Origin of the sequence: Bacteroides sp. AM44-19 (genome assembly GCF_003603395.1) — a bacterium.
In the GTDB taxonomy this organism is placed as follows: Bacteria; Bacteroidota; Bacteroidia; order Bacteroidales; family Bacteroidaceae; genus Bacteroides; species Bacteroides uniformis.
The window spans coordinates 346,029-403,699 of the sequence record NZ_QTNB01000002.1 but is presented as its reverse complement, the minus strand read 5'-3'; the positions used below and the strand labels follow the sequence as shown (position 1 = coordinate 403,699).

At 46.7% G+C, this 57,671-nt stretch carries 42 protein-coding genes (2 of these 42 cut by a window edge); 22 read left to right on the top strand and 20 right to left on the bottom strand.

From position 1 onward, the window contains the following. The 5 genes from DW947_RS06095 to DW947_RS06075 form a co-directional block, all read right to left on the bottom strand. Positions 1 to 511, bottom strand: the beginning of a protein-coding gene (locus DW947_RS06095; RefSeq protein ID WP_117962725.1) for a glycosyl hydrolase family 28-related protein. Its footprint begins 2,504 nt before the window's first position; 511 of the gene's 3,015 nt are visible here — the first part of the coding sequence; its start codon is at positions 509 to 511; its stop codon lies off the left edge, out of view. Between the two features lie 71 nt (positions 512 to 582). Continuing rightward, positions 583 to 1,299: a DUF3823 domain-containing protein gene (locus tag DW947_RS06090; protein WP_005831972.1), complete on the bottom strand. Its 717-nt coding sequence runs from the start codon at positions 1,297 to 1,299 to the stop codon at positions 583 to 585. Between the two features lie 25 nt (positions 1,300 to 1,324). Then, entirely contained in the window at positions 1,325 to 3,316 is a 1,992-nt protein-coding gene (locus DW947_RS06085) for a RagB/SusD family nutrient uptake outer membrane protein (protein ID WP_117962723.1), read from the bottom strand. Between the two features lie 12 nt (positions 3,317 to 3,328). Continuing rightward, a complete protein-coding gene (locus DW947_RS06080) occupies positions 3,329 to 6,730 on the bottom strand; it encodes a TonB-dependent receptor (RefSeq protein WP_117962752.1) in 3,402 nt (1,133 codons plus the stop codon). Between the two features lie 235 nt (positions 6,731 to 6,965). Next, positions 6,966 to 7,979: a FecR family protein gene (locus tag DW947_RS06075; protein WP_044468943.1), complete on the bottom strand. Its 1,014-nt coding sequence runs from the start codon at positions 7,977 to 7,979 to the stop codon at positions 6,966 to 6,968. 137 nt (positions 7,980 to 8,116) lie between these two features. Between DW947_RS06075 and DW947_RS06070 the strand changes: the two genes are divergently transcribed. The 4 genes from DW947_RS06070 (at position 8,117) to DW947_RS06055 (ending at position 12,890) form a co-directional block, all read left to right on the top strand. Next, the gene (locus DW947_RS06070) at positions 8,117 to 8,695 is read left to right on the top strand and encodes an RNA polymerase sigma-70 factor (protein ID WP_117962750.1); all 579 of its coding nucleotides are present in this window, start codon (positions 8,117 to 8,119) and stop codon (positions 8,693 to 8,695) included. A gap of 354 nt (positions 8,696 to 9,049) precedes the next feature. After that, complete coding sequence (locus DW947_RS06065) at positions 9,050 to 9,544, top strand: hypothetical protein (protein WP_016272905.1); 495 nt, start codon at positions 9,050 to 9,052, stop codon at positions 9,542 to 9,544. Then, positions 9,541 to 10,470, top strand: a complete 930-nt coding sequence (locus DW947_RS06060) for a ThuA domain-containing protein (protein WP_039162911.1) — start codon at positions 9,541 to 9,543, stop codon at positions 10,468 to 10,470. The genes DW947_RS06065 and DW947_RS06060 overlap by 4 nt, the downstream gene beginning before the upstream one ends. 5 nt (positions 10,471 to 10,475) lie before the next feature. Next, complete coding sequence (locus tag DW947_RS06055) at positions 10,476 to 12,890, top strand: glycoside hydrolase family 9 protein (RefSeq protein WP_117962721.1); 2,415 nt, start codon at positions 10,476 to 10,478, stop codon at positions 12,888 to 12,890. A 77-nt stretch (positions 12,891 to 12,967) separates the two neighbouring features. Here DW947_RS06055 and DW947_RS06050 read toward each other — a convergent pair whose 3' ends face one another. Next, on the bottom strand, positions 12,968 to 15,601 hold the full coding sequence (locus DW947_RS06050; protein WP_005831983.1) for a valine--tRNA ligase: 2,634 nt from the start codon (positions 15,599 to 15,601) through the stop codon (positions 12,968 to 12,970). A 186-nt stretch (positions 15,602 to 15,787) separates the two neighbouring features. Between DW947_RS06050 and DW947_RS06045 the strand changes: the two genes are divergently transcribed. Together DW947_RS06045 and mazG are read left to right on the top strand one after the other, a co-directional pair. Then, positions 15,788 to 16,834 carry a DUF3810 domain-containing protein gene (locus tag DW947_RS06045; RefSeq protein ID WP_005831985.1) on the top strand — a complete coding sequence of 349 codons (1,047 nt, stop codon included), beginning with the start codon at positions 15,788 to 15,790 and terminating at the stop codon, positions 16,832 to 16,834. Positions 16,835 to 16,842: 8 nt separating this feature from the next. Then, positions 16,843 to 17,667 (top strand): nucleoside triphosphate pyrophosphohydrolase, encoded by an 825-nt coding sequence (mazG, locus tag DW947_RS06040; RefSeq protein WP_117962747.1) that lies wholly within the window; start codon positions 16,843 to 16,845, stop codon positions 17,665 to 17,667. 86 nt (positions 17,668 to 17,753) lie between these two features. Here mazG and DW947_RS06035 read toward each other — a convergent pair whose 3' ends face one another. The 6 genes from DW947_RS06035 to rpsA form a co-directional block, all read right to left on the bottom strand. After that, on the bottom strand, positions 17,754 to 18,227 hold the full coding sequence (locus tag DW947_RS06035; protein ID WP_035449335.1) for a hypothetical protein: 474 nt from the start codon (positions 18,225 to 18,227) through the stop codon (positions 17,754 to 17,756). A gap of 25 nt (positions 18,228 to 18,252) precedes the next feature. After that, a complete protein-coding gene (locus DW947_RS06030) occupies positions 18,253 to 18,618 on the bottom strand; it encodes a hypothetical protein (protein ID WP_005832902.1) in 366 nt (121 codons plus the stop codon). A 47-nt stretch (positions 18,619 to 18,665) separates the two neighbouring features. Beyond that, positions 18,666 to 19,220, bottom strand: coding sequence for an RNA polymerase sigma factor (locus DW947_RS06025; RefSeq protein ID WP_117962719.1), 555 nt, complete (start codon positions 19,218 to 19,220; stop codon positions 18,666 to 18,668). 54 nt (positions 19,221 to 19,274) lie between these two features. Further along, positions 19,275 to 20,189, bottom strand: a complete 915-nt coding sequence (locus DW947_RS06020; RefSeq protein WP_005832904.1) for a ribonuclease Z — start codon at positions 20,187 to 20,189, stop codon at positions 19,275 to 19,277. Between the two features lie 34 nt (positions 20,190 to 20,223). Further along, positions 20,224 to 21,018, bottom strand: coding sequence for a hypothetical protein (locus DW947_RS06015; RefSeq protein ID WP_057097779.1), 795 nt, complete (start codon positions 21,016 to 21,018; stop codon positions 20,224 to 20,226). 175 nt (positions 21,019 to 21,193) lie between these two features. Beyond that, complete coding sequence (rpsA, locus tag DW947_RS06010) at positions 21,194 to 22,990, bottom strand: 30S ribosomal protein S1 (protein WP_005831997.1); 1,797 nt, start codon at positions 22,988 to 22,990, stop codon at positions 21,194 to 21,196. Between the two features lie 196 nt (positions 22,991 to 23,186). Between rpsA and DW947_RS06005 the strand changes: the two genes are divergently transcribed. Beyond that, on the top strand, positions 23,187 to 24,008 hold the full coding sequence (locus DW947_RS06005) for an alpha/beta hydrolase (RefSeq protein ID WP_009038072.1): 822 nt from the start codon (positions 23,187 to 23,189) through the stop codon (positions 24,006 to 24,008). A gap of 3 nt (positions 24,009 to 24,011) precedes the next feature. On the opposite strand, the gene coaW is transcribed toward DW947_RS06005, so the two are convergent. Further along, positions 24,012 to 24,842, bottom strand: a complete 831-nt coding sequence (gene coaW / locus DW947_RS06000; RefSeq protein WP_005832001.1) for a type II pantothenate kinase — start codon at positions 24,840 to 24,842, stop codon at positions 24,012 to 24,014. 167 nt (positions 24,843 to 25,009) lie between these two features. Then, positions 25,010 to 27,331 carry a DUF5686 family protein gene (locus DW947_RS05995; protein ID WP_117748921.1) on the bottom strand — a complete coding sequence of 774 codons (2,322 nt, stop codon included), beginning with the start codon at positions 27,329 to 27,331 and terminating at the stop codon, positions 25,010 to 25,012. A gap of 416 nt (positions 27,332 to 27,747) precedes the next feature. Between DW947_RS05995 and DW947_RS05990 the strand changes: the two genes are divergently transcribed. Continuing rightward, positions 27,748 to 29,937 (top strand): glutamine synthetase III, encoded by a 2,190-nt coding sequence (locus tag DW947_RS05990; RefSeq protein WP_005832915.1) that lies wholly within the window; start codon positions 27,748 to 27,750, stop codon positions 29,935 to 29,937. A gap of 292 nt (positions 29,938 to 30,229) precedes the next feature. Then, on the top strand, positions 30,230 to 30,931 hold the full coding sequence (locus DW947_RS05985) for a Crp/Fnr family transcriptional regulator (protein ID WP_005832010.1): 702 nt from the start codon (positions 30,230 to 30,232) through the stop codon (positions 30,929 to 30,931). Between the two features lie 83 nt (positions 30,932 to 31,014). Here DW947_RS05985 and trxB read toward each other — a convergent pair whose 3' ends face one another. The 5 genes from trxB to DW947_RS05955 all read right to left on the bottom strand — a co-directional run bounded on the left by trxB (position 31,015) and on the right by DW947_RS05955 (position 37,715). Further along, a complete protein-coding gene (trxB, locus tag DW947_RS05980; protein WP_005832012.1) occupies positions 31,015 to 31,965 on the bottom strand; it encodes a thioredoxin-disulfide reductase in 951 nt (316 codons plus the stop codon). A gap of 37 nt (positions 31,966 to 32,002) precedes the next feature. Then, positions 32,003 to 32,653, bottom strand: coding sequence for a LolA-like putative outer membrane lipoprotein chaperone (locus DW947_RS05975; protein ID WP_117962717.1), 651 nt, complete (start codon positions 32,651 to 32,653; stop codon positions 32,003 to 32,005). A gap of 3 nt (positions 32,654 to 32,656) precedes the next feature. Next, positions 32,657 to 35,161, bottom strand: coding sequence for an FtsK/SpoIIIE family DNA translocase (locus tag DW947_RS05970; protein ID WP_117962715.1), 2,505 nt, complete (start codon positions 35,159 to 35,161; stop codon positions 32,657 to 32,659). A gap of 271 nt (positions 35,162 to 35,432) precedes the next feature. After that, positions 35,433 to 36,044, bottom strand: coding sequence for a winged helix-turn-helix transcriptional regulator (locus tag DW947_RS05965; protein ID WP_005832923.1), 612 nt, complete (start codon positions 36,042 to 36,044; stop codon positions 35,433 to 35,435). A 327-nt stretch (positions 36,045 to 36,371) separates the two neighbouring features. After that, complete coding sequence (locus DW947_RS05955; RefSeq protein ID WP_005832925.1) at positions 36,372 to 37,715, bottom strand: ATP-binding protein; 1,344 nt, start codon at positions 37,713 to 37,715, stop codon at positions 36,372 to 36,374. A 427-nt stretch (positions 37,716 to 38,142) separates the two neighbouring features. On the opposite strand from DW947_RS05955, the gene DW947_RS05950 reads away from it, so the two are divergent. The 13 genes from DW947_RS05950 to DW947_RS05890 all read left to right on the top strand — a co-directional run bounded on the left by DW947_RS05950 (position 38,143) and on the right by DW947_RS05890 (position 56,716). Continuing rightward, entirely contained in the window at positions 38,143 to 40,962 is a 2,820-nt protein-coding gene (locus DW947_RS05950) for a glycoside hydrolase (RefSeq protein ID WP_008665193.1), read from the top strand. Between the two features lie 89 nt (positions 40,963 to 41,051). After that, positions 41,052 to 43,142: a BT4734/BF3469 family protein gene (locus DW947_RS05945; protein ID WP_117962713.1), complete on the top strand. Its 2,091-nt coding sequence runs from the start codon at positions 41,052 to 41,054 to the stop codon at positions 43,140 to 43,142. A 64-nt stretch (positions 43,143 to 43,206) separates the two neighbouring features. Then, a complete protein-coding gene (locus DW947_RS05940) occupies positions 43,207 to 43,761 on the top strand; it encodes a DUF5063 domain-containing protein (RefSeq protein ID WP_008665189.1) in 555 nt (184 codons plus the stop codon). 3 nt (positions 43,762 to 43,764) lie between these two features. Continuing rightward, positions 43,765 to 44,388: a 3'-5' exonuclease gene (locus tag DW947_RS05935; RefSeq protein ID WP_005826911.1), complete on the top strand. Its 624-nt coding sequence runs from the start codon at positions 43,765 to 43,767 to the stop codon at positions 44,386 to 44,388. Positions 44,389 to 44,427: 39 nt separating this feature from the next. Then, positions 44,428 to 45,609 carry a class I SAM-dependent rRNA methyltransferase gene (locus DW947_RS05930; protein WP_057097518.1) on the top strand — a complete coding sequence of 394 codons (1,182 nt, stop codon included), beginning with the start codon at positions 44,428 to 44,430 and terminating at the stop codon, positions 45,607 to 45,609. A gap of 314 nt (positions 45,610 to 45,923) precedes the next feature. Next, positions 45,924 to 47,180: a nucleoside permease gene (locus DW947_RS05925; protein WP_117962711.1), complete on the top strand. Its 1,257-nt coding sequence runs from the start codon at positions 45,924 to 45,926 to the stop codon at positions 47,178 to 47,180. 26 nt (positions 47,181 to 47,206) lie between these two features. Continuing rightward, the gene (locus DW947_RS05920) at positions 47,207 to 47,791 is read left to right on the top strand and encodes a bifunctional nuclease family protein (RefSeq protein WP_098031961.1); all 585 of its coding nucleotides are present in this window, start codon (positions 47,207 to 47,209) and stop codon (positions 47,789 to 47,791) included. A gap of 1 nt (position 47,792) precedes the next feature. Then, positions 47,793 to 48,491: a 16S rRNA (uracil(1498)-N(3))-methyltransferase gene (locus DW947_RS05915; RefSeq protein ID WP_009038062.1), complete on the top strand. Its 699-nt coding sequence runs from the start codon at positions 47,793 to 47,795 to the stop codon at positions 48,489 to 48,491. A gap of 22 nt (positions 48,492 to 48,513) precedes the next feature. Beyond that, positions 48,514 to 50,067, top strand: a complete 1,554-nt coding sequence (locus DW947_RS05910) for a DUF4836 family protein (protein ID WP_098031960.1) — start codon at positions 48,514 to 48,516, stop codon at positions 50,065 to 50,067. 41 nt (positions 50,068 to 50,108) lie between these two features. Next, the gene (locus tag DW947_RS05905) at positions 50,109 to 50,753 is read left to right on the top strand and encodes an ATP-binding cassette domain-containing protein (RefSeq protein WP_117962709.1); all 645 of its coding nucleotides are present in this window, start codon (positions 50,109 to 50,111) and stop codon (positions 50,751 to 50,753) included. Positions 50,754 to 50,764: 11 nt separating this feature from the next. Further along, positions 50,765 to 51,970 carry a hypothetical protein gene (locus DW947_RS05900; protein WP_061411322.1) on the top strand — a complete coding sequence of 402 codons (1,206 nt, stop codon included), beginning with the start codon at positions 50,765 to 50,767 and terminating at the stop codon, positions 51,968 to 51,970. A 2-nt stretch (positions 51,971 to 51,972) separates the two neighbouring features. Further along, a complete protein-coding gene (locus DW947_RS05895) occupies positions 51,973 to 54,279 on the top strand; it encodes a helix-turn-helix domain-containing protein (RefSeq protein ID WP_005826931.1) in 2,307 nt (768 codons plus the stop codon). An 85-nt stretch (positions 54,280 to 54,364) separates the two neighbouring features. After that, on the top strand, positions 54,365 to 56,716 hold the full coding sequence (locus DW947_RS05890) for a TIM-barrel domain-containing protein (RefSeq protein WP_171030139.1): 2,352 nt from the start codon (positions 54,365 to 54,367) through the stop codon (positions 56,714 to 56,716). Positions 56,717 to 56,863: 147 nt separating this feature from the next. On the opposite strand, the gene DW947_RS05885 is transcribed toward DW947_RS05890, so the two are convergent. Then, positions 56,864 to 57,671 carry the 3' end of an SLC13 family permease gene (locus DW947_RS05885; protein WP_005826934.1) on the bottom strand. The gene runs 1,052 nt beyond the window's last position, so only the last 808 of its 1,860 coding nucleotides appear in the window; its start codon lies beyond the right edge, outside the window; the stop codon is at positions 56,864 to 56,866.

Genomic DNA, 57,671 nt, shown 5'->3' with positions numbered 1-57,671 from the left:
CCACTGCATGCGGATTGCCATCTTCTATACGCAAGTTGATATTCGACATGGCACTGTAGAACGTACTGGCACCGGCATCACGGGGTTTCTCACCTTCCTTGACAACGGCTCCCGTAAACCAGAACATGTATTTAGCTTTTCCTTTATCATCAGCTACTTCCTCCTGAAAACCCGGAGAATTCTTAGCCAGAATAAATTCCGGGCGATTCTTTCCATAGCCAATCAAACGAATAGCCGTAGGAATATAAATGGTCTTGCTAATTTTATATTTACCTTCAGGGATAAAAAGGATTCCGAAATTCTTTTCTTTCTTCACTTGATTAATCGCTGCCTGCAAAGCATCCGATACATCCATCTTTCCATCCGCCTTTATAGGATAGTTCTCGGGAGTGAAATAAAAAGCTTCGGAGTCATTGGGTTTTAGAGGATATATCGAATTCAATTGTACAGCATACAACTGAGTACATATCATCCCCAGCAAAATTAAAATAATCGTGTTCAATTTCTTCATGGTCTTATTTTTAATGTATGGATAAAAAAAGACGTTCTGCCGTCAAGCAGAACGTCTCCCTCTGCTATAAATTACAATTTTATAACTACTACCGGCGCATAATTATGCCGTACAGTGCCCACACCCGAAACATCAGCCAGAGCGCCAATACGGAAATAATAATTCTTGCTGTATTTCAAGACATCAGCATTTTGTCCCAGATCGATGGACAATGTATAAATATCAGCGCTATTTATAGCAGTACTCGGACTAAACACTTGCTTATCAGTCCCTCCATTCAACGTCAATTTCACATTGTTACCTACCCACATATCTGAAAAAGCAAACAGCTGAATCTCTTTCAATTTCACTTCTTGTTTACCAGCTTCCAACGAGAATGTAGCAGTAATTACATTGCCATTCTTTTCTACTTTTGGACTTTTAACGCGAATATAAGGAATAACCTTGAAATCATACACATTATCCCCTGACTTAACAACAAAATCCTTCACTTCAAATGGATAAAAATTCCCATTTTCAAAACGGACATCATAAGTGGCAGCAAAAACCATATTGTTACGGTATTCTCCGGTATTTGTGATATACCAGGTTTGATCCGTAGCATTAGTAAATCCATGCTCCCTCACTTTAATTGCATTACCGTTTTCCATATCAGAACCTACAAGTTCACCAGTCTGTTCGTCAAGGATAGAACCATGTATGGAAGCATCCGGTCCCTCATAATTATCAATTTCACAAGATGTCAATGCGAATAAGAAGCATGACACAAATAACAATATCTTTTTCATAACTTTCTACTTAATATTATTCAAATTAATGACCTGGATTCTGAACTAAACCATTCGTGGCAATATTAGGTATGCCCCTATAGTAGTTGATGTTCTGGAAAGTACGCCCTCCTCTTGTTTCGTCACCAAAGTAGTTCACCCTTGCAAAGACATATTTAGGCTCTGCACCACGCAAGTCAAGCATCGGCACCAAAGCTTTACGAATTCTATTATTGCTGAACTCAGTATGGAATTCCCTACGACGATTCATATCCCAAAAACGCTTTCCTTCAAACGCCATCTCCACACGACGTTCCTTCAAAACACTCTCTAATGTCAAAGATATCCGGTCGGTATGTCCGGCTCTACGTCGCAAAGCATTCAAATAGTTCTCAGCCAATTCCTTATCGCCAAATCCACTACCATTTTCCACAACAGCCTCAGCATAATTCAGGTAGACTTCTGCCAAACGCATATCAATATAAGAGGTAGTGGACGAAAGACGGTCGGGAGACATGCTCTCGCCCTCGGGCATATACTTACGAACTCCAAAACCTGTAGCAGTCCAATTAGCATCCTCACCACTGTTCACATTATTAAATCCAGAGAACATGGTTTCACCTTCGGCTCCTAAAGCATAATATGTTGTTCCATTTTTCTGAGTAGACTCGTTTGAATAAGCCACATAGCTATTATTGTCCTTAATAAATCCGCCCTGGATAATAATCTCAGTGCCGGCATAAGATGAACCCGGCACAACCACACTTGCCAACAGACGTGCATCCTTGTTGGCAAACGGTTCATACAAATCGTTATATTTAACAAAAGGTACCGACATCAAGGTGTTCACTACAGAAGCATTATTCATATTATGGAAATTAGCGATATAAGCATCTTCATTCCCATCCGTACGAGTTACAATCTTTGCACTTTTTCCCGTGCCGTCATCCGTATAATCTTCAAACAAATCAACGATTTCCAACATCGGATTGAAACGTCCATATTTCAGAGCTCCCGGATTGACTTGAGGAAGGATATTAAACTGAGCATAGCTATGTCCCTGATTAGTATTGGTTGTTCCATTAAGATACGCTTTACTGAAAATGACCTCTTCATTCTGGTCATTCAGGAACAAGGCCTGGAAGTTTGATGCAGCCTCCTTAACAGTAGCCGGAGTAGGCTTATAAAGGGATTTACCGGAATTCTCTATAAGGAACTTAGATGCTTCAATACATTCTTTATAGAATGCATCGGCATCGGCAGAAGTCATTCCACCCACCAGTTTCTGAGTGACAGCCTCACCAGCCAAAGGTGCCAGATTCCAATACTTGGCTACAGAAGCTGCATGAAGTGCAACTCTTGACTTCAACGCATAAGCTGCCCACTTGGTTACGCGATACAAATCCGAACCAGAAGTCGCATCGGGCAAAGTAGCAGCAGCAAGGGTACACTCATTCAATACAAATTTCCAAGTATCCAACTCTGTACTGCGAGGAACTGCCACAGCACCCGGTCCACCATTGGCATAATCATCGTCCTGCACTTTGTCAATCAGAGGAACGCCGCCATATCTTTTTACAAGCCCATAATACATATAAGCACGTGCAAAATGGGCTTCACCAGTCATACGATCCGCATCTGCAACAGAAATTGTTCCGGCTTCTTTGGCTTTCTCTACATTCTGCATAAAAATATTCACCTGACGAATATCTCCATAGGGCCAATAATTGAATCCTTCGTAACCTATACCCACTCCTCCGTCACTACGGGTAGCTTCGTCGGTGAGAAATGCCAAATTAGTAGTTTCATTCACACCATCATAACCGCGTTGATTAAAACCAGCGTTCGGACGATAATTAAAATCTTCCATAGGAATCATGGTATATATGTTTGCCAATAGTGCCTTTACACCACCTTCTGTCTCCAATAACTGCTCGGGAGACACTTTATCCAGCGGTTCAAGTTCCAAGAAGGCATTACAACCGGACAATCCCATCAATGCACATAATGAGAATATCGATAAAATATTTTTTTTCATGGTATTTCAGAATTAAAAGTTTATGTTTAACCCAAAGTTATAAGTTCTCATCAACGGATATGCCAGGTTGGCTCCCCAATCCCTTTCCTCACGTTCGGGGTCAGCATCCTTCAAAGCCTTGTTACAGAACGTAAGCAGGTTTGAACCATTGACAAAGATACGGGCACTGTTCAACCCGATTCTTTTCATAAATGATTTTGGCAGATTGTAACCGATCTCCATACTCTTCAAACGGAGATAAGTAGCTTGCGGAAGCCAAACGGAAATACCATAATTCCATCTGCTACCATTATCCGAAGTATTGGAGAAATTGTGGCGTAATGCCGGATAATAACCGGCTACCCATTGTGTGGCAGGATTATACGGATCATCTGTTATATTTGCAGGATGCCAACGATCTACATACTTCGCAATTAAATAAGATTTATTTGTCTTGCCACCATATCCCCAAACATCATCATTGGCATATCCGATGGAGTAACCGGAAGCTCCTTGAAACAGCATATTGAGATCAAAGTTCTTATAAGAAGCCGCCAAAGTCAACCCATACTGGATAGGAGGATTTGCACCGGTTGCCCAAAACTCCGGAACACGGTCACTGCTGTTAATCCTGCCATCACCATTCAAGTCAAGCAATCTGTAACTACCCGGAAGCATCTTAGAGTTACCCAAGTTCCCACCAATCAAAGGAGCCGTTTCATACTGTTCCAAAGAAGTATATTGGCCATCGTATTTATACAACCACATCACATTACTGTTACGGTTTTCCTTTCCATTCAGCCATCTATCCATAGAACTGGTATATTCTGCATGTTCCACATGCAGACTTCTTTCACGTGCATACGTAAAATTAGCACTTACTGAATATGAGAAGTCCTTACCGATTTGTCCTCTGTGTCCCAATTCAATCTCAAAACCCCGGTTCCGGTTAGAATTCAGATTTTCCTTCGGGAAACTTGCACCAAATGTATCAGGAGCAGATTGTGCACGGTCGGCCAAAATGCCTTCATTCTTACGATTGAACCACTCGATAGTACCACTCAACTTACCATTCCATAAGTCAAAGTCCAGACCTACATTGGAAATAGAAGATGTAACCCAAGAAAGCCGGTCGGTCACTACACCAGGAGCTACCATACCCATAATCTGGCTGGTACCATCAAAAACATAACCATTGGAAGCCGAATTATAAGCAGATACATATTGGAAAGGATCACCGGCATCATATCCACTTTGCCCAAAAGAACCCCTGATTTTCAAATTAGTAATGAACGGCAAATTGTCCTTGATGAAACTTTCTTCCGAAAGCCGCCATCCGGCACTTACCGACGGGAAGAACGTCCAACGCTTAGAAGGAGCATAACGATAAGAACCATCATAACGTCCTACTACCTCCAACAAGTATTTACCGGCATAATCATAGTTCGCACGCATCAGATAGGCTGCCAAACGGCCAAAACTACGATACCCTGAATTGGTAGCTGTACCCGGACTTGCCTGATTCAAAATATCATTAGTAAACAACTCTGAATATTGCCGGGAACCGGATAATTCATCGCGTCGTGTACTGCTCAACTCTGCCACAGCTGTCACATTCAAATTGTGCTGATTGAAAGAACGCATATATTGAGCCTGCACCCTACCATAAATCTTCTGATATATTCTCATCGTATTGGAATAAGCGTCAGTACTACCTCCCGTACCGGCAGGCGCATCTGTATAATAATCATACAACGGATAAGAACGGTTTAAAGAAGAGTTGTTACGATTGTTACCGTCAAATGACCCCAAAAGACTCAATGACATCCCTTTTACAAAAGGAACTTGCCAATTCAATTCCACATCGGCAGAATACGTCAGGCCTCTGTTCTTGCGATAACCGTCTATATCCGGATCAACCAACGCAAAAGGATTCTTGTTTTCAGGACCGATTGCAGACAAATGATTGGGATTGTCAATCGTATGAGTACCGATACCACGGTCATTAACCATCAAAGTCTTAAAAGTCCACATAAAATCCTCTCTCGGCCTTTGGGTTTCATCCCAACGTCCGGACAGATTCACATTCAGTTTCAGCCCTTTCGTAAGCTCTGCAGTCAGGTTACTTCTCAGATTATATCTATGATAGTATTGGATACCACTCTTCAGCAAACCATTATCGCCATTATAGCCGAAGCTCACATAATACTTCACCTTATCCGTTCCGCCTCTCACAGAAACAGTATGCGATTGCTGGAACGCCAGTTTATTCATAAACATGTCAATCCAGTTATTGTCTGTATAACCCTTAGTCCCGGTTCTATACAGTTCCAGAATATCGTCAGTGTATTCAGGGGCAGCCTGGTCATTACGTGCCCTTTCATTGGCCAACATGCGATAAGCATAAGCATCTACCGTTTCTTCCATACCCGTGGCATTCTTCATACCGAACAATGCCGAGTAAGATACTCTGGTCTTTTCGGCCACACCTTTTTTGGTAGTAACAATGATTACGCCATTAGCCGCATTCATACCATAAATAGCGGCAGAAGCATCTTTCAAAATAGAGATACTTTCTATATCCTCAGAATTCAGCTGTGCAAGTTCTTCGGTACCTTCACGTGTGATACCGTCAATTACCACCAACGGGTCACCATAACCGCGAATGCTCACCATATTGTCGAAAGTTCCCGGCTCTCCGGTTTTCTGGCGAATCAATAGTCCCGGCATCTTACCTTGAATATTGCTAATCAGATTCTCGGTCTTGGTCGTAGCTATTTCATCAGCACCAATGGCTGCAATGGCACCGGTCAGTGATTCTTTCTTCTGTACACCATATCCTACAACAACCACTTCATCCAATATCTCAGCATCTTCTACCAAAACTATCTTGAACGAATTTCGGCCTGCAACCTTTATGTTTTGTGTCTTATAACCTACATAGCTTATTATAAGAGTAGCATCAGAGCCCACATTGGTCAGAATGAAATTACCGTCAATGTCTGTTATGACACCGTTGGTAGTTCCCTGCACCAAGATACTGGCACCAATCACCGGTTCACCGGTTGCATCGACCACAGAACCTTTCACCGTCGCAGCCTGCAAAGCCATCTGTACCCCATCAGCTCCTACAGCTTTATCATAAAGGATTATATTACGGTCCAATATCTTATAGCCTATATTGGTTCCTTTGAATACATCGTTCAGAACCTTGAATATGGTTTTGTTATTTGCCCGGACCGATACACGGCGCTTAACGTCAATCTGCTTGTTGTTGTAGAAGAAAACAAATTCGGTACCTTGTTCCAGCTCCGTCAGTACTTCATCAACAGTCTTGTTCTCAAGAGCAATGTTTACCATTGTCTTTTGAGCATAACCTTCATTGGCAAAAGTCATACCAACCAAACAAAACAACATAAATAATGTGCATCTCATAGCAAGAGGAATTTTTTTCATGCATCTCATCAGGACACTTTTTGCCCTAAATGATTGGATACAATAGTGTTTTTTCATAATTTTGTATTGATTTCTAGTGAAAAAATAAAGTTACTTTATCTGTCGCCAAACAGATATTTAAAAGTTACTGTGTTTCATGCAGGAAAATGCGCCAACATTTTCCTGCATGTTTTTCTAAACGGACTTGTGTTTCATCATACTACTTTTTAAAGGGTTAATAAACTTCTATTACCTGTCTCTCGGCATCCACATCACCATCTTCAACAAACTTGAAATGAATATTCGAGGATATTCGGAAGTGCTCCAATATTCGCTCCAAACGTTGTTTGGTAAATGTAGCCGTAAAGGAATTCTGCTTCAATGAAGCCTTTTTCAGAATGAATTCCACATTATATCTTTTGCTCAAACTCTTCAATATATCTTCAAACGGAGTGTTCCTGAAAATCAAACGTCCGTCCTTCCAACATGTTTCCACGTCTACATTGACTTCTTTCACAACGACCTTTTCCCGCACTATATCATAAATAACCTTTTGCCCCGGTATCATCATTACATTATTTCTCCTGCCGTTATTCACATAGGAGAAACTGACTTTACCCGAAACCAAAGTGGTCTGTACCGTCCTGCTCCCTTTGTAAGCCTCTACGTTGAACTCCGTTCCATGTACCACTATCTTGGAATTGTTCAGCGTGCCGACAATGAACTTCTTTTCATCTTTTGCGACAGAAAAGAATGCTTCACCCACCAACTTCACTTCCCTTTTATCATCGGCAAACCGGGAAGGATAACGCAACGACGACGACGAGTTCAGAACGACTTCCGTTCCATCCGGCAATTCGACAGAAGTAGTCATTCCCGGATTTGTCCTGACTTCCATCATATGTATCTCTTCTTTATCCTTGTCCCAATAAAGGATAGACCACGATACCATCAAAGGGATGAATAAAATGGCGGCCGCCCGTTGCATCCCTCTAAATAATACCTGATACCTATTGACCTTTTTCTGTTTCATCTTACGATGTACATCCTCCAAGGCCTTCTTTACATCCAGCCTGGATGAAATCTGCGCCATGTCCGCTGCCAGACCGAGTGTCTGAACCTGGCGGGCTGTCCTGCGGTTCTCTTCCGATGCCTCCAGCCACTCCTCTACCAGAGCAGTTTCATCCTCCGTTGTCTCTCCTTCATAATACCTGAGAAGCAGATCCTCCATTCCCTCTCTTTTTACCATAATTTTTATTGCTAGCTTTAATCAAAAGACAAACGGGCGAAAAGAACTCCTAAACAAAAAGCTAAAAATATTTTATACACTTAGATTATAATGGGAAAAAAAGCTATTTTTGCCCAACAATAATGAACCCCCACCCTATGAGAAACATACCATTGGAAGATACATCTTTATTATCCGCCATACAAAAAGGAGATAGAAGTGCTTTTGATGTGTTATTTCAAAAGTACTATTCTGTGCTCTGCACCTACTGCTATCGTTTTGTCCGGTTGGAAGATGCAGAAGAGATTGTTCAGGACGTCATGCTATGGCTTTGGGAAAACCGCGAAAGACCCATTATCGAATATTCGCTCAAGCAATATCTGTTCAAGGCTGTCTACCATCGTTGCATGACCCGGATTGCCCAAAATGAAGTGAAGCAACGGGCAGACACCGCTTACTATGAACGAATGTTCACCATGCTGCAGGAGGTGGATATCTATCAAATCAACGAATTAAGCAAGCATATACAAAGGGCCATCAACGAACTGCCGCCTACTTATAGGGAAGCTTTCATCATGCATCGTTTCCAGAATCTGAGTTACAAGGAAGCTGCCGAACTACTCAACGTTTCCCCAAAAACGGTAGACTACCGCATTCAGCAGGCTTTGAAGATTTTAAGGGTCAAGCTGAAAGATTATCTGCCACTGATATTGATGCACCTGCTCACCTCGCATTAAGACCATACATAAGCGGAACGTCCCCTATACCTTGTCGGCTACACACCGGGACTTAGCCCTAAAGAGTATAGAACTGAGAGGTCAAAACATCCGGATGTTTTACCCCAATACATGGGGATGTTTTCACCCAAAACACCCGGATGTATTACCCCAAAACATCCGGGTGTTTTAATGGAAAGGATGCGGATGTTATGACCTCTCAGTATACGGGTCAGACCGGTTCAGTCCTGATGGGAGAGGCACTAAGTCCCTATATATCCCGTATTCATTAATTATTCTAAAAAAAGTTAGGGAAAACTCCGGGCCACCGGTCATATAAGCAAGAAGCAACCCTATTATTATCATAACCTCAAAATGCACGCAATGAGAAAACTGATTATCCTATTGTCGGCGCTGGTGTACGTCATCCATGCACAAGCGCAATTTTCAGTGACAGCCCATCAGGAAGGATGGGACAATATTCCTCCACAAGTACAAAAACCGGGATTTTCCTTTCAGCAATCCGTACTTGCCAATATGGACGGGGACGATGCCCTTGAAGAAGTAATGCTTTTCGGACGTGACAACGGGCACTACCCCACTTTCGACCTTTTCAAGGCCTACTATGCAATCGTAGACAACTATACCAAAGAAATACAATACATTTCCGACGAGATTTATGTCACCGACAAGTACAATCTCCTTGTAGAAGACCGCAACAAGGACGGCATCTCCGAGCTCTACATATCCTACTTCAAAGATGGAAAGTTCAGCGTAGACGAACAAGGTTACAATCTGCGCACCACACGCTGCTACGACCGTATAGAATGGAACCCTACTGGCAAAAACTTTAAATCTTCCGGAAAATGAAAACAAGACTGACACTTATCCTGGTACTCCTTATTTATATAGGAGCTGCCTCGCACACACACGCACAGCAAAAGAAAGTAATCAAAACCATGATGATAGCCGGGCAGGACGGCAGCCATTACTGGCAAGGCGCCTGCGAAGCCATGAAGCAGATATTGGAAAACAGCGGAATGTTCAAAGTGGACTTTGCCTTTACACCCGACTTTGGTGGAGACATCGCCACCTTCAAACCCGATTTCCACCAATATGATTTAATCGTCATCAACTACGGCGGAGCTACATGGACAGAGCCCGTACGCAAGAATTTCGAGAAATACGTTGCCGATGGAGGCGGTGTGGTAGTGATACATTCTTCCGTCGTCCCGATGGCCGACTGGAAAGAATACAACGAGATAATAGGCATGGGAGCCTGGGACGGACGAAACGAAAAGGACGGTCCGTATCTGTACTGGAAAGACGGACAATACGTCTACGACTACTCTCCGGGGTATGCCGGCTACCACGGCTTGCAGCACGAAACCGTCATAGAACACCGCGCCCCCCATCATCCTATCCTGCAAGGATTGCCTCCTCAATGGAAACACTTCAAGGACGAGATATATACCCGCCTACGCGGTCCGGTAAGAAACATGGAAATATTGGCCACCGCCTACGAACGCGGACGGCATGAACCGTTGATGTGGACAGTAAGCTACGGGAAAGGGCGCATATTCGTCGACCTCCTGGGGCACTGCGGCAACGACCCGAACATGACTTACTCCATGCGCTGCACCGGTTTCCAGGTGACTTTACTCCGGGGATGCGAATGGGCTGCCACCGGTGCCGTCACCCAAGAAGTTCCCACAGATTTCCCACTGAAGGATACTTATACATTACGTCCGGAGTTCAAGGCTCCTTTTCATGCTTACCCTGAAACCAAACACTGAATACCATGAAATACATCATCCGAACACTGCTGCTGGCATGCTGCTGCATGCAGGCACAAGCACAAGCTCCGTGGAAACCCGATACGGAACTGGAGAAACAATTACAGCAAAGCAATCATGTGCACCGCATAATGAAAGCCAATCCCGCACACGCCGGACTGACACGGTGGGAAAAGAAAAAGGTATTGAAAAGCAGGGTACTCCCCCTGGCCGAAGATTTCGGCGCTCTGCGCCACACCGGACCCGGAACCATACATGTAGACCGTAAAGTCACTGTCTCAGGCAAAGGAAGTGTCCGTCTGGACACTCCTGCCTCCCTGGGCAAGAAGAATCCAACAAACCGGAATTACGCCACCCCGGAGATTATCCGTCCCCTCGACCGGGAAGACTTGCGGGAATACAACCGCTTTTCCGTTTGGGTATATGTGGATGCACCGGGCGTTTATCTGACCTTTGCCGGATTCACCCTATACAATGAAGGAGAGAAAATCATGCCGACTCCCGGACGCTTTGAAGGACAACACTTCGAGACTGTCTATCCCAACAAATGGCAGCACATCATATGGGAAATACCGGACCTATACCGTGACTGTGTCACCGGCTTTTCGGTAAACATCATGCTGGCAGGTGCTCCTGCAGGAGCCAGCGAATGCATGAGCCTATACATAGACGACATGCGCATCGAAAAGGTAGAAGCGGAAAACAGCCGGGGATTCGACCTGCGAAAAGATGCAATGGCCTACTGCCACAGCGGATACAAGCCGGGAGCACGCAAGCAGGCTTTGGTGCAGCACGTACCGGAAAGGACTTTCAGCCTACACGATGCCGCCACGGGACAAACCGTTTATCAAGGTAAGGCCAGTCCTCTGAATCAGGACAAGAAGCAGGACAAAGGATTTCTTGTGCTGGACTTCAGCAGTTTCAATACGCCCGGACAATACTTCCTCTCCATCGGTGATGTACAATCAAAGCCTTTCCCCATCGGAAATGATGCCTACCTGTCTACCGCCTGGCACACGCTGAACTTCTTCTTTTCCGAACGTTGCGGTTTCGACCAGCCCGGCATTCATCAGGAATGCCATCAGGATGTATTCGCCTATCATCCCGACGGACGGAGCATGAGTATTGCCGGAGGATGGCACGATGCAGCCGACCTGACTCAAGGAACGGGAAATACAGCCGAATCGTGCATCGCCCTCCTCGAAATGGCCGGTGCCGTACAAAGCAAAGACAGTATCTTCTACGAACGCCTGCTGGAAGAGGCACGCTGGGGAGTGAACTGGATTCTGCGTACCCGCTTCGGTGACGGCTACCGACTGGGTGGACTGATTATCGGCATTTGGACAAAGAATATCCGTGGTGACAAAGACGACATGCAGACAGAAGCACGAAATACGCCTACGGACAATCTGAAAGCCGCTTCCAGTTGCGCACTCGCCGCCCCTCATTTTGAAAAGAAAGACCCAGTGTTTGCACGGTGGTGCCGGAACAGTGCCATTGAGGACTTCCAATTCGCCATCGACCTGCTGGATACACAAAGGACGGAACAGAACGAAACAGAACTTTATGCCCTTGCCACCGTCACAGCCATGCGTTTGTACCGCCTTACACAAGATGTTTACTATCTGGACTGGGCAACCCGGCTGGCACGTACCGTCATGGCGGGCCAACAGTTGGAAAAGCGTACCGACTGGAAAATCCCCCTACGAGGTTTCTTCTATGAATCTTCCCGGAAAAAACGTATTCTGGCCTATTATCACCAAAGCCAAGAGCACTTGATGGCTGAAGGACTCTCGATGCTACTGACAGATGCCCCTACCCATCCGGACGCCCCGTTGTGGAAGGCATCCTGTGAAGCCTATGCAGACTATCTACGCGGGATTTCACAACTGATTGAGCCGTACGGCATACTGCCAAGCGCCGTATACGAGGTGGATAATACCGATTATAAGAATCTGTACCACGAAGGAGAGCAGGTAGGGCTTCCCAGCCTGGAAGAATACAATGCACAAGTGCGCAACGGCATCCCTCTCTCGAAGGATTTCTATCTGCGCCGTTTCCCCGTCGCCTATCAGTTCAGGGGATTCCACGCTGTTGTCATGGGCAAAGCCAAAGCTGCCTTTATTCTTGCACGCCTATTCAACGACAAAGCGTTAAGGGATATTGCAACCCGCCAGGTAGAATACATATTAGGCTACAACCCGTTTGCCATGAGTACCGTTTATGGAGACGGATATGACTATCCGCCGCTTTACGGGGCATACGCCGGAGATGTGGTGGGAGCTGTACCCGTAGGAATCGAAACATTCGAAAATGAGGACGAGCCTTACTTCCCGATGCAGAATAATTGTACCTACAAGGAAATCTGGACACACACTACCGCACGCCTGATGTGGTGCGTAGCAGAACTGTTCAAATAAACAGTTCATTATACCGCTAAAAAAAGCTCCGGAGTTGAAGGTTCCGGAGCTTTTTCTCTGTTTTATGTGATGGACAGTTATGCCTTTTTCAATGCTGCAATACTTTCCTTGAGAGATTTGATGATACTTTCAGCATCTGCCTGCTTCTTGCGTTCCATCTCAAGAACGGCGGCAGGAGCATTATTCACAAACTTCTCGTTACCCAGTTTCTTCAGCACACCCTGCAAGAATCCTTCCTTATGCTTCAGTTCGGCCTCCATACGGGCTATCTCGGCTTCCACGTCAATCATATTACCCAAAGGTACGGCATATTCCGTAGTACCTACCATGAAGGAAGCAGCACCGTCGGCCTTGTTCTCCACTATATTGATGGAGGAAAGGTTACACATTTTCATGATAACCGCGTTGAATGCCACAACCGGATTCTCACCGATAACCTGCAACTCAAGTGTCTCTTTTTGGGCGATGTTCTTCTGCAAACGGATGGAACGGATATTGCTGATAACCTCTTTCACCACTTCAAACTCCCGGATGATATCCTCATCTACCAATGCCGACATTGACAACGGGCTTACCATCAAGCTCTCACCGTCTGTACGGTCGCAAAGATGCTGCCACAACTCCTCTGTAATAAATGGCATGAACGGATGGAGCAGATGCAACAAGTTATCAAAGAAACCGATAGTTGCTTCATACACTTTCCGGTTGATGGGCTGGCCGTATGCCGGTTTAATCATTTCCAGATACCAGGAAGAGAATTCGTCCCAGAACAGTTTGTAAACAGCCATCAGCGCTTCACTCAAACGGTACTTGCTGAACAAATCAGCCACTTCGGCAGCCACTTCATTCTGCTTGGCCTCAAACCAGCGTATTGCCAGTTCTGAAGCTTCCGGTACCGGAACTTCCGCACTGACTTCCCAACCTTTAATCAGACGGAAAGCGTTCCATATCTTATTATTGAAGTTACGTCCTTGCTCACACAGTGCATCGTCAAAGAGGATGTCATTGCCAGCAGGAGCTGAAAGCATCATGCCCATACGTACACCATCGGCACCGTATTTCTCAATCAAATCCAGCGGGTCGGGAGAATTACCCAACGACTTGGACATCTTACGTCCCAGCTTGTCACGGACAATACCCGTAAAATAAACATTCTGGAACGGCATCTTACCTTCATATTCATAGCCTGCCATAATCATACGGGCTACCCAGAAGAAGATAATGTCCGGACCGGTCACCAAGTCGCTGGTAGGATAATAGTAGTTTATCTCCTCGTTACCCGGATTGTTGATACCGTCAAACAAAGAGATGGGCCACAACCAGGAGGAGAACCAAGTATCCAGGCAGTCCTCATCCTGACGAAGGTCTTCCAGTTTAAGGTCTGCATTACCCGTTTTCTCTTTTGCCAATGCCAAGGCTTCTTCGGGAGTGGCAGCCACTACATAACCACCTTCCGGCAAAAAATAAGCAGGAATGCGATGCCCCCACCATAACTGGCGGCTAATACACCAGTCCTTGATATTTTCCAACCAGTTCTTGTACGTATTCTTATATTTGGCAGGATAGAACTTCAACTCATCATTCATCACCGGCGGCAAAGCCATGTCGGCAAAGTGCTGCATCTTCAAGAACCACTGCATGGAAAGTTTCGGTTCGATGGGCACGTTGGTACGTTCGGAGAAACCTACCTTGTTGGTATAGGCTTCCACTTTCTCCAACAGACCGGCAGCAGCCAGGTCCTTCTCAATCTGCTCGCGCACATCGAAACGGTCCATACCGATATACAGGCCGGCAGCTTCACTAAGCGTTCCGTTATCATTGAAGATGTCGATGCTCGGCAGATTGTACTTCTCACCCAGCATGTAGTCGTTCACATCGTGGGCAGGAGTTACCTTCAGACAACCGGTACCGAACTCTATATCTACGTAATCGTCCTCGATAACCGGAATAACACGTCCTACCAACGGAACAATCACCTTCTTACCCTTCAACCAGGTATTCTTGGGGTCATTCGGATTGATGCACATGGCTGTATCTCCCATGATGGTTTCAGGGCGGGTGGTAGCAACCACTGCATAACGTCCTTCGGGGTCACCTTCTACCATATACTTCAGATAGTACAGCTTGCTGTGCTCTTCTTTGTAGATTACTTCCTCGTCACTAAGTGCGGTCAGTGCCTTAGGGTCCCAGTTCACCATGCGGACACCACGATAAATCAGACCTTTGTTATACAAGTCAACAAAAACCTTGAGCACGCTTTCACTGCGTTTCTCATCCATAGTAAAAGCTGTACGATCCCAATCGCAAGAAGCACCCAGCTTGCGGAGCTGCTTCAAGATGATGCCGCCATGTTCGTCAGTCCATTCCCAGGCATGCTTCAAGAACTCGTCGCGGGTAAGGTCTGTCTTCTTGATGCCTTGTGCGGCAAGTTTGTTCACCACCTTGGCCTCGGTAGCAATGGATGCATGGTCGGTTCCCGGCACCCAGCAGGCATTCTTGCCTTCCATGCGGGCACGGCGTACCAGAATATCTTGTATGGTATTATTAAGCATGTGTCCCATGTGCAACACACCGGTGACGTTTGGAGGCGGAATGACGACGGTGTAAGGCTCACGACCATCGGGTTTCGAACTGAATAATTTGTGGTCCAACCAATACTGGTACCACTTTCCCTCCACGTCAGCGGGATTGTACTTACTTGCTAATTCCATGTTTTTAAATCTCTATAATTAATTTATTGCGAATAACGGGCGCAAAATTAATGAATTAAAATTTAAATATATATTTTTGTCCCTACAAAATGAGTCAGGAGTTAGTAGGAGTTAAAGGGAGTTATCGCCCTCCGGGCTTAGGAGTTAGAGGTCGATAGTCCTCTTAATGGTAGGTTGAAAATAAAAATGAGAGACAAATTGAAAATCCGGTATGTCGTATTAATCGTATTACTGTCTGTTGTATGGGCAACGCAACTCATTCCAATATTGGGAGAAGTATATGCACAGTCTGTATATCCGGTGATTTCCCATTTCTTGTCCTCCTTTTCAAAACTCATGCCTTTTGCCATAGGCGACTTGTTTATTTTCCTCAGTGTACTCGGACTTCTTTTCAATCCAATCAGGGCACGCTATATCCAAAAGAAAAAGTGGAAACAGATTCTGCTGAACGAAATGGAATACTTGCTGTGGATATATGCATGGTTCTATCTGGCATGGGGACTGAACTACTCACAGAAAGATTTCTATGGCAGGACAAACATTCCTTATACTGCCTATACTCCCGAAATCTTTCAGTCATTTGTAGACAACTATATAGACAAGCTGAATGCTTCCTATACAGATGTCACCTCCATTGACGAACCATTGGTCTGCCGGGAAAGCGTACACGGATACAACCAAATCAGCGATACGCTGGGGATACATCGCCCTCCCCACTCCTCTCCGCGCGTGAAGACCATGCTTTTCACTCCGTTCATTTCCATGGTCGGTGTTACGGGAAGCATGGGACCTTTCTTCTGCGAATTCACGCTGAACGGCGATTTGCTTCCACCACAATATCCTGCTACTTATGCCCACGAGCTGGCACACTTTTTAGGCATCACCAGCGAGGCAGAAGCCAACTTCTACGCTTACCAGGTCTGCACCCGTTCGCAGGTGAAAGAGATTCGTTTCAGTGGGTATTTCTCCGTACTCCCACATGTGCTGGGCAATGCCCGCCGACTGATGAGCGAAGAAGAATACGCAGAACTTTTCAACCGGATACGTCCTGAAATCATAGAACTGGCCCAAAAGAACCAGCAATACTGGATGGAGAAATACAGTCCGCTCATCGGAGACATCCAGAACTTTATCTACGACTTGTACCTTAAAGGAAACAAGATTCAAAGCGGACGCAAGAACTATTCGGAAGTAATAGGCTTGCTTATCTCATACGAAGAATGGAAAAACTAAATTTCAAAATCATGCATACAAGAAAAGAACAGATGGAAGCCTTCGGCCGCTTCCTCGACATACTCGACGAGCTGCGCGAGAAATGTCCCTGGGACCGCAAGCAGACCAACGAAAGCCTGCGCCCCAATACCATCGAAGAGACTTATGAACTTTGTGACGCCCTGATACGCGATGACAAGAATGACATCTGCAAAGAGCTGGGCGATGTGCTGCTGCATGTGGCTTTTTATGCAAAGATAGGCTCCGAAACCGGTGATTTCGATATGAAAGACGTATGCGACCGTCTTTGTGAGAAACTTATTTTCCGCCATCCCCATGTCTTCGGCGATGTAAAGGCCGAAACCGCAGGCCAGGTTTCTGAAAACTGGGAACAGCTAAAATTGAAGGAAAAAGATGGGAACAAAACAGTGCTGAGCGGTGTACCCGCTGCCCTACCCTCGCTCATCAAGGCCTACCGCATCCAGGACAAGGCACGCAATGTAGGATTCGACTGGGAAGAACGCGAACAGGTGTGGGATAAGGTAAAAGAAGAAATCCGGGAGTTCCAGACAGAAGTCGACCACATGGATAAGGAAAAAGCTGAAGCTGAATTCGGCGATGTCATGTTCAGCCTCATCAACGCTGCCCGCCTCTACAAAATCAATCCGGACAATGCGCTGGAACAGACCAACCAGAAGTTCATCAACCGCTTCAACTATGTAGAAGCGCACAGCATCAAGGAGGGCAAAAATCTCCATGACATGACGCTGGAAGAAATGGATAAGCTATGGAATGAAGCGAAAGCATTGGAAAAAGAAAGCAAACAAGATGATTCTTCTAAAGGTCAGGTTTAGCTGGCTAAAGCGAGGTATCTATCATTAACAAAAGAAGGTTGCTCACATCATTGTGGCAACCTTCCTTATTTGTATTCATTCACTATTCATCTTTTTCCTTGTGTTTTTCGTGGAGAAGCATCCCCCTTTTTATGCATGCCTTTCAGTAATTCACGGTGGAAACGCATTTCAGCCCTTTGCACCAGATAAATCTTTTTACAAGGCAATATTTTCTTGAACTTATCAAAGTAGGTCTTGTCCAACCGGTCAGAAGCGATACGGGCATCATATACACCTTCCATAATTTCCTCATACTGGGCTTCGGTTGTTTTTTCATCTTTCCCTTGTCGAAGCAACTTCCAAGCCTCGTCATTTAGCTGCTTTTTCCGGTCCTGCAATTCAAAATACAATGGGAAGAACTTGGCTGCCTCCTCACTCGTCAGTCCGGCTTTCTCCGTTATAAACGCTTTTTGTTTGGCACGAAACTCTTCAGGTGACAGATGCTGGTCACATCCATCGCTAGCCCAAAGCAGAGGCATAATGCCACATATCATAACCAATAAAACAATTAGTTTCTTCATTTTTAAATAATTGAGTGTTGTTACCTTATTCTGCATCAGAGTCTGCCAAATAAACATACAATGAATAATCATCCAGCATGGAATTCTCTACAGCCATATTAATATATTCCATTTCTGTTTCCGTATCATCAGCAGCCATACGCTCTACAGATGGAGTATGCTCCGAAGAAGCTACACGGATAATCAATGCCGCACCTATAAACATGGCGGTCATATACAACCAAGGCCTTACCTTCTGCCACATTGTAGGCTCTGTCTGCACAGCAATGAGTTTCTCTTTTTCGGGAAGCCGGTTCATTACCTCTGAAGTAAGATTCTCAAAGTAGCCGTCAGGAACGCGGAAAGGATTTTCCGTCCCTATCTTTTTCAGTATTTTATCTTCTTCTTTCATAAGCTTTCTCCTTTCTGTTTAATTAGACATTGTTTTGTGGCAAAGGTTTAATACTCCTCACCCAAAAACTTTTCTATTTTCTTCAAGGCATGGTGATAGGAAGCCTTCAAGGCACCTACGGAAGTACCAAATATATCGGACATCTCTTCGTATTTCATTTCCTGGTAATACTTCAGGTTAAACACCATACGTTGTTTTTCCGGCAAGGCAAGCAAGGCTTTTTGCAAAGCCATCTCTGCTTTATCACCGGAGAAGTAAGGATCACTTTCAAGCTTTTGAAGTGCATCTGCCTCGGGGTCATCCAAAGAGACTGTGGAAGCAGCCCGTTGTTTGTTCAGAAAAGTGAGGCATTCATTCAAGGCTATGCGATAGAGCCAGGTAGAGAGTTTAGCCTCTGCCCTGAAATAATCTATATTAATCCATGCTTTAATGAAAGTATTCTGAAGTAAATCATTGGCATCTTCATGAGAGAGGACCATACGACGAATCTGCCAATACAGCTGCTCGCTATATTGGGTAACAATCATCTCAAATCCCCGCTTTTGTGTGCTTTCTTCTTGTAGAAGAGCCAACACTTCGCGTTCATTATAGGAAGGGGTCATAAATTTCTATTCGCATTTGTTGTTTTAGACTGCCAAAGATACGAAAAGTTTAATTCATACCGATACACAAAGTGTTTCTTTGGCAAGCTGAGTATCCGGAAAAATAGCGGATGCTTCTTGAAGCAAGATATTTTCATCTTCGTATCGTGCCGAAAAATGTCCTATCAACAACTTCTTCACTTCAGCCTTCCTGGCTATTTCAGCCGCTTGTGCAGCAGTTGTATGAAATGTTTCTTTGGCACGTGGCGCATCCTCATTCGCAAATGTCGCCTCATGAAAAAGTAAATCAACCCCTTTTATCTGCTCCACGATAGAAGGAAGATAGATGGTATCCGAGCAATAAGCATAACTGCGGGACGGAGCAGAAGGACGGGTCAACAAGTTGTTGGAAACAGTTTTTCCCTCCGGTGTCACGTAATCGGCCCCATTCTTTATACGATTCAATTCGTATACCGGCACTTGGTAGAAATCGACCATTTCACGGATAATATGGTTAGGACGCCGCTTTTCTGCAAACAAAAAACCACAACACGGCATACGATGACGCAAAGGAATGGTAGTAACCGTCAACGAACGGTCTTCATAAATCAACATCGGTTCTTTCGTATCAAACTCATGGAAAAGGACCTTGTACGTCATCTGCCTATTAAAAAAATCCAGCATAGGTGTCAGTAATGTTTCCAGCCCTTTGGGAGAATGGATATGCAACTCTGCTGTACGTCCTAAAAGGTTAAGTGTAGAAATCAGTCCTAATAAGCCAAAACAATGGTCTCCATGCAAGTGAGAGATAAAGATATGATTCAAACGTGAAAACTTCAGATGTGATTTACGGAACTGCAACTGCGCTCCTTCCCCACAATCAATCATAAACAGCTTGTCGCGCACGTTCACAATTTGAGACGTAGGGAAATGACGCGTTGTGGGTAAAGCGGAACCACAACCAAGAATATGTAACTCAAATTTTTCCATTCCAAACCTTCCGAACTGATTTCTACTCCTTGATTTATAGAAGAGCCTTTATCTCTGAAACTCCAAAGGATATTTCAAAAGTTTCTCCGGATTTATTCCCTTTATACAGATAGCCCACCCCTTTATCACACTTCACACATACTTCCAAGAACATGCGCAAGGCTGGATCGGAGGAGTTCAAAGAGTTCTTCACATTTGCCTTCATCTGTTCGGCATTTTCCTTCAAAGCAGACATCTGTACTACAGATTCGTCAATCGTATAATGATAAAGCACCTTATCCGACTCGATTGTCAGTTTATTGAGCATAGTGGCTTCATCCACCTGCATCGGGCACGATACGTTGGTCATCTTCACTTGCTCTTCCAGTTTCTTCTCGTCACTGCTGTCGGCAGATGCACCACCACCATTCAATATATCTTTCAAGTCCTGAGTAGTCAGATAACATTCCACTTCGTTACCGGATGTCTTTCCTTTATATATGAACTTTATACCGGAATCAGTACCGACAACCAAATCCAGCATCTCTTTAATGGACCCTTGTGGATTACCGAACATAACAGTCACAGCAGACTTCATTGCATCAGGATTCTCTTTCAAAGCGTCTATATTGAGGAAACTTTCATTCATAAGCAGTACATATACCACATCCGACCCATCAAAAGTAATACTGGATATTTCGCCGGAAGCTCCCATATCCATGGGACATTGTTTGTTGGCTGCTGCGATAGCCAGCTTGAGTTTAGACTTCTGGCCGCATGCGGTTAGTAACATCAGCGACAGGCAAGTGAACAACACCATCTTCCCTGCATTTTTGAACATGTTTTTCATAATAAATGAAAATTAAATTATTGAATATTTCTATGATTGCAAAAGTAACCACCCTGCAAAGATAAACATTTATGGAAAAACCATCCTTAATTCCATAAAATTCTATTGACAAATCATAAAAAAGAAGGGCACTTGTTTGCGCAAGTACCCTTCCTTCATTTATAGAACGGAGTAATTATTTCTTTCCAGCTTCCATCTGTTCCTTCAAGGCAGCCAAAGCATCAATGTCACCCAGAGTAGTGGATGCAGCCTGGTTTTGGATAGCAGGAGCAACGTCTTCTCTCTTACCGGTTGACTTCTTAGTAGCAGCCTTCTTTTCAGCTCTTTCTTCTGCCTTTGCAGCATCTTCGAAGATACGGCTGTGAGAAAGGATGATACGCTTAGCGTCCTTGTTGAACTCAATTACCTTGAATTCAAGCTTCTCGTCCAACTGAGCTTGTGATCCGTCTTCCTTAACGAGGTGCTTCGGAGTAGCGAAGCCTTCTACACCATAAGGCAGAGCAACTACAGCACCCTTATCCAGCATTTCGATGATAGTACCTTCGTGTACAGAACCTACTGTAAATACAGTTTCGAATACATCCCAGGGATTTTCTTCGAGTTGCTTGTGGCCAAGGCTCAAGCGACGGTTTTCCTTGTCGATTTCCAGAACTTGTACGTCGATGTCTGCACCAATCTGAGTGAATTCAGACGGATGTTTAACCTTCTTCGTCCAAGACAGGTCAGAGATGTGAATCAAGCCGTCAACACCTTCTTCGATTTCAACGAATACACCGAAATTAGTGAAGTTACGAACCTTTGCAGTGTGCTTGCTGCCGATAGGATACTTCTCTTCGATAGTTTCCCACGGGTCAGACTTCAGCTGCTTGATACCCAAAGACATCTTACGTTCTTCGCGGTCCAAAGTCAGGACTACTGCCTCTACTTCGTCACCTACCTTCATGAAGTCTTGTGCAGAACGCAAGTGTTGTGACCAAGACATTTCAGATACGTGAATCAGACCTTCAACACCCGGAGCGATTTCGATGAATGCACCGTAGTCAGCCATAACTACAACTTTACCCTTCACGTGGTCGCCAACCTTCAGGTTAGCATCCAGTGCATCCCAAGGATGCGGAGTGAGTTGCTTCAAGCCGAGAGCGATACGCTTCTTCTCATCATCGAAGTCAAGGATAACGACGTTGAGTTTCTGGTCGAGTTCAACCACTTCTTTCGGATCGCTGACACGGCCCCAAGAAAGGTCTGTGATGTGAATCAAACCATCTACGCCACCCAAGTCGATAAATACACCATAGGAAGTGATATTCTTAACGGTACCTTCGAGAACTTGTCCTTTTTCGAGTTTACCGATGATTTCCTTCTTCTGTTGTTCCAGTTCGGCTTCGATAAGAGCCTTGTGGGAAACAACCACATTCTTGAATTCCTGGTTGATCTTAACAACCTTGAATTCCATAGTTTTGCCAACGAATACATCGTAGTCGCGGATAGGCTTCACGTCGATTTGAGAACCCGGCAAGAAAGCTTCGATGCCGAATACGTCTACAATCATACCACCCTTTGTGCGGCACTTGATGTAACCCTTGATAATTTCTTCGTTTTCCAAAGCTGCGTTTACGCGATCCCAAGAACGGGTAGCACGAGCTTTACGGTGAGACAGAACGAGCTGTCCTTTCTTGTCTTCCTGATTTTCGATGTATACCTCAACAGTATCACCAACCTTCAGTTCAGGATTGTAACGGAATTCACTCATCGGAATGATACCGTCTGATTTGTAACCGATGTTCACAACTACTTCACGCTTGTTCATTGCGATTACGGTTCCATCAACTACCTCGCGGTCGTTAACCTTGTTCAACGTATTGTCATACGCCTTTTCCAGTTCTTCGTGGCTTGCACTGGCTACTGATTCGCCGTTCTCATAAGCATCCCAGTTGAAGTCTTCAATAGGAGCTACATTCTTTAAATTTTCCATTAATAAATAAATTGTTTAACTCGTTAATTAAGTGAGACTTTATGTTGACTCATTGTAAATCGGGCGCAAAGATAGAAGTATTTTCTTGAACTACAAAACAAAAAGCATTCAAAACAGCAGTGGAATAATCAATTAAAGAATAAAAAAAATGTTACCTTTGCATCGTTTCATTTATACATAATCTCAATAATTTATCATGAAAAAGATAATCGCATGCATTTCCATCATTTGCTATACATTATTATGTTATAGCCAAAATCAGACAACGGACAACAACTACCGTACGCAAAAGAACATTTCCTATCTTCATCCCGGCGAAAAGGACAGTTATAAGCTGGAGCGTTGTAAGCTCGACCTCCATTATCCTACTGATAAAAAAGGATTTGCCACCCTTATCTGGTTCCACGGCGGAGGACTGGAAGCCGGAGAAAAACATTTTCCGAAGGAGTTCCTGGAGCAAGGCTACGCCGTGATAGCCGTAAACTACCGACTCAGCCCGCGTGCCCAAAATCCTGCCTACACGGAAGATGCCGCAGAGGCCGTTGCTTGGACTTTCGAGAATATAGAAGAATTCGGAGGAGATAAAGACAAAATATACATAGCCGGTCATTCGGCAGGAGGTTATCTCAGCCTGATGCTCAATCTGGACAAGAGTTACCTGGCAAAGTGGAATATTGATGCCAACAGCCTGGCAGGCGCTTTCCCCATCAGCGGACAGACCACCACTCATTATACCATCCGCAAAGAACGCGGACTGCCTTCCGACACTCCGATTATAGATAAATATGCTCCTTCCAATAACGTAAGAAAAGACGCTTCACCCATGATACTTATCACTGGCGACAAAGAGTTGGAGATGCTGGCACGCTATGAGGAAAACGCCCATTTATATGCCCTCCTCAAAGCATTGGGACAAAAAACCACCCTCTATCAGATGGAGGGATTTGACCACGGTACGGTGGCCGCTCCCGCATGTACCTTGATAAACAGCTATATGAAGAAGGCAGGCAAGAAGTAACCACTACCCTTGCCTTTCTTTTATATATGCCAATGCCGCTCCTATTGCTGTTCTATATTCAGCATAGGGCGGTATATGAAAATGTACATGATAGATGGCTTCCATTTTAGAAAACACCTCCCGGCACTGGGGCAGTTGGGTGAGATTTCCTATCAGAACGAAATCCTTGATAGGACTGTTCAAAGCTGACAGTACAGCAGCTCCTCCAATGGTTTGAAGTACCGTATAAATTATACCGCAGGCAATATCTTCTTGAGAAGCATTGCTATCCGCTTTTCCGAAAAGAGAGGCGGTAGCACTCACCGGCAAGTCAGGCAAAGCAGTGTTGCAAATATCACCTATCTGCAAGTTGACACGAGTTACATCCCCTTTCTCAGCCAACTCGGACACCTGATGAATATCATGAGTTTTCAACAGCAACCTCGATAATCCCTGCAAGGTGCCTCCACCAATCCCCAAGCCGCCAATATGCTGCACCTTGTCTCCATCTATTTTCACAAAAGAAGTGCCGGTACCCATGCTGACTACAATCAGTTGGTCTATATCCGTTGCATGTCTGGCTCCCAAACCATTGGCAATAAACTCATCCGTTTTGCGAGTAGGCAGTCCATATAGAGGGCTGTTGACAAATGCGCTTCCCACTCCCGTCAGCATCACCTGCTCCACATCGGCCAGCTGTATACCATTGTCATAAATATACTTACCGAATGCTCCGAATAAGGAAGTCACCGGATCGGTAGCCGTAATAAACATTGGAGACTGTATCTGTTCTCCATTGATTCCAACGATTTTCGTGGTACTTCCACCCACATCTATTCCTATTACTATACCCATAGCTCCAAGTAATTTGCAGCAAAGTTACAAAAGAATCAATAATTGACAATTGATTAATGTGATAATGTGCCAATATGCTAATTGGCTAATTGGCTGCGCTATGTTTATGCTACGCCATCACGCCCTGGTCATTGACACATTGGCACATTAATCACATTACCACATTGCTATCTGTTAAACAGTTCGAAGGTAAATTTGCAACCTATTTCTTGATACTTCCAGTTTGCAAAGCTGGCAAACAAGCCAAAGTCAAATATATGTGTACCAATACCATACCCTACTTCCAGATAAGGTTTCAAGTGAGGAACCACCAATGCATTCAGATACAGACGTTCATTCAATACATATTGGGTATATTTCATCAGATGGCGGAGCAGGAGGAAAGGCGCTTCATAGGTAAGGTGTCCGCGGATATATTTACGGGAAGAGTTATACCAGCGGCCGTCCAGCAACTGGAACACCCCGCCAATATCATCACTCCAACCCATAGGAAGATTGGAACGCCGCAAATTGGCAAAGTCCACAAAGTACAGTTCCTTCTGATTGGTAAACTCTCCCCAACCAAAACGCCAATAAATATCACGCATCAAGCCCAAAGAAACCTGATGCTGCAAATCAATCTCTACACGCTCGTACGAACCACTGCTCTGCAACACTCCACTGAGTCCCCGCTCCCAATCTACTGAGATGGAAGGATACTTGGAATGAAGATTTACTTTACGGTCGCCATTCATATAATAGTATTGTCCCGGAGTCCAGGTGAGGCGGACGCGGGGAGCAAAACTATTATAGGTATGGCGGAACTTGTTCAGGATATTCGGGTCAAAATTCGGAAAGAAGGATGAACCTCCGGAACCGACACGGGTGGCCGACTTGGTAGGCGGCATGCTCGGGTAGTTCAGTTCAAACCGGGAGCGGTTCACTTCCGTACGTCTGTGCATGGATACACCCACTTCCAGCGACAGACCGTTTACTATTTCCCAGCTATGACGCAGATTCAGATACAAATCCTTGAAATAATCCAAGTGTATCTGGTTGAAGTCAAAAATACTGTCGGGGATGGCTTTCAGGTCGTCCAGCACATCACTGCTGTAAATCCGGTTACCGTTACCAAACTCCAGATGCAATGCTGCACGCTTACGGGGCCAATAATCAAAATCGGACCTCACCCTCCAGTAAAACTCTTTTTCCTTAAAATTATAACCTATCCGGGGAACGATGCGCAGCAGGCGATCACCGGTAAAAATACGGTTGTACTTGAACTCCTGCCGATACGAAATTCCATGCTTGCCGCTATAGCTCAAAAGAAAAGGATTGATTAGTGGTGAACAGCGCACACTCCCCAATTTATCAAGGTCTACCGTATAGCGACTGATCAATGCATCTCCAATCTGCCCCCAAAACTCCAAGTTCTTATTCACCGGTTTCTTTTTCCGGGCGAGCGTATCCCGACGCAAGAAGAAATCCTGATACAGTGTCTCCTCATGCGGAGTCAAAGGAATGGGACGCAAAGTTTTAAAGTAAGCAGTATCACGTAGATAAGCATTCGTATCAGTACGCAACGTGTATGAATCGGACAAGTCATATTTACTTTTCTTCACCGACCTCCGTATATCACTGCCAGAAGTTTTCTGAATGATGTTCTTATAATCGAGTACAGCTTCATAAGTGCCATCTACCACATTTCCCAAAAAACGAAACGTTGCATCCACATCATACTGCAACGGAAGAAATTCGTCCGAATCGCCCACATTACCCATCTTCACCAGATTATTGAACCGCACCATCTCATTACGTCCGGAAAAACGCATCTCGCGTACACTCCACACGTTATCACTCACAATCAGATAACCGCCCACCAGCTGAAAGCTTTTGCTTTTTGGCATAAAACGGATTTTATACTGAAGGGCATGCCGTTCCCCCATCACCGTATCAATCCGATAGGTATAATATTTTTTGGCATTGGGTGCTAAAGGAGAGAGTAGTTTGTCATATAATAAGGTAGAAGAATAGATGTTGATGTGAAAATATTCCGGCAGCCGTCCGTCCATTTCCCAAAACTCGGAAGCAGTACCGACACTTGCCTTTACCTTCTGGTCATAGATGTCGGGAGCAGTAAAATGCAAATCGCTATAAGTTTCCATCATATATTCCCGCACCCCTTTCTTGGGCCGGAACATGGAAGGGATGTAGCGGAGAATATGATTCTTCTTACGGATATTCACCCAGCCCTTTATGTAAAGCTCAGCCTTGTAACTTTCAATAATACGTTCATAAAGGGGGGCAAAGAAGATGACTTTCTCCATGATGGAGTCTGCCGAACTCACATGTTTGTCAACCGGATAAGATACACGCTCCGCCCCTGCCTTCTGTACAAAAGAAAACAAGAAGCAAATCCAAATCCATATAAACAACAAACGTTTCAACCGCAATTTCTCCTTATAGAATCGGGACAAATATACGGAAGAATTTGTGTAATGCAAAAACATGTTCCATAAAGAAGTGGGGATGACACTTGTGACACCCTTTATTATAAAACATATGTTACGCGCGCGAGACAATAATACACAAGCACACATAGTTTGTGCGAGATAAATACGAACCTATATTAATTGTTATAAAAAGGGTGCCACAAGTGTCATGTACAGAATGATTCGTAATTGTGACACATGAAAATTACTAATCACGACGCACTAAGATTACTAATCGTGATGCGGAAAGATTACTAATCATGGCATGTAACAAACGCAAGCTTTGGGTCGTTTTTCCATAACAAGCAGGCTTTTTCAGGGGGTCTATTCTCAAAAAACACTAATATTTTCGAGAATACCCCCTAAAAAAGAGGGGGTAGTTCAGAAAAAACATGTATTTTTGCGCCCAACAACCAATAAAAGGAGAGACTTATATGTCAAAAATGCGATTTTTTGCTTTGCAAGAACTTGCCAATCGGCAACCTCTTGAAGTGACCACCCCTTCAAACAAACTGTCCGACTACTACGGCAGCCATGTCTTCGACCGTAAGAAAATGCAGGAATACCTGCCCCGTGAAGCCTACAAAGCCGTAACCGACGCCATTGAAAAAGGCACTCCCATCAACCGCGAAATGGCAGACTTGATTGCCAACGGCATGAAAAGTTGGGCAAAATCCCTCAACGTCACCCACTACACGCACTGGTTCCAACCCCTAACGGATGGAACTGCTGAAAAGCATGACGGCTTCATCGAATTCGGCGAAGGAACAGAAGTGATCGAACGTTTTTCCGGCAAACTGCTCATCCAGCAGGAACCGGATGCATCCTCTTTCCCCAACGGAGGTATCAGAAACACATTCGAAGCACGAGGATATACTGCTTGGGATGTTTCCTCACCTGCCTTTGTGGTAGATACCACACTTTGCATCCCCACTATCTTCATCTCTTATACCGGCGAAGCGCTCGACTACAAGACTCCATTGCTCAAAGCCTTGGCAGCCGTAGACAAAGCAGCGACAGACGTATGCCAGTTGTTCGACAAGAATATCACACGCGTTTATACCAATTTAGGCTGGGAACAAGAATATTTCCTCGTCGACTCGGCACTGTACAATGCCCGCCCGGACCTTTGTCTAACCGGACGTACCCTGATGGGACACTCCTCGGCCAAAGACCAGCAGCTGGAGGACCACTATTTCGGCTCCATCCCCCCACGTGTCACAGCTTTTATGAAAGAACTGGAAATCGAATGTCACAAACTGGGTATCCCGGTCAAGACCCGCCATAACGAAGTAGCTCCCAACCAGTTTGAGCTGGCGCCTATCTTTGAGAATGCCAACCTTGCCAACGACCACAACCAGCTTGTGATGGATCTGATGAAACGCATCGCACGCAAGCATCACTTCGCCGTACTGCTTCACGAAAAACCCTACAACGGCGTGAACGGCTCCGGCAAGCACAACAACTGGTCGCTTTGCACCGATACGGGTATCAATTTGTTTGCACCGGGCAAGAATCCGAAAGGGAACATGCTGTTCCTTACCTTCCTGGTAAACGTACTGATGATGGTATACAAAAACCAGAACTTGCTGCGCGCCTCCATCATGAGTGCCGGAAACAGCCACCGTCTGGGAGCCAATGAAGCGCCTCCCGCCATTCTGTCCATCTTCCTGGGCAAACAGCTGTCTTCCATCCTCGACGAGATAGCCCGCCAGATAAGCAGCAGCAAGATGACATCGGAAGAAAAGACAACACTGAAATTAGGCATCGGACGTATTCCCGAAATATTACTGGATACCACCGACCGTAACCGTACTTCTCCATTCGCCTTCACCGGCAACCGCTTTGAGTTCCGTGCCGCAGGTTCATCTGCCAACTGCGCCGCCGCCATGATTGCCATCAATGCGGCTATGGCCAATCAGCTGAACGAGTTCAAAGTATCCATCGACAAACTGATGGAAGAAGGAGTCGGCAAGGATGAAGCCATCTTCCGCATTATGAAAGAGACCATCATCGCCTCCGAGCCTATCCGCTTTGAGGGTGACGGCTACTCCGAACAATGGAAGCAGGAAGCCGCACGCCGTGGGCTGACCAACATCTGCCACGTTCCCGAAGCCTTGATGCACTACATGGATAACCAGTCCCGTTCCGTACTCATCGGCGAACGTATCTTCAACGAAACGGAGCTTGCCTGCCGCTTGGAAGTAGAACTGGAGAAATACACCATGAAGGTACAGATAGAAAGCCGTGTGCTGGGCGACCTTGCCATCAACCACATCGTACCGACTGCCGTTATCTACCAAAACCGTCTGCTGGAAAATCTCCGTGGCCTGCGCGAGACCTTCTCTCCCGAAGAATACGAAGTCCTCAGTGCCGACCGGAAAGAGCTTGTACGCGAAATTTCCAAGCGCGTAACAGCCATCAAGGTACAAGTACGCGAAATGACCGAAGCCCGCAAAGTAGCCAACCACATGGATAACTACAAAGACAAGGCTTTCGCTTACGAAGAAACCGTACGCCCTTATCTGGAAAGTATCCGTGACCACATCGACCACCTTGAGATGGAAATTGATGATGAAATCTGGCCGCTTCCGAAATATAGGGAGCTGCTGTTTACAAAGTAGGCCTCTCCCTAGCCCCTCCCCCGTAGGGAGGGGGATAGAGATACTACGATAAACAATTAAGTTACTACGATTTACGATTTGACGGTTTACGGTTGGAGTTACTCATACAATCATAAACCCACCTGCTAATGAGCAGTTGTTTAACAATACAAACTTCAATCGTAAATCGTCTAATCGTAAATATATAGATTTTCCTTTATCTCCCCCCCTACGACATCTTTTTGTCATATTTGTGCAATATTTAATTTTTTCTTTTTACATTTGTGCTGTATAACACAGTTTTGCAGCAGTTATGGTAAAAGTAAACTTGTCTGATATTAATGTTCCGGAGTTGATTGCAGATATATGGTCTCCCTTGAATGACGAACAACGGGAATTCCTCGCCAACCACTTCACACTCCAGAACTACAAAAAAAACGAAGTCATCCATTGCGAAGGCGAGACACCTACGCATTTGATGTGTCTGCTGAGTGGAAAGGTCAAAATCTATAAAGACGGAGTCGGTGGTAGAAGCCAGATTATCCGTATGATTAAACCTGTCGAATATTTCGGTTACCGCCCTTACTTTGCAAAAACAGACTATGTCACGGCAGCATCTGCATTCGAGCCGTCTCTTGTTTGCCAAATCCCCATGACTGCCTTGATGACTCTGCTCACACAAAACAACGACCTTGCCATGTTCTTCATCAAGCAATTGTCCGTTGACTTGGGCATTGCCGATGAACGTACCGTAAACCTGACGCAGAAACATATCCGCGGAAGACTCGCAGAATCCCTGCTGTTCCTCAAAGAAAGTTATGGTTTGGAGGAAGACGGCTCCACCTTGAGTATCTATCTCTCGCGTGAAGATCTGGCCAATTTGTCAAACATGACCACTTCCAACGCCATACGTACGTTGTCACAGTTTGCCACAGAACGGTTAATCACCATCGACGGACGTAAAATCAAAATCATAGACGAAGAAAAGCTGAAGAAAATCAGCAAGATAGGATAAGGAATAAGTGACAAGGGATAAGCGATTAGGGGTTAGCATAATAAAAACACATTGTTACCATCCTAACCCCTAATCACTAATCACTAAATCAGTCCTTTCGCAGACAAATATCTTTCCGCTTCAATGGCTGCCTGGCAACCAGTTCCGGCAGCGGTGATGGCTTGACGATAGTGAGGATCAGCAACGTCTCCGGCGGCGAATACGCCCGGCACTTTCGTACGCGGTGTTCCCGGCTCGGTGACGATATAACCTACTTCGTCCGTATCTACATAAGGTTTGAAAATATCTGAGTTGGGTTTATGGCCGATAGCCAGGAAGAAACCGTCAATAGCTACATCATAGCGCTTCTCATCAGGTTCACCCATACGCTGTACCAAATGTACACCTTCCACACCGTTCTCTCCAAACAAGCCTACGGCATTATGTTCGAACAGTACTTCAATCTTGTCATGCTTCATCACACGCTCCTGCATAATCTTGGAAGCGCGAAGATAAGGTTTGCGGACAATCAGATAAACCTTGGCAGCCAGTCCGGCAAGGTAAACGGCTTCCTCGCAGGCAGTATCTCCACCCCCTACAACAGCTACCGTTTTCTTGCGGTAGAAGAAACCATCACAAGTGGCACATGCGCTGACACCCATCCCCGCATATTTCTTTTCATCCTCCAGTCCCAGATACTTCGCTGCGGCACCCGTAGCAATAATCAGCGTTTCAGCCTCAATCACCTTTTCGTCATCAATTGTAATCTTGTAAGGTGCTTCAGCAAGATTGGCAGCAGTAGCGACTCCATAACGCAAATCTGCACCAAAACGTTCGGCTTGCTTCCGCAAGTCTTCCATTAATTCCGGACCAGCGATACCTTGGGGATAACCGGGAAAGTTCTCCACATCAGTGGTGGTCGTTAACTGGCCACCGGGCTGCAATCCTGCATAAAGCACCGGTGAAAGATTGGCACGGCCTGCATAAATAGCGGCAGTATAGCCGGCAGGACCCGAACCGATAATCAGACATTTTACTTTTTCTGTTTCCATCATTATATTATTTACTATTTGACTATTTACAATTTACTATTTAGCGCATGTCGATGACTTCAGCTGTGGGATAGGCTTTTTTGTCAAAGACAAAGAAACTATCCGGATAGGATTGTCCGGTCTGGTAGCTATCAATAAGGATAGTAGTCATATACTTACTTCCCCGTGGCGCCAAGTGCACTTGATGCAGACGATACGTATCCTTTGTCACAAACAGATAGACACTTTCAGGGTCTTTCCTCTTGTCGGCAGCAGTCATGATGACATAATAAACAGATTTGTCCCGCTTACCACCGACACTGCCCAACTTCAATCTGTATCCCTGCTTGTAGAGGGACAACCAGGCATACGGATTAAGAGTCTGCAATTCCTCCTGCGTAGGTTCCGATACATTCACCTCATCTGTCGAAGCCACATAGCTCCACTGTGTATGTCCGTCAAACCAAGTCTTCATTCCCTCAGTCTCAACCACAAACTTCTCACCTTCCAGATAGAGAACTCCCGCATAAGAGCCCTGTTGTTCGTTCACGGTAAACGCCAGCTTCACCCCTCCCGCTTTCCGAAAGGCTTCGGCTGTACGCTCCAATATATTCTTGGCATCCGGTTGTTGTGCCGACATCGGCACAGCAAACAACAGCAATAGCACACCAAGTAAAAGCTTATCAAATTTCATCATTCTATAAATAACCATTCCTTATTGCAAATTGTTTAACCGCATTTCCAGGTCGTTCTCATCTATACAGAACACCTCACGCGCCTTGCTGCCTTGCGCCGGTCCCACAATCCCCGCTTTCTCCAACTGGTCCATGATGCGGCCGGCACGATTATAACCGATGGCAAACTTACGCTGAATGAGCGACGTAGAACCCTGCTGGTGAATAACGACGAGACGGGCTGCATCCTCGAACAAAGGATCAAGACGCCCCATATCCACATCCCCCAAATCACCTCCTGCATTTTCATCCACATATTCGGGCAGATAAAAAGCGGTGGGGTAGCCCTGCTGGCGGGCGATGAACTTCGTAATCTCCGCCACTTCGGGGGTATCGATAAAGGCACACTGCACACGCACCGGGTCTGCTCCCTGCAGGAATAGCATATCACCGCGACCTATCAGCTGGTTGGCTCCCGGACGGTCGAGGATGGTACGCGAATCGACCATTGCCGATACACGGAAAGCGATACGCGCCGGGAAGTTAGCCTTAATCGTACCCGTAATGATGTTTGTTGTCGGTCGCTGTGTAGCGATAATCATATGTATACCTACGGCACGCGCCAACTGGGCGATGCGGGCAATGGGCAGTTCCACATCCTTGCCAGCTGTCATAATCAAGTCACCGAACTCGTCGATAACGACTACGATGTAAGGCATGAACTTATGCCCCTTCTCCGGATTCAGACGACGGTTGATGAACTTCTCGTTGTACTCCTTGATGTTGCGCACATGGGCAGCTTTCAGCAAGTCATAGCGGGTATCCATCTCCACACAGATAGAGTTCAAGGTCTGCACCACCTTCGTGACGTCTGTAATGATGGCATCTTCCCCGTCGGGCAATTTTGCGAGGAAGTGATGCTCAATCACGGAGTAGATGCTGAATTCCACCTTCTTGGGATCTACCAGCACAAACTTCAGCTCCGCCGGATGCTTCTTATATAATAAGGAGGTGATGATGGCATTCAACCCCACGGACTTACCCTGACCGGTAGCACCGGCAACGAGCACGTGCGGCATCTTGCACAAATCCACCATAAATACTTCATTCGTAATCGTCTTACCCAGTGCGATGGGCAAGTCGTAAGTAGACTCCTGGAACTTCTTGCTGCCGATAATGCTCTGACCGGATACAATCTTCGGATTGGAATTGGGCACTTCGATACCAATCGTACCCTTTCCCGGAATGGGAGCGATGATACGGATGCCGAGCGCCGAAAGGCTGAGGGCAATATCATCTTCCAGACCGCGTATCTTCGAAATGCGGACGCCCTGCTCGGGAGTGATTTCATACAGCGTCACCGTAGGACCTACCGTCGCCTTAATGGTACTGATTTCTATACCGAAACTACGCAGAGTATTGATAATCTTATCCTTGTTCGCGTTCTGCTCTACCATGTCAATGGTCGGACCATTGTCATCGTAATGCTTCATCAGGTCTATTGTGGGGTAATGATAGTTTTCCAAATCCAGACGGGGATTGTACGGCTCCTTCTCCGTTCCCACATACTCCTCCTCTTCGGCCTTTTCAACCTGGAATGCCGGCTCCTTCTCTACCGGCTGTTCCCGAAAAGGGGGCACCGGCTCCGGTGCAGGAGTCTCAAAAGTCATGGTAACGTCCTCATCCGCAGACTTGGCAGGCTTTATCTTTCCATCACTTCCACCCAAGTCAAGGGTGATTTCATTCAGCGGTTCGTCCTCTTCTTCCTCTATAGCAATCTCCTCCTCCTTTTCAAGAACCTTTTCCGGCTCCGCAGCTTCCGGTGTCGGAGCAGCCGCCTTTTCCTTTGCACCCCAAGAGGTCTTGAACTCTTCCGGCGTTTCACCCTGCACGCTTTCCACCTTCTCCTTACGCTTCAAGAAGCTGAGACTGAACAATCTGCGCAACCAGATGACAGTCCGTGCACTCAGATAGATGAGGAAGCAAATGGCAGTTACCAACAATAGCAGCCAGACTCCCGGCACACCGACTTGAGACACAAGCCAGTTACTGACATTGTATCCGTGCATACCGCCCAGATAGAGGAAAGAGTCCTTGTACTGGTCTACAAACACAAAACCGAAAAATACCGAGAACCACACCAGCATCAACGAACAGCCGATGAACCACTTCCACAAGCGCACCACACGCACCCGCATCAGCTTCAGTCCCGCCACAGCCAGGAACACGAGAATCAGGAAAGACGATACGCCGAAGCAATCATTTATCAGATAGCTGGCCAACTGCGCACCGCGGCTACCGGCGTAGTTCTTCACCCCATTGTTGGTGGAAATCAGCTCCTGCGCACTGCCTCCGTCAATGATGCTCTGGTCTGCCGCTCCCGTGAAAAAGAATGATGTGAAAGCAAGCAACAAATAAACCGAAAAGATTACCAGCACCAAGCCGATAACGAAATGAACCGTTTCACTTCTAAATAACGCTGCCACTTTCCCCAAAAACGAGAGTGACAGCTCCGTATCTTTAGCTGTTGAATTTTTCTTTGCCATATTTTTTAAATAACTATTGAGAATTGATTGCAAAAATAATAAAAACTATCCTTCTGCCGCGTTGTTTTCATTCTTTAATTTCTCGTCTGCCGATTATAGGTATTCCTAATCTACAACTGTAGTTTTATCGCATGTTTTACTTACATGCTTGCATGAAATGACATATCGCACTAATTTACAACAAATTGCGCCATGCAAGCAGACCTCATGCAAGCATGCAGGCAGATTTTGCCTACATGACGCAATCCATGCAAGCCCTATACGCATCAACCTACTCTTTTTCCTTCAAAAAATAAATCGGCTGTTTCTGCAACCCTTTGTTCACCAACACATTCTCCTCACAAAGACGACGAATCTGCCGCGTCGCAGTCGTGCGGGTCATGCCGCAAATCGACTGTACAACACTGCGGGTGATGAACTCATTCTTACGTAGATAGTTCACCACTTTTTGCTTCACCTCATCATCCGTCAGCCTCTTTTTCGTGAGATTCCGCAATTTCAGCGGCTTTACCTTCAATACTCCTATCTCACTGCGCAGCGCCTTGTCCGGTCTGAAAGTGATGTTTTTCAACTTCACCTTAGTACTTTTCCGCTTTGTCTCCAGTGTCACCGGTTCCGTGCAGGTCAGCGTGGGAACAAAGTAACCGATGCCGTCCAAATGTACCTGCCTGCCCTCCCCCAGCTCGCGTCCCACAAAATGCGACAAAGCATCGAGTACCGCCAGTACATCCGTCTCGGTCAGCGAGCAGTATTCTTGTATATGCCTGCGCAGCTCATCGGTCGTCGTGGAGCCGTTCAGTTTAATCCGGGGATGCAGGGTCAGTTCTTCCCCTTGTTTATCCTTCGTTTTCGGGTTTTCGTACCAATCAAATAAAATTGCCATATTCTTTCCTCCATTTTTAGATTCATTTCTGTTGCTGTCTGCAGGTTTCGCTCATGCAAAGTACCGGCTTTCATTAGGCAGAGCATGGGTCTTCCTTACGCAAAGAAGCGTTCTTCCTTCTGCTGAAAGCTTATCAAAAAAAGATGCGCACAGCTGTGGTTTACCTTCTTCATATTTGTGATACACCTTCTTCACAACTATGAGAAAGACATTCCACGACTGTGCGCAACTACAAACTACAGAGGCAAAGATAATGAAAAGCAGGGGGCTTGGCAAAGGAATGCTAATCTTTTTCAATAGCAAGCATTATTTTCCGAATAGAACACTTTACAGTCCCGATAAATCCACTTTATAAAAAGTCGGAGCAACATTGCTTTTCTCGAAGAACATCGCCATATAGATCGGGGCATAGATAATCTTACCTGCGACGCGTAGATTACCGTTGTTGAACACAACTGCTTCGGAGAAGTCGTATTCCTCGCAATCCATGATGTTGGACAAAGCGCGGTGTGTCTCGTAATCTTTACCTGATTTTACCTCAATAGGCAGTACCTTACCCTCAAGCTCAATAACAAAATCCAATTCACCGCGCTTCTTGTTGTTGTAATAGTAGGGAACAATGCCGTGAGCCACCAACTCCTGCGCTACGGCATTCTCGTAAATTGAACCGAAATTGATGTCCTTATCACCTTTTATAATCCGCATCTGAATGCCCTCGGCATATTGGCTGGCCAGCAGTCCGATATCACTTTGGAAGAGTTTGAACAGATTGCGTGAACGTGCAAGCAGGAGCGGCATTTTCGGCTCCTCCACATTATAGACGGGTAGCGCCACGCCCGCGTTCGTCAGCCATAAAAAACTGTTCTCGACCCGGTCGAACTTTGCGTGCTCATTCAATCGTTTCAGTATGAAGCGTTTGTTTTTAGCGTTTAGCTCAGGGGGAATAAGATTAAAAATCTCCTCGATGTAGAGTTTGTTATTAGGATCATACTGGGCGATGTCACGTTTGTACAGACGAATGATATCCTGCTGCACAGTCATCACCTCTTGCAGGTTGTTACTCTCGAGATATTTGCTCACGACCGCAGGCATACCGCCCACAACAAGATAGAGCCGGAACAGCTCCATAATTTTGCCGTGGACAAACTCATCGACGGCAGTGCGATTCCGCCATGCCTCATGCAATGCCCCGATAACGGCGTCATTTATACCCACACACGAAATAAACTCCTCGAAATCGAGTGGGAACATATCCTTTACACCCATGTAGCCAACCGGTTCCGAGCGCAGGTCTTTCAATTCTACGCCCAGCAACGAACCGCTCAAGATGTAACGATACGAACCGTCATCCACCAGAAACTTAATTGCCGTAACAATATCGGGACATTGCTGTACTTCGTCGAAAAAGACGAGCGTTTCACCCTTGATGAGCGGCACGGAGGTGATTGCCGATAGACGGAGCAGAATATCACCGCTGCTCTTTGCTCCCTTGAACAAATCCACCGCTTCGGGCATCTCGACGAAATTGACTTCAATGAAACTTTTAAACGTCTTACCGAACTGACGAATGGAATATGTCTTACCTATTTGTCGTGCTCCGGTAATAAGCAGGGCGTTACGGTTAGTTTCGTAGTAATTGCGAATGTAATCATCTATCTTTCTTTTTATCATAACCTATTCTTGTTTATTCGATTATTAAATGCAATAATCACACTATGCCTCTTTTCCATTGCAAATATAAAGGATTTATGCCACTTTTCCAAGATTTACGCCTACACAAATTGCCGTTTTTCCAATTTAGTAACAGTATCCAAATGCATGCTTTATATGCCCACCGAAGAGGAACTGCAGAACAAGATTGAAAGACAGAAAAACTTTTACCGGTTGCAGCACACGGAAAAATCAATAGAGTAACGACGTATGGTGAAAAGATTGGTTATAATGACGAACACTCAACAACACTAATATCAAGCATGAAGATAGCAATAAAAAACATCCCGTCACATAATTGGAAACATTTTGTATACAGAGAGACGGGAGCAATGCCCTATATTTGCAACCGGTCAATCAATCACCGGCCATGAAAAACAGGTAGTTTATGAGAAATTTCATTGTATTATGCTTATTGGCATGTCTGGCATCATGTACAGACAAAAAAGAATTCCAGACAATAAGAGAACGAATCGATTTATCAGGAAATTGGAACAGTTCATTAGGGAACTGCACATTGCCCGGTACGACGGATGAAAACAAGTTGGGAGACGGCAGGCATCCCACCAATGTAACCTCCCAGTTGACACGGACTTATCCCTACTCCGGCATCGTAGAATATGAAAAAGATGTTGAAATTCCCGTACAGATGGAAGGGAAACGCCTGATACTCTTCATGGAACGTACAAAGCCCAGTACTCTCTGGATAGACGGGGACAGCGTCGGCACGTTGGGACATATCTATGCACCTCACTGCTATAGCCTGCCGGCCTTGGCACCCGGCAGCCACCATATAAAGATACGCATTGACAATTCCCCCAGCTCCGTACCAGCCGAAATCCAAAGCTCGCATGCCTGGACCGACGGCACACAAACCAACTGGAACGGCATTCTGGGCGATTTCTACATCGAAGCGACCCCACACACCTATCTCGAGCAGGTACAAGTCTACCCGTCTGTAAAGGAGAAAAAGGCCCGCATCCATGTAAACATATACAGCGATTCGGAGCAATCGGGCGTAGTGACCCTTTCTGCCAAGACGTGGAACACCCAACAAGAACACCTGTTACTGGACATGGAAAAACAAGTCGGCTTAAGCAAAGGTGAAAATAAGATAGAACTGACGCTCGACATGGGCAACCGGATGCAGACATGGAGCGAATTCCACCCCACACTTTATGCACTGAACGTGACCCTTGCCACAAACGAGGGTAAAGACAATATAATAACAGATTTCGGTATGCGCGACTTTGCCACCGAAGGTACTCAGTTCACCATAAACGGCTTCAAGACCTTCTTGCGCGGCAAACACGACGCTTGCGTATTCCCACTTACCGGATATGCGCCGATGGATGTAAAGTCCTGGCGAAAAGTTTTTCAGACAGCCAAGAGTTATGGCATCAACTACTACCGTTGCCATTCCTACACCCCGCCCCGCGCCGCTTTTGCCGCTGCCGACATCGAGGGTATCTATTTCCAGGCCGAGTTGCCTTTATGGGGAAGCATTTCACCGGACAACCATCGCCTGAATGACTTCTTGCTGAACGAAGCCTATATGACCCTCGACTACATGGGCAATCACCCCTCATTCACCATGTTGGGACTGGGCAACGAGTTGGGTGGCGACGTTGACCTGATGCGCAATTGGCTGGACGGATTCAGAAAACATGACAACCGCCATCTCTATTCGCTCGGTTCCAACAACTTCCTGGGTTGGGGAGGTGCCATAGACGGTGAAGATTATCTGACAACCTGCCGGGTAGGAGGAGGCGAAGGCTATACAACGCACGTACGCAGTTCGTTTGCCTTTGTCGATGCCGAAAAGGGAGGTATCTTGAACAACACCCGTCCCAATACCCGTGCGGATTATACTGCTGCCATAGCGAAATCTCCCCGACCGGTCATCAGTCACGAAACCGGACAGTTCCAAATTTATCCCGACTACAAGGAGTTGGAGAAATACACCGGCGTATTGCATCCATATAACTTGGAGATATTCCGTGACCGGCTCAATGAAAATGGACTGCAGAACCAGATTGACGCATTCCATCAGGCCACCGGCCGGTTTGCCGTCGAATGCTACAAGGCTGATATTGAATACGGCCTGCGCACTGCCGGTTTAGGTGGATTCCAGATGCTCGACCTTCAAGACTTTCCCGGACAAGGCTCGGCACTGGTAGGCATTCTGGATGCTTTCATGGACAGCAAAGGCATTGTCACTCCCGAAACATTCCGCGGCTTTTGTGCTCCGGTGGTACCGCTGGCGCTTATGGACACCTACTGTTACAGCAACAAAGAAGAGCTGAACATAGGACTCGCCCTGACAAATTACGAAGAGCAACCATGGTCTGATGCATTATGCTGGCGTCTGGAAAGCCTGAGTGACAGCGTAACTTTTGTTCGCGAAGGAAAAGTCCCCGCCCATGTAGAGCAAGGAAAAGTAATGCAGGTGGGCGAGTTGAAAAGCACCCTTACCGAAATAGACAAGCCTGCCCAATTGCGACTGACACTGACCACCGGGAATTATCATAACTATTATAACTTATGGGTATACCCCGACCGGACACCGGAAAGCGAAGCGGACATCTTCATCTGTCAGTCCTTGGATGACGAGGCGCGAAAGAGACTGAGCCAAGGAGGGAAGATACTGCTTATACCCGACCACAAAGCCATTGAAGAACAGAGTGTAGGTGGACTTTTTACTCCTGACTACTGGAACTATGCCATGTTCAAAAGCATTTCGGAAAACGCCGGCCGCGAAGTTTCGCCGGGCACCCTCTCCTTGCTGATGGACGAGAAACATCCCTTGTTCCGGCAGTTCCCCACCGAGTGCCATAGCAACTGGCAATGGTGGAGCATCGTACGCCATGCCCGCCCCTTTATTCTGAACGCTACACGCCACGAATACAAGCCGCTTATCCAAGTAGTAGACAATGTGGAACGGAACCACAAGTTAGGCTTGCTGTTCGAATTTGCCGTAGACAACGGTAAGGTATTGGTTTGTATGAGCAACCTCGAAGCAATTCGCCACACTCCGGAAGGAGGTCAGCTGCGCAATGCCATTTTAAGCTATATGAAGTCGGCTGAGTTCTCTCCCACCGAGACGCTGACCTCACAGCAGTTGCAGCACATATTAACAACCGAGGTGAGGAAGCAAGACATTGTCGGCGTGAAAAACCAGTCGGATTACGACGTACAGCCGGAATAAATATGAGAAGTTTCATCATAATTCCACTTTTCCTCGGCTGTCCCGTCATTTTTCAGTAGCTTTGCGGACTTTAATACAGCAAGCACCCCATGAAACTTACCCTTATACGCACCGCTCGTGAAACCGGCAAAGAGACATTCAGCACATGGCCCAGCGACACCTTGATGGAGAAGATGAAAACCGAGAACAAAGCCGGACACATATCCGCCTTGCGCAGCCTCATTCCCCACATCACCGGAAGCAACGGACACTACCCCTGCATAGACAAACTGCCACGCATCTGCCCTGCCGCAGAATATGCCCGCAGCAAAGAGGGGGAAAGATACCTGAAAACCTACAACGGACTGGTACAGATTGAAGTCAACCACCTGGCCAATGCCGTGGAAGTGGAGCAAGTAAAGCGCCAGGCGGCCCTGCTGCCACAAACTTTTGCCGCCTTTTGCGGAAGCAGCGGACGAAGCGTAAAAATATGGGTACTGTTTGCCACCCCCGACGGTTCGCGCCCCAGGCAGGAAGAAAAAATCAGGCTGTTTCATACCGCTGCCTACCGGCTCGCCGTAAACTGTTATCAGCCCCTGCTCCCCTACCCCGTCACACTGAAAGAACCTGCCGTGGAGCAAAGCTGCCGCATGACGCTCGATGACCGTCCCTATTACAATCCGTCTGCCGTCCCTTTCTGTCTGGAACAGCCTTTGTCCGTGCCCGACGAGCCCACCTTCGGCCAACGGAAACAGACCGAAGCAAACCCGCTGATGCGCATTGCCCCCGGCTATCCGGCCTCCCAAACCTTCTCCATCCTCTTCGAAGCCGCCCTGAACCGTACCTTCGAAGAGCTGGAAAACTGGAAACGGGGCGATGACCTTCGCCCCCTGCTCTACCTGCTTGCCAGGCATTGCTACAAAGCCGGCATTCCCGAAGAAGAGGCAGTACGTCAAGTCATGATGCACTACTACCGCGAAGCGGATGAACAACTGGTGCGCATGACCCTGCACAACCTCTACCGCGAATGCAAAGGCTTCGGCACCCGTAGCAGCATGACCCGCGACCAAATCACCGCCTTCCGCCTGGAAGAATTCATGAACAGACGCTATGAGTTCCGCTGGAACACCGTGCTGGGAGAATTGGAATTCCGCCAACGGGACTCCATACACTTCCATTTCCGCCCTGCCGACCAGCGGGTAAGAAGCAGTATCGGACAGAATGCCCTGAAAGAAGGAATCAGCGTATGGGACAGAGATGTGGCACGCTACCTCAACTCGGACGCCATTCCCTTGTACAACCCCATCGAAGAATATCTGAACAGCATCGGACATTGGGACGGCAAGGACCGTATCCGCGCATTGGCCGACCTCGTCCCCTGCAACAATCCGTACTGGCGGGAACTCTTCTACCGCTGGTTTCTCAGCATGACGGCGCACTGGCAAAACATCGACCGTCAGCATGGAAACAACACGTCTCCCCTACTGGTCGGAGCCCAAGGCTATCGTAAAAGTACCTTCTGCCGCATCCTGCTGCCACCCGAACTGCGCTTCGGATATACCGACAGTATCGACTTCAAAAGCAAGCAGGACGCAGAGCGGAGCCTCGGCCGCTTTTTCCTGATAAACATCGACGAATTCGACCAAATCAGCGTCAATCAGCAAGGTTTTCTAAAGCATCTGCTGCAGAAACCCGTGGCAAACCTGCGCAAGCCTTACGGCACCGCCATCCAGGAAATAAGACGCTACGCCTCCTTTATAGCCACCAGCAACCAGAAAGACCTGCTGACAGACCCCAGCGGCAGCCGCCGTTTCATCTGCATCGAAGTCACCGGCCCCATCCATACCAATGTCACCATCAACTACCGGCAACTCTACGCACAAGCCATGGATGCCATAGCCAAAGGTGAACGCTACTGGCTGGACGATTCCGACGAAGCCATCTTGAAACAGACCAACCGGGAGTTTGAACAGCCCACACCGTTGGAACAGCTCTTCCTCTGCCACTTCCATCCCGCCGAAAATGAAGAGGAAGGAGACTGGATGACCCCTATGGAGATTCTCTCCTTCTTGCAAACCAAGACCAAAGACCGGCTGTCCATCAATAAAGTGGCTCTGTTCGGACGTGCACTCCACAAACTGGGCATCAGCAGCCGCCGGAAGACAAGAGGAACAGAATATCATGTAGTGAAAAAAGAATAATCCTGCCAATTAATTTGCTTCTACTTTCGGTTTGCGCTATCTTTGCGTTTCAAATCAAGAAGATATGAAAAAAGAAAGTCAAGTGATATTCGACCGGAATGCCGTAGAGTTTGTGACCGTAGCCGCCGAGTTTTGCAAGTTTCTGGAACAAGCGGAAGGGGTGAAACGTTCCGCGTTCGTCGATACCTCCTTAAAAATACTTCCGCTGCTCTACCTGAAGGCCTCCATGCTGCCCGAGTGCGAAACCATAGGAGACGAGGCGCCGGAAACATTCGTCACCGAAGAGACCTATGAGGTACTCCGCATGAACCTCGCCAATATCCTGGCCGAGAAAGACGACTACCTGGACGTATTCGTATCCGACATGAAGTATAGTGACCAGCCCATCACCAGGAACATTTCCGAAGACTTGGCCGACATATACCAGGACATCAAGGACTTTATCTTCGTATTCCAGCTGGGTTTCAACGAGACGATGAACGATTCGCTTGCCATCTGCCAGGAAAACTTCCGCCTCCATTGGGGACAAAAGCTTGTCAACACCCTGCGTGCCCTGCACGAGGTGAAGTATGCGCAAGGCGAGGATGAAGAGGAGGAAACCGCAGACTTTGAATATTAAATTATGGTTATCAAAAGAACAATAGATAAAGAAACAGTGAAAGACCTGCCCAAAGCCGCCTTTCCGGGACAGATACATGTCGTACAGACACCGTGGGAAGCGGAGAAGGCAGTCGCCTATCTGAAGTCCTGCCCGTTGCTGGGCATAGACAGCGAAACCCGTCCATCGTTCACAAAAGGACAGATACACAAGGTGGCCCTGCTGCAGATTTCCTCAGAGGAACATTGCTTTCTGTTCCGCCTCAACCTGACGGGACTGACTCTGCCGGTTATCACATTGCTGGAAAACCCAAGTGTAACGAAAGTAGGCCTTTCCTTGCGGGATGACTTCATGATGCTGCACAAGCGTGCTCCTTTCGAACAACATGCGTGCATTGAATTGCAGGAATACGTCCGCGCTTTCGGCATCCAGGATAAAAGCCTGCAAAAGATATATGCCATCCTCTTCGGGGAAAAGATTTCGAAAAGCCAGCGCCTTTCCAACTGGGAAGCCGAAACCTTGACCGAACCGCAGAAACTGTATGCCGCCACCGATGCCTGGGCATGCCTCAACATCTACAACAAGCTGCAAGAACTGAAACGGACAGGAGATTTTGAGATAGAAGCCAATAATAATGTGGTAATGTAATGCACATTATCACATTACCACATTAATCACATTATATATATGTACAAAGTATACCTTAAACCCAATAAAGAGGAGTCATTAAAGCGTTTTCACCCGTGGGTGTTTTCCGGCGCCATCGCACATTTCGACGGAGAGCCCGAAGAAGGGGAAGTAGTTGAAATCTATACATCCAAAAAGGAATTCATAGCCAAAGGGCATTTTCAGATTGGCAGTATCGCCGTACGCGTACTGACCTTCCGCCAAGACGAAGAAATCAATGCGGACTTCTGGAAACGCAAACTCAGCATAGCATACGACATGCGCCGCAGTATCGGCATAGCCGGAAACCCGACAAACAACACCTATCGCCTGGTGCACGGGGAGGGAGACAACCTGCCGGGGCTTGTTATCGACATTTATGCCCGCACCGCAGTGATGCAGGCACATTCTGCCGGCATGCACCTCGACCGCATGGCCATTGCCGATGCCCTTACCGAAGTGATGGGCAACCAGATTGACAATATCTATTACAAATCGGAGACGACCCTTCCCTTCAAGGCCGACCTCTATCCGGAGAATGGTTTCTTGAAAGGCGGTAGCACGGACAATGTAGCCATGGAGTACGGCCTGAAGTTCCACATCGACTGGCTGAAAGGCCAAAAGACCGGTTTCTTCGTAGACCAACGCGAGAACCGTTCGCTACTGGAACGTTATGCCAAAGGCCGCAGCGTACTGAATATGTTCTGCTATACCGGCGGCTTCTCCGTATATGCTATGCGTGGAGACGCCAAACTGGTGCATTCCGTGGACAGCTCCGCCAAAGCCATCGACTTGACCAACAAGAACATCGAACTGAACTTCCCGGGTGACACCCGCCATGCCGCCTATGCAGAAGATGCCTTCAAATACCTTGACCGCATGGGCGACCAATACGACCTGATAGTTCTTGACCCTCCTGCTTTTGCCAAGCACCGCGATGCTCTGCGCAATGCCCTGCAAGGCTACCGCAAACTCAATGTCAAGGCTTTCGAAAAAATCAAGCCCGGAGGTATTCTTTTCACTTTCTCGTGCTCGCAAGCCGTCAGCAAAGAAAACTTCCGCACCGCCGTGTTCACAGCCGCTGCCATGTCCGGCCGCAGCGTACGCATCCTGCACCAACTGACGCAACCTGCCGACCACCCGGTCAGCATCTATCATCCGGAAGGGGAATACCTGAAAGGACTGGTTCTATATGTAGAATAAAGGAAAAAGCAGGCTTTGTTAGCCTGCTTTTCTTAAATAGAGTTAATAAAAAGCAGAAATACGCCAAAACAGCATGTTATATAACATAAACCGTGTATATTTGCACTGTGTTTTTCATGGTATTAGATTTAAGGTTAATAAAGATTGGGTGTCTGGGATAGATACCCTTCTTTTTTTATAATACATTCCTTCCCAAAACCCATCCCTCATTAATCTCTTTCGTTGAAGAAAAAGCCGTACAGAACTTGTTTTTCTCCTAGTCTCATTGTACATTTGCATCTATTACATAATTCAAAACATAAAAAGCTAATATTATGAGCATCAAATTCCGACTCACTGCCATGCAATTCCTGCAATTCTTCGTTTGGGGAGCATGGCTGATTTCATTAGGTGGTTACATGGGCGGTACGTTACATTTTGAAGGCGGACAAATCGGAGCAATCTTTGCAACCATGGGTATAGCCTCACTGATAATGCCCGGACTGACCGGTATCATCGCTGACAAATGGATAAACGCCGAACGCCTTTACGGCATACTTCACCTCATCGGTGCCGGTGCTCTGATTTATGCTTCCACTGCCACTACGTACACTCACATGTACTGGGCCATGCTGCTCAACATGCTTGTTTACATGCCCACGCTATCCCTGGCTAACACCGTGTCCTACAATGCGCTGGAAAGATATAAAATGGATTTGGTGAAAGACTTCCCCCCCATCCGTGTATGGGGAACGGTAGGCTTTATCTGTGCCATGTGGGCTGTGGACCTCACCGGGTTCAAGGCAAGTTCGGCACAGCTCTATGTGGCAGCCATATCGGCAGCCATGCTGGGACTTTATGCTTTCACTTTGCCAGCCTGCCCCCCCATGCGCAGCGAAGGAAAAACGATGCTCTCTGCTTTCGGACTGGATGCACTGGTGTTGTTCAAGCGCAAGAAGATGGCTATCTTCTTCTTGTTCTCCATGCTGCTGGGAGCCGCCCTTCAAATAACAAACACATACGGCGACCTTTTCCTGGGTTCGTTTGCTTCCATACCCGAATATGCAGATTCGTTCGGTGTAAAACACTCCGTCATCCTGCTCTCCATCTCGCAAATGAGTGAGACGCTGTTTATCCTTGCCATCCCCTTCTTCCTGAAACATTTCGGAATCAAGCGTGTTATGTTAATAAGTATGTTTGCATGGGTATTCCGTTTCGGGCTCTTTGCCCTCGGAGACCCGGGAAGCGGACTCTGGATGCTCATTCTCTCGATGATTGTCTACGGCATGGCATTTGACTTTTTTAATGTATCGGGCTCGCTGTTTACAGAAATGGAAGCACATCCCAGTATCCGTGCCAGCGCACAAGGCTTGTTCTTCATGATGACGAACGGTGTGGGAGCCATCATCGGAGGTTATGCCAGCGGAGCCGTGGTGGATGCCTTCTCGGTATATGCCGAAGGCGGAGGACTGGTAAGCCGCGACTGGACACCGGTATGGTTTATCTTTGCAGGATATGCCTTAGTCATTGGTCTGTTATTTGGAATAGTATTCCGCTATAAGCATAATCCGGAGAAAATAGAGAAAAACTGATTGAGAATCAGGTTGATTTAATAGGTATGAATAAGAAGAAGATAGAACTACAAGTACTAAACATTTCCAACAGCCAGGCGCAAGTGGGCGCCTATGCCCTGGTACTGGGTGAAGCGGGCGGCGAGCGCCAGCTTCCGATTATTATAGGTGCCACCGAAGCACAAGCTATGGTCATCGAGATGAAAGGTATTGTACCGCCCCGTCCGCTGACGCATAACCTATTTGCTTCCGTTCTTGAGGTGCTGGGTGTAAAACTGATGCGTATTCTTATCTATAAAGTAGACAACGGAGTATTCTACTCCTACCTTTACATGAAAGCCGAAGAGACTATTCTCCGGATTGATGCCCGTACCAGCGATGCCGTCGCCCTGGCATTGCGCATGAATGCTCCTATCTTTGTCTACGAAGAGATTCTCGAAACAGAATGTCTGAAAACCGGCGAAAGCACCACCGACCCTATGGGAGGCAGCGAGCCGGACAAAGACGAACTGTTGCAGGAAGACACAATAGGCATATTGAAAACAGCCCTGCAGAAAGCAATCGAAGAAGAGGATTACGAACGAGCCGCACAGATAAGAGACCAAATCAACCAACTCAAAAACAATTTGTAACATGCACGTATTCTATACTCCCGACATACAGACCCACGCAGAACTGCCCGAAGAGGAAGCAGCACATGCCGTACGGGTCTTACGCCTGCAAGCAGGCGACGAGGTTATGCTGACAGACGGAAAGGGCTGCTTCTATCGCGCCGAAATCAGTACGGCTACCAACAAACGCTGCCTGGTGAATATTCTGGAAACCCTTCCGCAAGCCCCCTTGTGGAAAGGTCATCTGCACATTGCCATGGCACCTACCAAGAACATGGACCGTACTGAGTGGTTTGCCGAGAAAGCGACGGAAATAGGGTTTGATGAACTGACATTCCTGAACTGCCGTTTCTCGGAACGGAAAGTCATCAAGACGGAGCGCATCTCCAAAATTCTGGTTTCTGCCATCAAGCAGTCGCTCAAGGCACGCCTGCCCCAACTGAATGAAATGACAGACTTCAACAAGTTCATCACACAGCCTTTTCCGGGTCAGAAATTCATCGCCCACTGTTATGAAGGCGAAAAACCGCTTTTGAAGGATATGGTACATCCCGGAGAGGACGCTCTCGTACTAATCGGTCCTGAAGGAGACTTCAGCGAAGAGGAAGTCCGGAAGGCGACGGAAAACGATTTTATCCCCATCAGCTTGGGAAAATCAAGGTTGCGTACAGAGACGGCGGCACTGGTTGCCTGCCACATCCTCAATTTACAGAATCAATGATACTCACTAAAACAAAAACTATATGAAAAAGAACCTATTCTTCCACTTCTCAGTACTGGCAATGCTCATCGTGCTGATAAGCGCTTGTTCGTCCAAAAAGCCAGAATACACCAACGTTATTCCTTCCGATGCCTCGCAAGTCATCGCTGTCAATTTAAAATCATTGGCAGACAAGGCCGGTACCAAAGATAAAGAGACTAAAGAAGCACTGCAAAAGCTGACAGATGCCTTGAAAAGCGATATGAATACAGCTACTTTCCAACAATTGGAGGCTGTACTGAAAGACCCTGCCAAATCGGGAGTGGACGTCAATGCGCCGATTTATGTCTTCAATGCTCCCTCGTTCCCCTACACCACCATGGTAGCCAAGGTTCAAAGTGAGGATGATTTGCTGAAGCTTCTGGAAGTTACGGAGAAAGAACAGATAATCAGCCATGTGGCAGAAGCGGACGGTTACAGTTTTGCACAAATCAACAAGCGGGCATTGCTCGCTTTCACTCCTACCACGCTTATGGTGGTGAACTACACCGGCACATCGCAACTGGAAAAAGTCAAAGAAGGAATTCCCGCCTTGCTGAAACAGACCGGAGAAAACAGCATCAACAGTAACACCGCTTTCAAGAAAATGCAAAAGCAGGATGGAGACATCAATATGCTCATCTCTCCTTCCAGCCTGCTGAGTGCATACGCCAATCCGCTGAATTACGGAATATCCCACAATATCGACCTGAAAGACTTGAAGATGCTGGGAAGTCTCTCCTTCGAAAAAGGGAAAATAGAACTGAAAGTAGAGAGCTATACCGAGAACACAGAATTGAAAGCACTTTTCGAAAAGCAAATCAAAAGTACTTGTCCCATCGAAAACACGTTCTTGAAGTATTTCCCAAAATCTACCCTGGCGCTATTCAGCATAGGTATCAATGGAGAAGAGTTCTACAATGTGCTGCAAGAGAATGAGCAGTTCCGCAACGATTTCTCCATTACCAAAGCCGCTGAAGTAAAAGACTTGTTCAGTGCTTTCCACAACGACCTGACCATAGGCCTTATCAATGTAACCATGAACAGCAATCCTTCTTTCCTGGCCTATGCCAGCGTAAAGAACGACGCTCCCTTGAAAGCCCTTTATGAGAAAAAGTCCGAACTGGGACTGAAACGCGGCGAAGACATCGTGAAATTGAATGAGAATGAATATGTCTATAAATCACGCGCTATCAACATATTCTTCGGCATACGAGACAAACAGATGTACGCCACCAATGACGAACTGCTGTATAAGAATGCATGCAAGACCGCTGACCCGTCTGCCAAAGAGACGGACTTCGCTTCCAGTCTGAAAGGCAAGCGCACAGCCTTTGTCATCAATGCGGAAGCCGTACTTGACCTGCCCGTTGTAAAAATGCTAGCTGGATTTGGCGGACAAGAGTATAGCACCTATTACTCGCTGCTCGGCAATATCTCGTATCTGGAAGCTGTCGGCAACGAGGACAAGGCAACCGTCACCCTGCAGCTGAAGAACAAGAATGTTAATGCACTGAAACAGATTGTGGACTTTATCAAGCAGTTTGCAGGAATGTAATTTAAGGATTAAGGATTAGAGATTAAGGATTAATACCACTCATGAATAGGATTCACCTACGGCAAACACTACCTCAAGTGTTTGCCGACCGTGATGCCATTACCTCAGACGTATGGCATCGGGACATTACGTTCCACAAAGGGAAACGTTATCTCATAGAAGCCGCTTCGGGCACCGGAAAATCATCGCTTTGCAGCTATGTTTACGGTTACCGCAACGATTATCAGGGAATCATCAACTTTGATGAGCTCAATATCCGTTCACTCTCCGTCAATGACTGGACAGATATACGCAAACACTCCCTCAGCATTCTTTTTCAGGAGTTGCGTATCTTTCCCGAACTTACCGCCATCGAGAACATACAACTGAAGAACCGGCTTACCAACTTCAAAAAAAGGAAAGAAGTCCTTACCCTATTCGAGGCAATCGGCATTGCCGACAAGGTAAACGAAAAAGCCGGGAAGCTATCTTTCGGCCAGCAACAAAGAGTCGCCTTTATCCGCAGCCTCTGCCAGCCTTTCGACTTCATCTTCCTGGACGAACCCATCAGCCATCTGGATGACGAGAACGGAACAATCATGGGCAGGCTGCTGACAGAAGAAGCCAGCCGCCAAGGAGCGGGAATCATAGTGACTTCCATCGGCAAACATCTGGAATTGGATTATGATGAAATTTATCAATTATAAATGTGGCTAATATGAACCGACTTGTTTGGAAACTTCTCCGCCAGCACATCAGTGTCGGACAGTTGGCAGGCTTTTTCCTCGCCAATCTCTTCGGCATGATGATTGTATTGCTGAGCGTACAATTCTATCGTGATGTCCTTCCCGTTTTTACGGAAGGGGACAGTTTCATGAAGAAGGATTATATCATTGCTACCAAGAAAATCAGTACTTTGGGCAGCTTTGCCGGGAAAAGCAATACCTTCTCCAAAGATGAGATAAAAGACCTGAAAGCCCAACCTTTCACCAAAGGGGTAGGCGCGTTCACTCCTTCCTTGTTCAAAGTCTCTGCCGGACTCGGTATGCAGGAAGCCGGTATCCGCTTGTCGACAGAGATGTTTTTCGAGTCTGTACCCGACGAATATGTGGATGTCAGTCTGGACAAATGGCATTTTGATGAAGATACCCGGATAATTCCCATCATCGTTCCGCGCAATTATCTGAACCTCTATAACTTTGGCTTTGCACAAAGCCGGAGTCTGCCGAAACTCTCCGAAGGTTTGATGAGTCTGGTACAGATGGATATCATGATGCGGGGCAACGGACGTGTGGAACAATATAAAGGCAACATTGTAGGATTCTCCAACCGGCTGAATACCATTCTCGTCCCCCAATCCTTCATGGACTGGGCCAACAAGAATTTTGCACCGGAAAAAGAAGCTGAACCGTCCCGACTTATTGTGGAAGTGAAGAATCCTACCGACACAGCCATCACCGACTATTTCCAGCAAAAGAATTACGAAACCGAAGGCAACAATCTGGATGCCGGAAAGACAACTTATTTCCTGCGCCTCATTACAGCTATTGTCATGGGAGTAGGACTGTTCATCAGCATTCTGTCATTCTACATCCTGATGCTGAGTATCTTCCTGCTTCTCCAAAAGAATACGGTAAAACTGGAAAACCTGCTGCTGATAGGATATAGCCCGACGCGGGTAGCCACGCCTTATTATATACTGACAGTAGGGCTGAATGTACTGGTACTGCTCCTCGCCATCGGCTGCGTGGCATGGGTACGCAGTTACTATATAGAAGTAGTCCAAAACCTCTTCCCGCAACTGGAGAGCGGTTCACTGCTTCCATGCATATTGACCGGTTGCCTATTATTTTTTGCTGTATCACTGCTGAATATTTTGGCAATAGGCAAAAAAATTATCAGTATCTGGAAAGGGGGAAAATAAAGATGGGAAAAATCCATCCAACAGATATAAAGTTCATGGTAGTGTTGGTATTATGTCTCAGCATGGCATTTCCCATCTCTGCCAATGACTTTCTATTCACTTCCATTGACACCTCGCACGGTCTGAGTGATAACCAGATACGCTATATCCTCCAACTTCCGGACGGAAGAATGGTATTTACCACCACCCAGAACGTCAATCTGTATGATGGAGCCAACTTCACCTCTCTGCAGCCTACCCCCGAATATATATATCCGCTGAAACAATACAAGGGCTTCTACCATGTCTATCTGAGCGGTGATTCCCTCTTGTGGATAAAGGATTACCAACGGCTGATGTGCATCAATCTCCATAACGAGCGATACATTGCCAACCTGGACTCCGTCTTTCAACAGAAAGGTATGCAGCATCCCATAGAGGATTTGTTTGCGGACGAACGGGGGCTCGTCTGGGTAATCAGCCATGGCGAGCTGTTACAGCCGGAACTTTCCTTCCGATTGAAACTGTCTGAAGGCCGAGGAACAATACAAGACCTGACTGCAGACGAAGAATCTCTGTATCTGTTCCATGACACGGGAGAAATCGTGTGCTATGATGTAAAAAACGGAAAACAACAGTATGACATTGCCGCATATCCCCGGACGGAACAAGAGAAGTTCCAAAACACCTCCCTCATACTCAGAGGAAAAAACGGGTTCTATCAACTGCGCAACGGCTCTAAAGGAGGATTTTTCCATTTCGACCTCCATAAGCGAGCATGGGAGAAGCTGATGGAAACAGAGTATACCCTCAATACACTGATGATCTCCGCAGATGAGAAAGCATACATCAGCTGCATCCGTGGCTTTTGGATTATTGACCCCGAAAAGAGGACACGCCACTACATGCCCACCTTGAGGACCCGAAAGGGCAACGTCCTTGCTACAGAAATCAGTACGATTTTCCAGGACCGGCAAGGAGCTTTATGGCTCGGAACATTCAACAGAGGATTGCTGTACTACCATCCGGCCTTATATAAGCACATCCACATAGACAAGAAGGATTTCCCCCTATCACTTGAAAGAAATACAGCCGTAGCAAACTTTACGGAAGACCGGGACGGCAACATATTCATAAAGGACCGGACAGCTATCTATAAGCTCGACCTGCAGGAAGACGGCAACCGGATACTCATACCGGTAGAAGCATCCACCCTGCCCAAAGAGCTACAAGGGGAATACGGTTCGGAAGCGGCATTCGTGTCACATGACGGAACGCTCTATTTCGGAGACGCCGACGGATGCAACATCTTTTCCCCCAATCCGGAGCCCCCATCTTCCAGTCTGCCCTATCCACCGGTTTTCACGGCAATCCATGTGCATGGAGAATGCATCCTCCCGGGCAGAAGCTATGAAAACCGGACTATACTACCCGAAGCCTCTCCTTATGTGAAAGAAATATCATTGAGCCACAGCCAGAACTTCCTTACTCTCGAGTTCTCCGCATTGAATTACTTCAACCGCGAGCACACCCATTACCGCTATCAGCTGGAAGGTATCGACGCACAATGGGTAACCGCCGGCAACATGAAGCAGAGCAACGGCATTCTCCAAGCTCCCTATACCAACTTGCCACCGGGAAGCTACACCTTCAAGGTAATGGCCTCTAACGATGGAAAGCATTGGAATGAAGAGCAAACGGCCCGGATAAGCCTAACAGTCCATGCTCCCTGGTGGAAAACCGGCGTTGCATACGTCATCTATATAGTCTTGTCAATCGCCATCATTGCGGCAAGCATCCGCCTCTACATACACCGCACCCGGAAGGAGATGGAACGGAAACACAAAGAAGAAATCCTTTTGCTCCGCATCCGCAACTTGATAGAGCAGTGCAACCGTTATGAAGCGGAACAAAAGAAATCACCGGAAGGAAAAAACATAACTTGTGTACATAGCCATACCGAACCTCACCAAACAGAAAACAAGCAAGACGCATCCGAATCTGTTTTCCTGACAAAAGCTATCGAACTGGTGGAAAAGAACCTGCATGTACCCGGCTACTCCGTAGAGCAGCTAAGCCGCGACTTGTGTATGGAACGCACCGGACTTTACCGGAAACTGGTAGCCATGCTCGACCAGTCCCCCAGCCTCTTCATCCGCAACATCCGCTTGCAACGTGCGGCACAACTCATCCTGGAAGGCAGCCTCAGCATTACGGAAATCGCAGAGCGTACCGGCTTCAGCAGTTCCAGCTATCTCAGCAAATGTTTCCAGGAAATGTACGGCTGCCGTCCCTCGGAATATGCGGAGAAAATGCAGAAATCAACTTGAGTGTTGTTCCGTTTCAACAAGATTGTTGCCACCTAAAGGGGATTCAAGGCTACTTTTGCAGCATAATTTTAAAAGAACCATGAAAATGAATTTTATGAAAAGAGCCGGCTTCGTGCTGACTTGTGCAACCATGCTTGCAAACTTGTGTGCCGCCCAGAACACAGAGCGCACACCTCAAGGAATGAAATGCACCACACAAGGAATGGACATCCGTGTGGAATTCTATTCGCCTTCCATTGTGCGGGTTTACAAAACTCCCGAAGGCAAACCCTACAACAAAGAAAGTCTGGTAGTGGTCAAATCACCCGAAACGGTCAAAGTGGACTTTTCGGAGGAAGCAGGACAAACCGTGCTGAAATCTTCTATATTGAAAGTTCTTGTCAATCCGGCAACCGGAGGCATCAGTTTCCATACCATCGCCGGCAACGAGCTGCTGAAAGACAAGGACTACGGCACCTCTTTTGCCGATAAGAATGATGCCGGCACTCCCTCCTATCAAGTAAGGGGCTCTTTCCTATTGGATAAAGACGAACCCATCTACGGAGTAGGACAAGTGATGGACGGCAAATTCAACCGCCGCAACTCCATGCACCACATGCAGAACGAGAACATGTTCACCTATTCTCCTTATTTCATGTCGCCCGTGAAAGGCTATGCCGTATATTGGGACAACTACTCCATTTCAGAATTCATGGATACTCCGCAGGAACTCGCTTTCCAGAGCCTGGGACACTGTGCGGACTATTATTTCATGTATGGCGGAAACGCCGACGGCATCATCGCCCAGGTGCGCGACTTGACGGGACACTCCCCCATGCTTCCACTGTGGGCATACGGTTTCTTCCAAAGCAAGGAGCGCTATCATACGCAGGAAGAAAGCCTGAATGTCTTGAAGAAGTATCGCGAACTACAAATTCCCATTGACTGTATGATTCAAGACTGGCGCTACTGGCCCGAATATCAGAAGACGGACAGTGCGTGGAACTCACACAGCTTTGACCCTGAACGCTTTCCCAACCCCAAGAAGTGGGCCGACGAAATACACAAGCTGAATGCCAAGCTGATGATTGTGGCATGGCCCGGCTTTGGCACCCACACAGAGCAACGCAAGGAGCTGGATACCAAAGGCATGATTATCAATTTTGATACCTGGCCTCCACAAAGTGGCGCACGCCCCTACGACGTCTACAATCCCGAAGCAAGGGATATTTATTGGAAATATCTGAATAAAGGCATTTTCAGTTACATCGGCAACGACGGCTGGTGGCTCGATTCTACAGAGCCCGACCATATCAACCGACAAGAATCGGACTATGACCTCCCCACTCACTTGGGATCTTACCGAAGTGTAAAGAACGCCTACTCACTGATGCACAACAGCGGAATAGCCTCGCATCAAAAGGCTTTGAGCAAAGACAAACGCGTTGTCATCCTAACCCGTTCCGGATTTATCGGACAACAACGTTACGGCTGCAACACCTGGAGTGGTGACGTGACCTCCACTTGGGACATGCTGGAGAAACAGATTCCTGCCGCACTGAACTACACCTTAATGGGCATTCCGAACTGGAACAGTGACATAGGCGGCTTCTTTGCCGGACGCTGGAACCAAGAAGGGGGAGCCAAGAACCCCAAATACCAAGAACTGTATGTACGCTGGATGCAGTTCGGCACTTTCTGCCCGATGATGCGTTCGCACGGTACGGAGTTGCCCCGTGAAATCTGGAACTTCGGCAAGCGTGGCGAGTGGTGTTTCGATGCCCAGGAGAAGATGATTAATCTGCGCTATCGCCTTCTGCCCTACATTTACAGCACTTCCTGGGATGTGTCCCACAATGACGGTACATTCATGCGTCCTTTAGTAATGGATTTTGCAGCAGATTCTAAAACACATGAAGTTGGCGGCGAATTTCTTTTCGGACGCTCCCTACTGGTAGCACCGGTCACCCGGCCGGAAGTGACGGAATGGTCGGTTTACCTTCCTCAAGGCGCAGACTGGTGGGACTTCTGGAGTAACGAAAAACAGCAGGGCGGACAGACCTTGAACCGCTGTGTATCGAAAGAGATTCTGCCCGTCTATGTAAAAGCCGGCAGTATCCTGCCGTTCGGTCCCAAAGTACAGTATTCCGCCGAAAAGAATTGGGACAATCTGGAGATACGCATCTATCCGGGTGCCGACGGCACATTCACCCTCTACGAGGACGAAAATGACAACTACAACTACGAAAAGGGAGCTTATTCCACCATCCGCTTCCATTGGGACGACAAGGCTCGTCGCCTGACAATAGAAGAGCGGGAAGGCAGTTTTCCGGGTATGCTGAAAAGCCGCAAGTTCAAGGTTGTTCTGGTCGGTCAGAACTCCGGTACGGGAGACCGGCCGATGAAAGGCGGAAAGACAATAAGCTATGCAGGAAAGAAAAAAAGTATAAAGCTGTAACAGTAAAAAGGAGGAACGTGTCAAAACTACCTTACTATTTTTTAGGCGCGGATTACGCAGATTTCAAGAATTCAATTTGCATAGTCCGCGTTATTCCACGTAATCCGCGCCTAATATTACAGCATAATGAAGTGGTCATATACTTTATTAAAAAGGAAACAGCAACGGCAACACAAATACCATCACCACTCCCATAATAATCTGCAACGGGAGCCCCACTTTTATATAATCCATGAATGTATATTGTCCTGCCGGCATCACCAGTGCATTGGGCGGTGTAGAGAATGGAGAAGCGAAACACATGCTTGCCGCAACCGTCACGGCAAACAAGAACGGAACGGGACTTACTCCAATCTGAACCGCACTTTGAAGAGCAATAGGGGCCATCAGCACTGCCGTCACCGTATTGCTGATGAACATGGTCATCAATGAAGTGGTGAAATAGATACCTGCCATCAACACAATAGGACCATAACTACCCAATCCGCTCACAAGACTGTTGGATATATATTCCGAGGCACCGGTTTTTTCGAGTGCAAGAGACATGGGGAGCATGGCTGCAAAGAGCACAATCGTTTCCCAGTTTATCGTTTTATAGGCGGCTTCCACATTCCTGAAACATCCCGTCAGCACCATCAGCAAGCCGGCAATCATCACCGCTGTCACCGGGGCCACGGGAATAAAGTCGAAGACCATCATGGCAACCATCAGCACCATGATAGCGGCAGCTATGGGCGCTTTATAATCCAGCGTCACTTTGGCGGCTTCTGCCAAAGGCTGCCCCAATACCACCCAATCGGAATCTTCCCTGCTTATCCGTGCGATGTCCTGCCACGCACCCTGCACCAGCAAAACATCGCCACTATGCATACGCTCACGTCCCAATTCACGTAATATATATTCCTTCTTACGACGGATGCCCAATACATTTACATTAAATTTATCACGGAACCCT

What these genes read in the sequence shown, in the direction of transcription:
- DW947_RS05890 (WP_171030139.1), top strand. Translation starts at nt 54,365, where the DNA reads ATGAATTTTATGAAAAGAGCCGGCTTCGTGCTGACTTGTGCAACCATG.
- DW947_RS06085 (WP_117962723.1), bottom strand. Translation starts at nt 3,316, where the DNA reads ATGAAAAAAAATATTTTATCGATATTCTCATTATGTGCATTGATGGGA.
- DW947_RS05970 (WP_117962715.1), bottom strand. Translation starts at nt 35,161, where the DNA reads ATGGCAAAGAAAAATTCAACAGCTAAAGATACGGAGCTGTCACTCTCG.
- DW947_RS05930 (WP_057097518.1), top strand. Translation starts at nt 44,428, where the DNA reads ATGTACAAAGTATACCTTAAACCCAATAAAGAGGAGTCATTAAAGCGT.
- DW947_RS06065 (WP_016272905.1), top strand. Translation starts at nt 9,050, where the DNA reads ATGCACGCAATGAGAAAACTGATTATCCTATTGTCGGCGCTGGTGTAC.
- DW947_RS05995 (WP_117748921.1), bottom strand. Translation starts at nt 27,331, where the DNA reads ATGTTTTTGCATTACACAAATTCTTCCGTATATTTGTCCCGATTCTAT.
- DW947_RS06015 (WP_057097779.1), bottom strand. Translation starts at nt 21,018, where the DNA reads ATGAAAAACATGTTCAAAAATGCAGGGAAGATGGTGTTGTTCACTTGC.
- DW947_RS05900 (WP_061411322.1), top strand. Translation starts at nt 50,765, where the DNA reads ATGAACCGACTTGTTTGGAAACTTCTCCGCCAGCACATCAGTGTCGGA.
- DW947_RS05910 (WP_098031960.1), top strand. Translation starts at nt 48,514, where the DNA reads ATGAAAAAGAACCTATTCTTCCACTTCTCAGTACTGGCAATGCTCATC.
- DW947_RS05915 (WP_009038062.1), top strand. Translation starts at nt 47,793, where the DNA reads ATGCACGTATTCTATACTCCCGACATACAGACCCACGCAGAACTGCCC.
- DW947_RS06005 (WP_009038072.1), top strand. Translation starts at nt 23,187, where the DNA reads ATGAAAAAGATAATCGCATGCATTTCCATCATTTGCTATACATTATTA.
- DW947_RS06090 (WP_005831972.1), bottom strand. Translation starts at nt 1,299, where the DNA reads ATGAAAAAGATATTGTTATTTGTGTCATGCTTCTTATTCGCATTGACA.
- DW947_RS05920 (WP_098031961.1), top strand. Translation starts at nt 47,207, where the DNA reads ATGAATAAGAAGAAGATAGAACTACAAGTACTAAACATTTCCAACAGC.
- DW947_RS06060 (WP_039162911.1), top strand. Translation starts at nt 9,541, where the DNA reads ATGAAAACAAGACTGACACTTATCCTGGTACTCCTTATTTATATAGGA.
- DW947_RS06050 (WP_005831983.1), bottom strand. Translation starts at nt 15,601, where the DNA reads ATGGAATTAGCAAGTAAGTACAATCCCGCTGACGTGGAGGGAAAGTGG.
- DW947_RS06025 (WP_117962719.1), bottom strand. Translation starts at nt 19,220, where the DNA reads ATGACCCCTTCCTATAATGAACGCGAAGTGTTGGCTCTTCTACAAGAA.
- coaW (WP_005832001.1), bottom strand. Translation starts at nt 24,842, where the DNA reads ATGGGTATAGTAATAGGAATAGATGTGGGTGGAAGTACCACGAAAATC.
- trxB (WP_005832012.1), bottom strand. Translation starts at nt 31,965, where the DNA reads ATGATGGAAACAGAAAAAGTAAAATGTCTGATTATCGGTTCGGGTCCT.
- DW947_RS06075 (WP_044468943.1), bottom strand. Translation starts at nt 7,979, where the DNA reads ATGGTAAAAAGAGAGGGAATGGAGGATCTGCTTCTCAGGTATTATGAA.
- DW947_RS06080 (WP_117962752.1), bottom strand. Translation starts at nt 6,730, where the DNA reads ATGAGATGCACATTATTTATGTTGTTTTGTTTGGTTGGTATGACTTTT.
- DW947_RS05990 (WP_005832915.1), top strand. Translation starts at nt 27,748, where the DNA reads ATGTCAAAAATGCGATTTTTTGCTTTGCAAGAACTTGCCAATCGGCAA.
- DW947_RS06020 (WP_005832904.1), bottom strand. Translation starts at nt 20,189, where the DNA reads ATGGAAAAATTTGAGTTACATATTCTTGGTTGTGGTTCCGCTTTACCC.
- DW947_RS05935 (WP_005826911.1), top strand. Translation starts at nt 43,765, where the DNA reads ATGGTTATCAAAAGAACAATAGATAAAGAAACAGTGAAAGACCTGCCC.
- DW947_RS06030 (WP_005832902.1), bottom strand. Translation starts at nt 18,618, where the DNA reads ATGAAAGAAGAAGATAAAATACTGAAAAAGATAGGGACGGAAAATCCT.
- DW947_RS05985 (WP_005832010.1), top strand. Translation starts at nt 30,230, where the DNA reads ATGGTAAAAGTAAACTTGTCTGATATTAATGTTCCGGAGTTGATTGCA.
- DW947_RS05925 (WP_117962711.1), top strand. Translation starts at nt 45,924, where the DNA reads ATGAGCATCAAATTCCGACTCACTGCCATGCAATTCCTGCAATTCTTC.
- DW947_RS05895 (WP_005826931.1), top strand. Translation starts at nt 51,973, where the DNA reads ATGGGAAAAATCCATCCAACAGATATAAAGTTCATGGTAGTGTTGGTA.
- DW947_RS05975 (WP_117962717.1), bottom strand. Translation starts at nt 32,653, where the DNA reads ATGGTTATTTATAGAATGATGAAATTTGATAAGCTTTTACTTGGTGTG.
- DW947_RS05965 (WP_005832923.1), bottom strand. Translation starts at nt 36,044, where the DNA reads ATGGCAATTTTATTTGATTGGTACGAAAACCCGAAAACGAAGGATAAA.
- DW947_RS05950 (WP_008665193.1), top strand. Translation starts at nt 38,143, where the DNA reads ATGAGAAATTTCATTGTATTATGCTTATTGGCATGTCTGGCATCATGT.
- DW947_RS05905 (WP_117962709.1), top strand. Translation starts at nt 50,109, where the DNA reads ATGAATAGGATTCACCTACGGCAAACACTACCTCAAGTGTTTGCCGAC.
- DW947_RS05940 (WP_008665189.1), top strand. Translation starts at nt 43,207, where the DNA reads ATGAAAAAAGAAAGTCAAGTGATATTCGACCGGAATGCCGTAGAGTTT.
- DW947_RS06045 (WP_005831985.1), top strand. Translation starts at nt 15,788, where the DNA reads ATGAGAGACAAATTGAAAATCCGGTATGTCGTATTAATCGTATTACTG.
- DW947_RS06035 (WP_035449335.1), bottom strand. Translation starts at nt 18,227, where the DNA reads ATGAAGAAACTAATTGTTTTATTGGTTATGATATGTGGCATTATGCCT.
- DW947_RS06055 (WP_117962721.1), top strand. Translation starts at nt 10,476, where the DNA reads ATGAAATACATCATCCGAACACTGCTGCTGGCATGCTGCTGCATGCAG.
- DW947_RS06070 (WP_117962750.1), top strand. Translation starts at nt 8,117, where the DNA reads ATGAGAAACATACCATTGGAAGATACATCTTTATTATCCGCCATACAA.
- DW947_RS05955 (WP_005832925.1), bottom strand. Translation starts at nt 37,715, where the DNA reads ATGATAAAAAGAAAGATAGATGATTACATTCGCAATTACTACGAAACT.
- DW947_RS05945 (WP_117962713.1), top strand. Translation starts at nt 41,052, where the DNA reads ATGAAACTTACCCTTATACGCACCGCTCGTGAAACCGGCAAAGAGACA.
- rpsA (WP_005831997.1), bottom strand. Translation starts at nt 22,990, where the DNA reads ATGGAAAATTTAAAGAATGTAGCTCCTATTGAAGACTTCAACTGGGAT.